Annotated in this window: 52 protein-coding genes, 1 pseudogene and 1 riboswitch (1 of these 54 running past the window's edge); of the genes and pseudogenes, 31 read left to right on the forward strand and 22 right to left on the reverse strand. The window is 72.7% G+C overall.

Annotated elements, in window-relative coordinates; translation table 11 throughout:
* The coding region (locus AB0K65_RS25690; RefSeq protein ID WP_365720400.1) for a hypothetical protein at positions 1 to 631 on the reverse strand (631 nt) is incomplete at its 3' end.
* A gap of 231 nt (positions 632 to 862) precedes the next feature.
* Here AB0K65_RS25690 and purN point away from each other — a divergent pair.
* From purN to AB0K65_RS25705, 3 genes are all read left to right on the forward strand, one after another.
* Positions 863 to 1477, forward strand: coding sequence for a phosphoribosylglycinamide formyltransferase (gene purN / locus AB0K65_RS25695; protein ID WP_365720402.1), 615 nt, complete (start codon positions 863 to 865; stop codon positions 1475 to 1477).
* Complete coding sequence (gene purH / locus AB0K65_RS25700; protein WP_365720404.1) at positions 1474 to 3036, forward strand: bifunctional phosphoribosylaminoimidazolecarboxamide formyltransferase/IMP cyclohydrolase; 1563 nt, start codon at positions 1474 to 1476, stop codon at positions 3034 to 3036. Before purN ends, purH begins: the two co-directional genes overlap by 4 nt.
* A 194-nt stretch (positions 3037 to 3230) precedes the next feature.
* Complete coding sequence (locus AB0K65_RS25705; protein WP_365720406.1) at positions 3231 to 4670, forward strand: DUF2079 domain-containing protein; 1440 nt, start codon at positions 3231 to 3233, stop codon at positions 4668 to 4670.
* A gap of 108 nt (positions 4671 to 4778) precedes the next feature.
* On the opposite strand, the gene AB0K65_RS25710 is transcribed toward AB0K65_RS25705, so the two are convergent.
* Positions 4779 to 5405 (reverse strand): RDD family protein, encoded by a 627-nt coding sequence (locus tag AB0K65_RS25710; RefSeq protein ID WP_365720408.1) that lies wholly within the window; start codon positions 5403 to 5405, stop codon positions 4779 to 4781.
* A gap of 256 nt (positions 5406 to 5661) precedes the next feature.
* Here AB0K65_RS25710 and AB0K65_RS25715 point away from each other — a divergent pair, with 256 nt between their 5' ends.
* The 3 genes from AB0K65_RS25715 to AB0K65_RS25725 all read left to right on the forward strand — a co-directional run bounded on the left by AB0K65_RS25715 (position 5662) and on the right by AB0K65_RS25725 (position 8876).
* Positions 5662 to 6522, forward strand: coding sequence for a bifunctional methylenetetrahydrofolate dehydrogenase/methenyltetrahydrofolate cyclohydrolase (locus tag AB0K65_RS25715; RefSeq protein ID WP_365720410.1), 861 nt, complete (start codon positions 5662 to 5664; stop codon positions 6520 to 6522).
* A 2-nt stretch (positions 6523 to 6524) separates the two neighbouring features.
* Complete coding sequence (locus tag AB0K65_RS25720; protein ID WP_365720412.1) at positions 6525 to 7355, forward strand: DUF3017 domain-containing protein; 831 nt, start codon at positions 6525 to 6527, stop codon at positions 7353 to 7355.
* Positions 7356 to 7886: 531 nt separating this feature from the next.
* Positions 7887 to 8876, forward strand: a complete 990-nt coding sequence (locus AB0K65_RS25725; RefSeq protein ID WP_365720414.1) for a malate dehydrogenase — start codon at positions 7887 to 7889, stop codon at positions 8874 to 8876.
* Positions 8877 to 8964: 88 nt separating this feature from the next.
* On the opposite strand, the gene AB0K65_RS25730 is transcribed toward AB0K65_RS25725, so the two are convergent.
* Positions 8965 to 9477 (reverse strand): carboxymuconolactone decarboxylase family protein, encoded by a 513-nt coding sequence (locus AB0K65_RS25730; protein WP_365720416.1) that lies wholly within the window; start codon positions 9475 to 9477, stop codon positions 8965 to 8967.
* Positions 9478 to 9524: 47 nt separating this feature from the next.
* On the opposite strand from AB0K65_RS25730, the gene AB0K65_RS25735 reads away from it, so the two are divergent.
* From AB0K65_RS25735 to AB0K65_RS25745, 3 genes are all read left to right on the forward strand, one after another.
* Positions 9525 to 10979, forward strand: coding sequence for a PLP-dependent aminotransferase family protein (locus AB0K65_RS25735; RefSeq protein ID WP_365720418.1), 1455 nt, complete (start codon positions 9525 to 9527; stop codon positions 10977 to 10979).
* Between the two features lie 101 nt (positions 10980 to 11080).
* Positions 11081 to 11353 (forward strand): hypothetical protein, encoded by a 273-nt coding sequence (locus AB0K65_RS25740; RefSeq protein ID WP_365720420.1) that lies wholly within the window; start codon positions 11081 to 11083, stop codon positions 11351 to 11353.
* Between the two features lie 8 nt (positions 11354 to 11361).
* Positions 11362 to 12546 (forward strand): glutathionylspermidine synthase family protein, encoded by a 1185-nt coding sequence (locus tag AB0K65_RS25745; RefSeq protein ID WP_365720422.1) that lies wholly within the window; start codon positions 11362 to 11364, stop codon positions 12544 to 12546.
* Between the two features lie 173 nt (positions 12547 to 12719).
* Here AB0K65_RS25745 and rocD read toward each other — a convergent pair whose 3' ends face one another.
* Positions 12720 to 13925: an ornithine--oxo-acid transaminase gene (gene rocD / locus AB0K65_RS25750; protein WP_365720424.1), complete on the reverse strand. Its 1206-nt coding sequence runs from the start codon at positions 13923 to 13925 to the stop codon at positions 12720 to 12722.
* A gap of 107 nt (positions 13926 to 14032) precedes the next feature.
* Positions 14033 to 14122, forward strand: a riboswitch (ZMP/ZTP riboswitch).
* Positions 14123 to 14200: 78 nt separating this feature from the next.
* Here rocD and glyA point away from each other — a divergent pair.
* From glyA to AB0K65_RS25765, 3 genes are all read left to right on the forward strand, one after another.
* Complete coding sequence (gene glyA, locus AB0K65_RS25755; RefSeq protein WP_365720426.1) at positions 14201 to 15469, forward strand: serine hydroxymethyltransferase; 1269 nt, start codon at positions 14201 to 14203, stop codon at positions 15467 to 15469.
* A gap of 181 nt (positions 15470 to 15650) precedes the next feature.
* Entirely contained in the window at positions 15651 to 16664 is a 1014-nt protein-coding gene (trpS, locus tag AB0K65_RS25760; RefSeq protein WP_365720428.1) for a tryptophan--tRNA ligase, read from the forward strand.
* 94 nt (positions 16665 to 16758) lie between these two features.
* On the forward strand, positions 16759 to 17349 hold the full coding sequence (locus tag AB0K65_RS25765; RefSeq protein WP_365720430.1) for a 2'-5' RNA ligase family protein: 591 nt from the start codon (positions 16759 to 16761) through the stop codon (positions 17347 to 17349).
* A gap of 48 nt (positions 17350 to 17397) precedes the next feature.
* Here AB0K65_RS25765 and AB0K65_RS25770 read toward each other — a convergent pair whose 3' ends face one another.
* Positions 17398 to 18153, reverse strand: coding sequence for a decaprenylphospho-beta-D-erythro-pentofuranosid-2-ulose 2-reductase (locus AB0K65_RS25770; protein WP_365720432.1), 756 nt, complete (start codon positions 18151 to 18153; stop codon positions 17398 to 17400).
* 98 nt (positions 18154 to 18251) lie between these two features.
* A complete protein-coding gene (locus AB0K65_RS25775) occupies positions 18252 to 19628 on the reverse strand; it encodes an FAD-binding oxidoreductase (RefSeq protein ID WP_365720434.1) in 1377 nt (458 codons plus the stop codon).
* A gap of 160 nt (positions 19629 to 19788) precedes the next feature.
* On the opposite strand from AB0K65_RS25775, the pseudogene AB0K65_RS25780 reads away from it, so the two are divergent.
* The 3 genes and pseudogenes from AB0K65_RS25780 to AB0K65_RS25790 all read left to right on the forward strand — a co-directional run.
* A pseudogene (locus tag AB0K65_RS25780) lies at positions 19789 to 20298 on the forward strand (phosphatase PAP2 family protein); the annotation flags it as partial.
* A 230-nt stretch (positions 20299 to 20528) separates the two neighbouring features.
* The gene (locus AB0K65_RS25785; RefSeq protein ID WP_365720531.1) at positions 20529 to 21467 is read left to right on the forward strand and encodes a decaprenyl-phosphate phosphoribosyltransferase; all 939 of its coding nucleotides are present in this window, start codon (positions 20529 to 20531) and stop codon (positions 21465 to 21467) included.
* Positions 21468 to 21610: 143 nt separating this feature from the next.
* Positions 21611 to 22561, forward strand: coding sequence for a YihY/virulence factor BrkB family protein (locus tag AB0K65_RS25790; protein WP_365720436.1), 951 nt, complete (start codon positions 21611 to 21613; stop codon positions 22559 to 22561).
* Here AB0K65_RS25790 and AB0K65_RS25795 read toward each other — a convergent pair.
* Entirely contained in the window at positions 22446 to 23768 is a 1323-nt protein-coding gene (locus AB0K65_RS25795) for a D-alanyl-D-alanine carboxypeptidase (RefSeq protein ID WP_365720438.1), read from the reverse strand. The genes AB0K65_RS25790 and AB0K65_RS25795 overlap by 116 nt on opposite strands.
* Before the next feature lie 236 nt (positions 23769 to 24004).
* Between AB0K65_RS25795 and AB0K65_RS25800 the strand changes: the two genes are divergently transcribed.
* Positions 24005 to 25744 (forward strand): recombinase family protein, encoded by a 1740-nt coding sequence (locus AB0K65_RS25800; protein ID WP_365720440.1) that lies wholly within the window; start codon positions 24005 to 24007, stop codon positions 25742 to 25744.
* 37 nt (positions 25745 to 25781) lie between these two features.
* Here AB0K65_RS25800 and AB0K65_RS25805 read toward each other — a convergent pair whose 3' ends face one another.
* Entirely contained in the window at positions 25782 to 26018 is a 237-nt protein-coding gene (locus tag AB0K65_RS25805) for a hypothetical protein (protein ID WP_365720442.1), read from the reverse strand.
* Positions 26019 to 26291: 273 nt separating this feature from the next.
* Between AB0K65_RS25805 and AB0K65_RS25810 the strand changes: the two genes are divergently transcribed.
* Complete coding sequence (locus AB0K65_RS25810) at positions 26292 to 27746, forward strand: metallophosphoesterase (RefSeq protein ID WP_365720533.1); 1455 nt, start codon at positions 26292 to 26294, stop codon at positions 27744 to 27746.
* Positions 27747 to 27986: 240 nt separating this feature from the next.
* Here AB0K65_RS25810 and AB0K65_RS25815 read toward each other — a convergent pair whose 3' ends face one another.
* The 3 genes from AB0K65_RS25815 to AB0K65_RS25825 all read right to left on the reverse strand — a co-directional run bounded on the left by AB0K65_RS25815 (position 27987) and on the right by AB0K65_RS25825 (position 29823).
* The gene (locus tag AB0K65_RS25815) at positions 27987 to 28727 is read right to left on the reverse strand and encodes a TetR family transcriptional regulator (RefSeq protein ID WP_365720535.1); all 741 of its coding nucleotides are present in this window, start codon (positions 28725 to 28727) and stop codon (positions 27987 to 27989) included.
* Between the two features lie 140 nt (positions 28728 to 28867).
* Complete coding sequence (locus AB0K65_RS25820) at positions 28868 to 29380, reverse strand: DCC1-like thiol-disulfide oxidoreductase family protein (protein WP_365720444.1); 513 nt, start codon at positions 29378 to 29380, stop codon at positions 28868 to 28870.
* An 11-nt stretch (positions 29381 to 29391) separates the two neighbouring features.
* On the reverse strand, positions 29392 to 29823 hold the full coding sequence (locus tag AB0K65_RS25825; protein WP_365720446.1) for a hypothetical protein: 432 nt from the start codon (positions 29821 to 29823) through the stop codon (positions 29392 to 29394).
* Positions 29824 to 29970: 147 nt separating this feature from the next.
* On the opposite strand from AB0K65_RS25825, the gene AB0K65_RS25830 reads away from it, so the two are divergent.
* Positions 29971 to 30738, forward strand: coding sequence for an alpha/beta hydrolase (locus AB0K65_RS25830; RefSeq protein ID WP_365720448.1), 768 nt, complete (start codon positions 29971 to 29973; stop codon positions 30736 to 30738).
* 20 nt (positions 30739 to 30758) lie between these two features.
* Here the strand turns inward: AB0K65_RS25830 and AB0K65_RS25835 are convergent, their stop codons facing one another.
* Positions 30759 to 32030 (reverse strand): MFS transporter, encoded by a 1272-nt coding sequence (locus AB0K65_RS25835; RefSeq protein WP_365720450.1) that lies wholly within the window; start codon positions 32028 to 32030, stop codon positions 30759 to 30761.
* 86 nt (positions 32031 to 32116) lie between these two features.
* Between AB0K65_RS25835 and AB0K65_RS25840 the strand changes: the two genes are divergently transcribed.
* Positions 32117 to 32698 (forward strand): MarR family transcriptional regulator, encoded by a 582-nt coding sequence (locus AB0K65_RS25840; protein ID WP_365720452.1) that lies wholly within the window; start codon positions 32117 to 32119, stop codon positions 32696 to 32698.
* 135 nt (positions 32699 to 32833) lie between these two features.
* Here the strand turns inward: AB0K65_RS25840 and AB0K65_RS25845 are convergent, their stop codons facing one another.
* The 6 genes from AB0K65_RS25845 to AB0K65_RS25870 all read right to left on the reverse strand — a co-directional run bounded on the left by AB0K65_RS25845 (position 32834) and on the right by AB0K65_RS25870 (position 37565).
* Positions 32834 to 33373 (reverse strand): hypothetical protein, encoded by a 540-nt coding sequence (locus AB0K65_RS25845; protein ID WP_365720454.1) that lies wholly within the window; start codon positions 33371 to 33373, stop codon positions 32834 to 32836.
* An 82-nt stretch (positions 33374 to 33455) separates the two neighbouring features.
* The gene (locus tag AB0K65_RS25850) at positions 33456 to 34214 is read right to left on the reverse strand and encodes a succinate dehydrogenase iron-sulfur subunit (RefSeq protein ID WP_365720456.1); all 759 of its coding nucleotides are present in this window, start codon (positions 34212 to 34214) and stop codon (positions 33456 to 33458) included.
* Complete coding sequence (sdhA, locus tag AB0K65_RS25855) at positions 34214 to 35968, reverse strand: succinate dehydrogenase flavoprotein subunit (RefSeq protein WP_365720458.1); 1755 nt, start codon at positions 35966 to 35968, stop codon at positions 34214 to 34216. Before sdhA ends, AB0K65_RS25850 begins: the two co-directional genes overlap by 1 nt.
* Positions 35969 to 35993: 25 nt before the next feature.
* Positions 35994 to 36470 carry a succinate dehydrogenase hydrophobic membrane anchor subunit gene (locus AB0K65_RS25860; protein ID WP_365720460.1) on the reverse strand — a complete coding sequence of 159 codons (477 nt, stop codon included), beginning with the start codon at positions 36468 to 36470 and terminating at the stop codon, positions 35994 to 35996.
* Between the two features lie 8 nt (positions 36471 to 36478).
* On the reverse strand, positions 36479 to 36859 hold the full coding sequence (gene sdhC, locus AB0K65_RS25865) for a succinate dehydrogenase, cytochrome b556 subunit (protein ID WP_365720462.1): 381 nt from the start codon (positions 36857 to 36859) through the stop codon (positions 36479 to 36481).
* A 172-nt stretch (positions 36860 to 37031) separates the two neighbouring features.
* Positions 37032 to 37565: a 2-oxo-4-hydroxy-4-carboxy-5-ureidoimidazoline decarboxylase gene (locus AB0K65_RS25870; RefSeq protein ID WP_365720537.1), complete on the reverse strand. Its 534-nt coding sequence runs from the start codon at positions 37563 to 37565 to the stop codon at positions 37032 to 37034.
* A gap of 228 nt (positions 37566 to 37793) precedes the next feature.
* Between AB0K65_RS25870 and AB0K65_RS25875 the strand changes: the two genes are divergently transcribed.
* The 3 genes from AB0K65_RS25875 (at position 37794) to AB0K65_RS25885 (ending at position 40974) form a co-directional block, all read left to right on the forward strand.
* Complete coding sequence (locus tag AB0K65_RS25875) at positions 37794 to 39431, forward strand: glycoside hydrolase family 20 protein (RefSeq protein WP_365720464.1); 1638 nt, start codon at positions 37794 to 37796, stop codon at positions 39429 to 39431.
* A gap of 285 nt (positions 39432 to 39716) precedes the next feature.
* Positions 39717 to 40367 (forward strand): DUF4328 domain-containing protein, encoded by a 651-nt coding sequence (locus AB0K65_RS25880; protein WP_365720466.1) that lies wholly within the window; start codon positions 39717 to 39719, stop codon positions 40365 to 40367.
* A gap of 58 nt (positions 40368 to 40425) precedes the next feature.
* A complete protein-coding gene (locus tag AB0K65_RS25885; protein ID WP_365720468.1) occupies positions 40426 to 40974 on the forward strand; it encodes a hypothetical protein in 549 nt (182 codons plus the stop codon).
* Between the two features lie 236 nt (positions 40975 to 41210).
* Here the strand turns inward: AB0K65_RS25885 and AB0K65_RS25890 are convergent, their stop codons facing one another.
* Positions 41211 to 41957 (reverse strand): Clp protease N-terminal domain-containing protein, encoded by a 747-nt coding sequence (locus AB0K65_RS25890; protein ID WP_365720470.1) that lies wholly within the window; start codon positions 41955 to 41957, stop codon positions 41211 to 41213.
* Between the two features lie 75 nt (positions 41958 to 42032).
* On the opposite strand from AB0K65_RS25890, the gene AB0K65_RS25895 reads away from it, so the two are divergent.
* From AB0K65_RS25895 to AB0K65_RS25905, 3 genes are all read left to right on the forward strand, one after another.
* Positions 42033 to 42692 (forward strand): hypothetical protein, encoded by a 660-nt coding sequence (locus AB0K65_RS25895; protein ID WP_365720472.1) that lies wholly within the window; start codon positions 42033 to 42035, stop codon positions 42690 to 42692.
* 332 nt (positions 42693 to 43024) lie between these two features.
* Positions 43025 to 43702: an RNA polymerase sigma factor gene (locus AB0K65_RS25900; protein ID WP_365720539.1), complete on the forward strand. Its 678-nt coding sequence runs from the start codon at positions 43025 to 43027 to the stop codon at positions 43700 to 43702.
* Positions 43702 to 44871 (forward strand): hypothetical protein, encoded by a 1170-nt coding sequence (locus AB0K65_RS25905; RefSeq protein ID WP_365720474.1) that lies wholly within the window; start codon positions 43702 to 43704, stop codon positions 44869 to 44871. The genes AB0K65_RS25900 and AB0K65_RS25905 overlap by 1 nt, the downstream gene beginning before the upstream one ends.
* Before the next feature lie 173 nt (positions 44872 to 45044).
* Here AB0K65_RS25905 and AB0K65_RS25910 read toward each other — a convergent pair whose 3' ends face one another.
* Positions 45045 to 45917 carry a L,D-transpeptidase family protein gene (locus AB0K65_RS25910; protein WP_365720476.1) on the reverse strand — a complete coding sequence of 291 codons (873 nt, stop codon included), beginning with the start codon at positions 45915 to 45917 and terminating at the stop codon, positions 45045 to 45047.
* A 190-nt stretch (positions 45918 to 46107) separates the two neighbouring features.
* Here AB0K65_RS25910 and AB0K65_RS25915 point away from each other — a divergent pair, with 190 nt between their 5' ends.
* The 3 genes from AB0K65_RS25915 (at position 46108) to AB0K65_RS25925 (ending at position 49373) form a co-directional block, all read left to right on the forward strand.
* Entirely contained in the window at positions 46108 to 47688 is a 1581-nt protein-coding gene (locus AB0K65_RS25915) for a methylmalonyl-CoA mutase family protein (RefSeq protein ID WP_365720478.1), read from the forward strand.
* Positions 47689 to 47757: 69 nt separating this feature from the next.
* Positions 47758 to 48411, forward strand: coding sequence for a leucine efflux protein LeuE (gene leuE / locus AB0K65_RS25920; RefSeq protein WP_365720480.1), 654 nt, complete (start codon positions 47758 to 47760; stop codon positions 48409 to 48411).
* Between the two features lie 140 nt (positions 48412 to 48551).
* The gene (locus AB0K65_RS25925; RefSeq protein WP_365720482.1) at positions 48552 to 49373 is read left to right on the forward strand and encodes a MerR family transcriptional regulator; all 822 of its coding nucleotides are present in this window, start codon (positions 48552 to 48554) and stop codon (positions 49371 to 49373) included.
* A 96-nt stretch (positions 49374 to 49469) separates the two neighbouring features.
* Here the strand turns inward: AB0K65_RS25925 and AB0K65_RS25930 are convergent, their stop codons facing one another.
* The gene (locus tag AB0K65_RS25930) at positions 49470 to 50879 is read right to left on the reverse strand and encodes a polysialyltransferase family glycosyltransferase (RefSeq protein WP_365720484.1); all 1410 of its coding nucleotides are present in this window, start codon (positions 50877 to 50879) and stop codon (positions 49470 to 49472) included.
* Entirely contained in the window at positions 50876 to 51883 is a 1008-nt protein-coding gene (locus AB0K65_RS25935) for a glycosyltransferase family 2 protein (RefSeq protein ID WP_365720486.1), read from the reverse strand. Before AB0K65_RS25935 ends, AB0K65_RS25930 begins: the two co-directional genes overlap by 4 nt.
* 219 nt (positions 51884 to 52102) lie before the next feature.
* Here AB0K65_RS25935 and AB0K65_RS25940 point away from each other — a divergent pair, with 219 nt between their 5' ends.
* The 3 genes in view from AB0K65_RS25940 to AB0K65_RS25950 are tightly spaced (at most 14 nt apart) and all read left to right on the forward strand, a layout consistent with a single transcriptional unit that may run on beyond the window.
* Entirely contained in the window at positions 52103 to 53410 is a 1308-nt protein-coding gene (locus AB0K65_RS25940) for a DUF6716 putative glycosyltransferase (protein ID WP_365720488.1), read from the forward strand.
* Entirely contained in the window at positions 53410 to 54732 is a 1323-nt protein-coding gene (locus AB0K65_RS25945) for an acylneuraminate cytidylyltransferase (protein WP_365720490.1), read from the forward strand. The genes AB0K65_RS25940 and AB0K65_RS25945 overlap by 1 nt, the downstream gene beginning before the upstream one ends.
* A 14-nt stretch (positions 54733 to 54746) precedes the next feature.
* Positions 54747 to 55535 carry the 5' portion of an N-acetylneuraminate synthase family protein gene (locus AB0K65_RS25950; RefSeq protein WP_365720492.1) on the forward strand. It continues 111 nt past the right edge of the window, so the window shows 789 of its 900 coding nt (coding positions 1–789); its start codon is at positions 54747 to 54749; the stop codon falls past the right edge of the window.

Consider the following 55535-nt stretch of genomic DNA (forward strand, 5'->3'; position numbering starts at 1 on the left):
GCTGGAGGGTGAAGCCGCCCGCGACGATCAGCAGGGACAGCACCCCCGCGACCAGACCGCTGATCGCGGCCGTGCGCTGGGCCCTGGCCGGTCCCGGCCGGGCTCCCGCGCCACTCGCGCCGGGGCCGGCGGCAGCCCCGGCACCGTCGGAGGATCCCGGAGCCGCGGTGGCCCCCCGCACGACGGAGGCGGCGGCCGGGGAGGACGGGTCGCCCGTCGCGGCCTTCGGCTTGGTGCGCAGGGCGCTGACGGCCCAGTACAGGGCCAGCGCGCCCAGGAGCAGGGCGAGCTCCCGGATCTCGAAGATCGCGAAGAAGAACGCCCACATCCCCGCGAGCAGCGCGTACCGCGCCCTGCGCTGCGCCGGATCCGTCGGGTCCCACTTGATGCCGGGACCCTTGCCCTGGTCGGGGCCGCCCTCGCCCGACGGGCGCTCGGGGCGGCGGCCCCAGCCGTCGGTGGAGCGGCCGGGCTGGCGGCTGCTCCAGCGGCCTGAGGAGGATCCGGACGACTCGGACGACGAGTCGTCGTCCGAGCCCTCCGGCCGCCGCGGCTGCCACGGCTGGTCCGGCTGCCCCTCGGGCGGCGGCGCGAACGGATTGTTGTCGTCCGTGGACTGGCGTTCCGGCATCTGCTGAACGTCTTCCCTCTGTCGTCGCAACTGCGGTCTCACGTGCTGTCTCAACGGGTGGCTCATCTGGCGTCGAACCCTGACGCTACCCCGCGGCCACGCCCCCGTCCCGTGGGGGCCGTCCGGTGTGCCGGTATCGTTGCTGACGGTCGGGCCGTTCGTAGGGTTCCCCGTATCGAGGGCCACGATTCGTTCGTACGACCGTACAAACACCACGGAAAGAGTGACTCAGTGGCCGCCGCCCGTCTCGTCGTCCTGGTCTCCGGGTCCGGCACCAACCTCCAGGCCCTGCTCGACGCCATCGCCGCCGACCCCGAGGGGTACGGCGCCGAGATCGTGGCGGTCGGCGCCGACCGTGACGGCATCGCGGGTCTGGAGCGCGCCGAGCGCGCCGGGCTGCCCACCTTCGTCTGCCGGGTCAAGGACCACGCCTCCCGGGACGAATGGGACCGCGCGCTCACCGAGGCCACCGCCGCGTACGCGCCCGATCTCGTCGTCTCGGCCGGTTTCATGAAGATCGTCGGCAAGGAGTTCCTCGCCCGCTTCGGCGGCCGGGTCGTCAACACCCACCCGGCGCTCCTCCCCAGTTTTCCCGGTGCCCACGGGGTGCGGGACGCCCTCGCGTACGGCGCGAAGGTCACCGGATGCACCGTTCACTTCGTCGACGACGGTGTCGACACCGGCCCGATCATCGCCCAGGGCGTGGTCGAGGTCCGGGACGAGGACGATGAAGCCGCTCTCCATGAGCGGATCAAGGAAGTCGAGCGTTCGCTGCTCGTCGAGGTCGTGGGGCGTCTGGCCCGGCACGGCCATCGCATTGAGGGACGAAAGGTAACAATCCCGTGACCGCCGAAGGTACGCAGCGCCCCATCCGCCGGGCACTCGTCAGCGTCTACGACAAGACCGGCCTCGAGGAGCTGGCCCGCGGCCTGCACGAGGCGGGTGTCTCCCTCGTCTCCACCGGCTCCACCGCCTCGAAGATCGCCGCGGCCGGAGTCCCTGTCACCAAGGTCGAGGAGCTCACCGGCTTCCCCGAGTGCCTGGACGGCCGCGTCAAGACCCTCCACCCGCGCGTGCACGCCGGCATCCTCGCCGACCTGCGTCTGGAGGACCACCGGCGGCAGCTCGCCGAGCTGGGTGTCGAGCCCTTCGACCTGGTGGTCGTGAACCTCTACCCGTTCAAGGAGACCGTCGCCTCCGGCGCGACCCCGGACGAGTGCGTCGAGCAGATCGACATCGGCGGCCCCTCGATGGTCCGCGCCGCCGCCAAGAACCACCCCTCCGTCGCGGTCGTCACCGACCCGGCCGCCTACCCGGCGACCCTCCAGGCGGTCAGGGAAGGCGGCTTCACGCTCGCGCTGCGCAAGCGGTTCGCCGCCCAGGCCTTCCGGCACACCGCGGCGTACGACGTGGCCGTCGCCTCCTGGTTCGCCGACGAGTACGCCGCCGCCGACGACAGCGGCTTCCCCGACTTCCTGGGCGCCACGTACGAGCGGAACAACGTGCTGCGCTACGGCGAGAACCCGCACCAGGGCGCCGCGCTCTACGTCGACGGCACCGGCGGCCTCGCCCAGGCCGAGCAGCTGCACGGCAAGGAGATGTCGTACAACAACTACACGGACACCGACGCCGCGCGCCGGGCCGCGTACGACCACTCCGAGCCCTGCGTCGCGATCATCAAGCACGCCAACCCGTGCGGCATCGCGGTCGGCGCCGACGTCGCCGAGGCCCACCGCAAGGCCCACGCCTGTGACCCCCTGTCGGCGTTCGGCGGCGTGATCGCCGTGAACCGTCCGGTCTCCGTGGCGATGGCCGAGCAGGTCGCCGAGATCTTCACCGAGGTCATCGTCGCCCCCGGCTACGAGGACGGCGCCGTCGAGGTGCTGGCCAAGAAGAAGAACATCCGCGTCCTGCGCGCCGAGGGCGCCCCGGCCGCGCCGGTCGAGGTCAAGCCGATCGACGGCGGCGCGCTGCTGCAGGTCACCGACCGCCTCCAGGCCGACGGCGACAAGCCGGAGAACTGGACGCTGGCGACCGGCGAGGCGCTCTCCGCGGAGGAGCTCGCCGAGCTGGCCTTCGCCTGGAAGGCGTGCCGCGCGGTCAAGTCCAACGCGATCCTCCTCGCCAAGGACGGCGCCTCGGTCGGCGTCGGCATGGGCCAGGTCAACCGCGTCGACTCCGCGAAGCTCGCGGTCGAGCGCGCGGGCGAGGAGCGGGCGCGCGGCGCCTACGCCGCCTCGGACGCGTTCTTCCCCTTCCCCGACGGGCTGGAGATCCTCACGGAGGCGGGCGTCAAGGCGGTCGTGCAGCCGGGCGGTTCGGTCCGCGACGAGCTGGTGATCGAGGCCGCGCGGAAGGCGGGCGTGACGATGTACTTCACCGGCACGCGCCACTTCTTCCACTGACGGGCATCTGCCCCGCCCTGCCACGGACGGCCCGCCCGGTACCCCTCGGTACCGGGCGGGCCGTCCGCCGTACGGACGGTGGAGGCCGGTGCGCGTTCGGCGATTCCGCCCCCGGTGGGTCTCTGGTCTAATGGGTTGCTCTTTTGTCGGCGGCTGGTTCGGGGGGCGCGGTGTTGGATGTACGGAACGGGGCTGTGGCGGAGACCACCGCCCCGGAGACGTCCGCGCCGGAGGCCGGCGCCGGGCCCCCCGCCCCCGCCCCCGGGGTCCCGATCCGTCCGTACGCGCTCCTCGCCGGAGTGCTGTGCGCCCTGTACTTCCTCTACTCCTGGGTGCAGTACGAGCGGTTCCGTACGCCCTCGTGGGACCTCGGGATCTTCGAGCAGTCCGTCCGTGCCTACGCCGAGTTCCGCGCGCCCATCGTCGACATCAAGGGCCCCGGCTTCCTCATACTCGGGGACCACTTCAGTCCGGTCACCGCCCTCCTGGCGCCCCTGTACTGGATCTGGTCCTCCCCCCTCGCGCTCCTCTTCGCCCAGGCCGCGCTCTTCGCCGCCTCCGCCGCGATCGTGGGCCGCACCGCCCAGCAGGTGCTGGGCAGCCGTGCCGCCGGCATCGGCCTCACCGTCGCCTGCGGCCTGTCCTGGGGTCTGCAGGAAGCGGTCAAGTCCGACTTCCACGAGATCGCCTTCGCCGTCCCGCTGCTCGCCCTGACCTGCCGGGCCCTGCTCCTCGGGCGGTGGACCTCCGCCGTCGCCTGGTCCGCCCCGCTGGTCCTGGTCAAGGAGGACATGGGGCTCACCGTCGCCATGGTCGGAGCGGTCCTCTTCCTGCGCGGCGGCCGCCGGCTCGGCGCCGCCCTGGCCGGCTTCGGCGTCGCCGCCTTCGCCCTGACGGTCCTGGTCCTGATCCCCGCCGCGAGCCGCGTCGGCCAGTACGACTACTGGGCCAAGATCGAGAAGTCCAGCGAGGGCGCGGACGTCTCCTTCGCGCAGGCGCTCCTCACGTCCCTCGGCGCCGGCGAGAAGTGGGAGATGCTCTTCTTCCTCGTCGGCATCACGGGCTTCCTCGCCCTGCGCTCCCCGCTGATGCTGCTGGTGCTGCCCACGCTCGGCTGGCGCTTCCTCTCCCAGGACCCGAACCACTGGGGGATGCTCTGGCACTACAGCGCCATCCTGATGCCCATCGTCTTCCTCGCCCTGGTCGACGCCGTCCGGGCCGTCCGCGGCTCGTCGCGCGGCTGGCTCGTCTCGTACGGCAGGGTCGTCGTCCCCGTCGTCACGGCCGTCTCGATCGTGCTCGCCCTCGACCTGCCGCTGCGTGAGCTGCTGCGCCCGGAGACGTACCGCACGGACACCCGGACGACGGAGGCCCGCAAGGCGGTGGACGCGGTGCCCGAGGGGTCGAGCGTGGAGACCAACGTGCCGCTCATGGCGCACCTCACCGGGGACCACACGGTCTACTGGGTCGGCGGCGCGCAGGGGGTCACCCCCGACTACCTCGCCTTCGACCTCGACTCGGGCTGGTCGCAGCCCGTGTCGGACCCGGTCGGCCTGGCGTCCTCGCTCCATCCGGGGGCGCGCTACGAGGTGTCGTTCCAGGCGGGACGGTTCGTGGTGCTGCGTCGGACCTGAGTCCTCTTCGCCGGGTTTGCGACGAGGAACGGTGAAGGAGCGGCGGAAGAACGAGGAAGGGCCCCGGTTCGACGAACCGGGGCCCTTCCTCGTCGGGAGCGGCGGCTGTCAGCCGTTCTCCTTGATGACCACCGTGCTGCACACCTTGTCGGCGAAGGTCTGCTTCTTCGCGTCCCAGATCGGCCACAGGTAGCCGATGTAGCAGGCGATGCCGTCGAGGAAGTGCGCCAGCTGCCGGACGAACGCCATGCCGAAGCCGAGCGGACGGCCGTCGGCCTCGCGCAGCGTACGGGTGCCGACGGCACGCTTGCCGATCGTCTGGCCCGTGGAGCCTTCCTTGTAGATCTGGAAGAAGAACATGCCGATCAGGTACACGAACGAGATCAGCCCGAGGACCGTCGCCAGGCCGCTGGACTCGCCGCCGCCCATCGCGGCACCGATGCCGGTCACGAGGTAGAAGGGCCCGAGCAGGACGGCGCTGTCGATGAGCCGGGACAGCACGCGCCAGCCCCAGTGCGCCAGCGGCGGCATGCCGCCGTAGCCCATCGGAGCCTGCGACATCTGCGGAGCCTGCGGGTACGCGCCGTAGGGCGACGGCTGGGCGGGCTGCTGCGGGTAGCCGTACTGCGGCGGAACGCCCTGCGGAGCCTGCTGCGGGTAGCCGTAGCCCGGCTGGCCCTGGGGCGGCTGCTGGGGCTGCTGGCCGTACGGGTTGTTCGGGTCGCCGAAGCTCATGACGGGGTTCCTCCGTGGGGGTGATGCGGGGACGGTGCGGTCCGAGCGGAGGAACATCACAAAGCTGAGCGGTCCGCCCCCCTGCGCTGCCGCGGCACTGCGCGGATCATCGTCGTCGCAACGTCGACTTTTTGTCCAGTCGGATTGCACGGGAGTTGTGCGAATGCAACCTCAAGATCCCTTACGGGAGGCGGGGCGGCGAGGCCCGTCGAGGGCGAATTGGAACAAGGCGGGGGTCATCCGGGAGGATGGCCGCATGAGCGCCCAGATTCTCGATGGCAAGGCCACCGCAGCCGCGATCAAGTCCGACCTGACCGCCCGTGTGGCGGTGCTGAAGGAGAAGGGGGTCACTCCCGGACTCGGCACCATCCTGGTCGGCGACGACCCGGGCAGCCAGAAGTACGTCGCGGGCAAGCACCGCGACTGCGCGCAGGTCGGCATCGCGTCCATCCAGCGCGAACTGCCCGCCACCGCCACCCAGGAGGAGATCGAGGCGGTCGTACGGGAGCTCAACGACGACCCGGAGTGCACGGGCTACATCGTCCAGCTCCCGCTGCCCAAGGGCATCGACGAGAACCGCGTCCTGGAGCTGATGGACCCGGCGAAGGACGCGGACGGTCTGCACCCGATGAACCTCGGCCGCCTCGTCCTGAACGAGCCCGCGCCGCTTCCGTGCACGCCGAACGGCATCCTCACGCTGCTGCGCAGCCACGGCGTGGAGATCAAGGGCGCCGAGGTCGTGGTCGTCGGGCGCGGGGTCACCATCGGGCGCCCGATGCCGCTGCTGCTGACCCGCCGCTCGGAGAACGCGACCGTGACGCAGTGCCACACGGGCACCAAGGACCTCGCCGCGCACCTGCGGCGGGCGGACATCGTGATCGCCGCCGCCGGCGTGGGGCACCTGATCCGGCCGGAGGACGTGAAGCCCGGCGCGGCCGTCCTGGACGTCGGCGTGTCCCGCGACGGCGAGGGCAAGATCGTCGGCGACGTGCATCCGGGTGTCGCCGAGGTCGCCGCCTGGATCTCCCCGAACCCCGGCGGCGTGGGCCCGATGACCCGGGCGCTGCTCCTGGTCAACGTCGTCGAGGCCGCCGAGCGCGCGGCCGCGGCGCTCTGACGATGACCGCCCGGACCCCCGCCCAGGACGGGCCCCCGGCCCCGGACCCGGAGCGCGCCTCCGCCGGCCCGGCCGGGTCCACGGCGGCGCCGTCCGCGCCGGACGCGCGCTCCAGGCCGGACCAGGGTACGGACGCGCGGTCCGGTCCGACGGGCGCCCAGGGCGCGGACGCGCCCGGCGCTCCGCAGCCGTCGGAACCCGGCGGCGAGGAGACGGCCACTCCCGGGGACACCGAGGCGAAGGCCCCCGATGGCGGCCCGGAGACGGCGGCCTCCGGGAGCCCGGCCGTCGCCTCCCCGGGAAGCCCGGAGACGGCCACTCCCGGGGACGCCGAGGCGAAGGCCCCCGATGGCGGCCCGGAGACGGCCGCCCCCGGGGCCGTCTCGACCGAGGCGGCCGCTCCCGGCGAGGCCGCGGAGGGTGTCCCCGCCGCGGGCAGGACCCGGCGGCCGCCGGCCATGACCACCGACACCGCCCGTCCCGAGGGCGGTGGCCGCGCCGCGCCCGGTGACGCGCCCGCGCCGGCCCGTCAGTGGCCGCTGCTCACGGTCCTCGGTCTCGCCGCGCTCGGCCTGCTCGTCGTCGGGACCGACCTGTTCCCGCAGTCGTTCCGGGTGGGCACCGTCCTCGTCGGGGTCGCCCTGCTGACGGGCGCCGCCCTGCGTCGCGCGCTGCCCTCGGTCGGGATGCTCGCCGTCCGCTCGCGCTTCACCGACATGGTCACGTACGGCCTGATGGGCACCCTGATCGTGCTGCTGGCGCTCATGGCGCAGCCGGGCCCCTGGCTGCGGATCCCGTTCCTGGAGGACGTCCTCCACCTCACGATCACCTAGGCCGCGCCCGGAAGTACGGCGGCCGCCCGGAGGCCGGGCGAGGCGTGACGGACACGACCCGGGCGCACCGGAAGGCACATACGACGGCGCCCGTCCTCTCCCCCGAGGGAGGACGGGCGCCGTCTCTGATCAAGGGTCATGTACGTGCCAAGGGGGCTTCAAGGGCCGTCCGGTCCCTGTGGCATGGAGGTGACCATTCCGGTACGTCCGGTACGCGAACCGCACGAGGCCGTGAACCGGATCGGCGCATGAACCGGAGGCACGGGCACGAGCCTTCCGCGAGCCGGCGCCGGCCGGGCCACCGGCTCCTCCACGAACCCGGCACCGGCCTTTCGCGGGCCGTCGGGCGCGCGTACGCGGTCGGTTCGGGTGGCAGTGAGCCGGACCACAAGGGGTTGGGGGTTGGCCGGGGCCCGGGTCGGATAGCCTGACCGCTGGATATCTCTTCACATCGAGACATCGATCGATCAGGAGGGGTATCCGACCCCAGGGGCAGGGACCCCCACCGCCAGCTGTCTTACGGAGATCGCCATGACCCGCACTCCCGTGAATGTCACCGTGACCGGCGCGGCCGGCCAGATCGGCTACGCGCTGCTCTTCCGCATCGCCTCCGGCCACCTGCTCGGCGCGGACGTGCCGGTCAAGCTGCGCCTCCTCGAGATTCCGCAGGGCGTCAAGGCCGCCGAGGGCACCGCCATGGAGCTCGACGACTGCGCTTTCCCGCTGCTCAAGGGCATCGACATCTTCGACGACGCGAACCAGGGCTTCGAGGGTGCCAACGTCGCCCTGCTCGTCGGCGCCCGCCCGCGCACCAAGGGCATGGAGCGCGGCGACCTGCTCGCCGCCAACGGCGGCATCTTCAAGCCGCAGGGCAAGGCCATCAACGACCACGCCGCGGACGACATCAAGGTCCTCGTCGTCGGCAACCCGGCCAACACCAACGCCCTGATCGCACAGGCCGCCGCCCCGGACGTCCCGGCCGAGCGCTTCACCGCGATGACCCGCCTGGACCACAACCGCGCGCTCTCGCAGCTGGCGGCGAAGACCGGCACGTCCGTCGAGGACATCAAGCGCCTCACCATCTGGGGCAACCACTCGGCGACCCAGTACCCGGACATCTTCCACGCGGAGATCGCCGGCAAGAACGCCGCCGAGGTCGTGAACGACGAGGCGTGGCTGGCCGACACCTTCATCCCGACCGTCGCCAAGCGCGGCGCCGCGATCATCGAGGCCCGTGGCGCGTCCTCGGCCGCCTCGGCCGCCAACGCCGCCATCGACCACGTCCACACCTGGGTCAACGGCACCGCCGCGGGCGACTGGACCTCCATGGGCATCCCGTCGGACGGTTCCTACGGCGTCCCGGAGGGCCTGATCTCCTCGTTCCCCGTCACCTGCGCGAACGGCTCGTACGAGATCGTCCAGGGCCTGGACGTCAACGAGTTCTCCCGCACCCGCATCGACGCCTCGGTCCAGGAGCTGGCCGAGGAGCGCGACGCGGTGCGCGAGCTGGGCCTCATCTGAGCCACGGCTCATCCCTCGCACCACCACGGCGCCCCCGGCCCTCGCGGCCGGGGGCGCCGTGCCGTCCGCGCCGCCCCGGCGCCCGCCCTCACTTCCCGTACTGCCCGGGGGTGTAGTGGCCGGGCGTCATACGGGTGGTGACACCGATCCGGTTCCAGGCGTTGATGACGGTGATCGCGGCGATGATCCCGGCGAGTTCGGTCTCGTCGAACCGGGCCGCGGCCCGCGCGTACACCTCGTCGGGAACGAAGCCGTCGGTGAGGACGGTGACGGCCTCGGTCAGCGCGAGCGCGGCGAGTTCGCGCTCGGTGTAGAAGTGGCGCGACTCCTCCCAGGCCGACAGCTGGACGATCCGCTCGACCGACTCGCCCGCGGCGAGGGCGTCCTTGGAGTGCATGTCGACGCAGAACGCGCAGTGGTTGATCTGCGAGGCGCGGATCTTGATCAGATGGAAGAGGACGGGGTCGACGCCCCTCGCGGCGACGGCGTCGAGGCGCACCATCGCCTTGTGGAACTCGGGGGCCCGCTCGGCGAGCGAGAGCCGGGGGGCGTGCTCGTGGGCGTACTCGGTCGGCGCGGAGTCGTGCGACATCGTGGTCATGCCGCCCACCGTACGAGCCGGGTGGCCGGGGAGTATGGTCCATTTCCATGGCGAACGACCGGGCCACTTTCGGTGTCGACCTCCATCTGGAGCTCCGGGGCGGGACGCTGCGCACGGGGCTGATGGACGCCCTGCGGGAGGCGATCCGCAGCGGTCGCCTGGCGGAGGGCGTACGGCTCCCCTCCTCGCGTTCCCTCGCGACCGACCTCGGCGTGGCCCGCAACACCGTCGCCGACGCGTACGCCGAACTCGTCGCCGAGGGCTGGCTCACCGCCCGGCAGGGTTCCGGCACGCGGGTCGCCCGCCGTGCCGTGCCGCGCCGGCCGGCCGGAACGGGCGCGCGCCCACCGGGCGGGGCCCGGGCCGCCGCCGCCCGCCCGCCCACCGCCCGGCCCGCGTACAACCTGAAGCCCGGCGTGCCCGACCTCGCGTCCTTCCCTCGCGCGGAGTGGCTGAAGGCGTCCCGGCGCGCGCTGACGGCCGCGCCGCACGAGGCGTTCGGCTACGGCGACCCGCGCGGACGGACCGAGCTGCGGACCGTGCTCGCCGACTACCTCGCCCGCGCACGGGGGGTGTACGCGCGGCCCGAACGGATCGTGCTCTGTTCCGGGTTCGCGCACGGGCTGATGCTCGTCGGGCAGGTGCTGCGGGCCCGGCGGGTCCGGGAGGTCGCGGTCGAGTCGTACGGCCTCGGCGTGCACACGGACCTGCTGACCGGCGCGGGGCTGCGGCTCGCGCCCCTCTCCTTCGACGAGCGGGGCACCAGGACCGAGGAGCTGGCGGCGATGAAGGACGTCGGGGCGGTCCTGCTGACCGCCGCCCACCAGTTCCCGCTCGGCGGCGCGCTGAACCCCGGCCGGCGGGCGGCCGTCGTCGACTGGGCGCGGGCGTCGGGCGGTCTCGTCCTGGAGGACGACTACGACGGCGAGTTCCGCTACGACCGCCAGCCCGTCGGCGCCCTCCAGGGCCTGGACCCCGAGCGGGTCGTCTACATGGGAACGGCGAGCAAGTCCCTCGCGCCGGGGCTGCGCCTGGCCTGGATGGTGCTGCCGGAGGGCCTGGTCGACGAGGTGGTGGCCGCCAAGGGGGCGGTGGACTGGATGTCCAGCGCGCTGGAGCAGCTGACCTTCGCGGAGTTCCTGGGCTCGGGGGCGTACGACCGCCATGTCCGGGCGATGCGGCTGCGCTACCGGCGGCGGCGCGACCAGCTGGTGGAGGCGGTGGCCGCGCACTCCCCGGTCACGCGGGTCAGCGGCATCGCGGCCGGCCTCCACGCGGTCCTCGAACTCCCCCCGGGCACCGAGCCCGACGTCCTGCGCTCGGCCGCCTGGCAGGGCCTGGCCCTGCTGGGCCTCGACCGATTCCGCCACCCCTCGGTCGCCCCCGCCCTGGACGGCCTGGTCGTGGGCTACGCGACCCCGCCGGACAGCGGTTGGGCGGGCTCGCTGGCGGCGCTGTGCCGGGTGCTGCCCGGGCGGGACATCACGGACACCCCCCGATGACTCACCGGGGGGTGTCGTAGGGGGTGGGTGGAGCGGGTGTGGAGGGTTTCGGCCACGGCCCTAGACTGTGCGGTCGCGACCACGCGACGGGGAGGACGGACATGCGCAGGCTGAGGTCGAGCACCGTGGTGCTCGGGGGCATGGGGGTGCTCGCGGCGACGATCACCTCCTGTGGATCGGAACCGGACAAGCGGTGTGTGGACCCGCTGACCCGGGAGAAGCTGCCCAGCTACGAGTGCGGAAGCGGGAGCACCACCCGGGGCTCGTACTACTACGGCGGCAGCGTCAGCGACAACAAGGTCAGCGGCGGCAGCTTCGACAAGACCGCCGTCGACACCGGCGGCTTCGGCTGCTCCGGCTCGGGCGGCGGCTGACCGGCCCCATGGAACGGCACACGATCGAGCCCCGGCCCGGTTGGCAGGAGACGGTGGAGGAGCAGGGGCTCGTCTACCCCCTGACCCGCTACCCCGACGGCTCCCTGCGCCCCTACTGGGACGAGAGCGCGTACTACTCCTTCACCCTCCCCGAGGTAGAGGCCCTGGAGGAGGTCGTCGAGGAGCTGCACGCCATGTGCCTGGCGGCGGCGGCCCACATCGTCGAGAAGAACCGTTTCGGCGATCTGGGGATGACCGATCCGCGCCTGGTCGCCCTCGTCGCCGACTCCTGGCGCCGCCGTGCCGAACAGCCGTCCCTGTACGGCCGGTTCGACCTGCGTTACGACGGCACGGGCCCGGCCAAGCTGCTGGAGTACAACGCCGACACCCCCACCTCCCTGGTCGAGGCGGCGAGCCCGCAGTGGTTCTGGATGGAGGAGCGCTTTCCCGGCGCCGACCAGTGGAACTCCCTCCACGAGCGGCTCGTCGACGCCTGGAGGCGACAGGCGCCGCTGCTGCCGCCCGGCAGCCCGGTCCACTTCGTCCACTCCGACGGGGACGAGCTGGGCGAGGACCTCATGACGGTGGCGTACCTGCGCGAGACCGCCCAGCAGGCCGGGCTCGACACGGAGGCCCTGTCGGTCGAGCGCATCGGCTGGGACCGCCTGTCGGGCCGCTTCGTCGACGACCGGCTCCGCTTCATCCGCAGCTGCTTCAAGCTCTATCCGTGGGAGTGGCTGACCACCGACCGCTTCGGCCCGTACGTCCTCGACACCCTCGACAACGGCGGCGGCACCGGCACCACCTGCTGGATCGAGCCCGTCTGGAAGATGCTGCTGTCCAACAAGGCGCTGCTGGCGGTGTTGTGGGAGCTGTACCCGGGGCACCCCAACCTGCTGCCGGCCTACCTCGACGGCCCCCGGGAGCTGGCCGAGCGCGGCGGCTACGCCGCCAAGCCGCTCCTCGGCCGGGAGGGCGCGGGCGTCACCATCCACGAGCCCGGGGCCCCGGCCGCCGTACGCGAGGAGCCCTGCTGCTACCAGGAACTGGCCCCGCTGCCCGACTTCGACGGCAACCGGGTCGTGCTCGGGGCATGGGTGGTCGAGGACGAGTCGGCGGGGCTCGGCATCCGCGAGTCGGCGGGCCTGGTGACGGACGAGTACGCCCGCTTCCTGCCGCACGTCATCCTGTGACCTGAAATTCCGTCGCCGGCGCCGACAGCGCGACAGCGCGACAGCGCGACTGCGCGACAGAGCGCCGGAGCGACGGGAGTGACGGACCGACGGACTGACGAGGGGCGCGGCGACCAGCCGGGGCGCGCGGCGAAGGCCGTCGCCGCGCGCCCCGGTGTCGTGTCCTGCCCGCCTCAGCCCGACAGCACCGTCCGCAGCTGCTCCAGGCCCCAGTCCAGGTCCTCCTTGCTGATCACCAGCGGGGGAGCGATCCGGATCGTCGACCCGTGCGTGTCCTTCACCAGCACACCCCGGTCCATCAGCTTCTCGGAGATCTCCCGGCCCGTGCCCAGGGACGGGGTGACGTCCACCCCCGCCCACAGCCCGCGCCCGCGCACCGCGTCCACCGCCCCGCCGCCCACCAGCAGACCCAGCTCGGCGTGGAGGTGCTCGCCCAGCTCGGCCGCGCGCTGCTGGTACTCACCGGTCCGCAGCATCGCGATCACCTCCAGGGCCACCGCGCACGCCAGCGGATTGCCGCCGAACGTCGAGCCGTGCTCACCCGGCCGGAACACCCCGAGCACCGAGCGGTCCGCCACCACCGCCGAGACCGGGACGACGCCGCCGCCGAGCGCCTTGCCCAGGAGGTACACGTCCGGCACCACGCCCTCGTGCTCGCAGGCGAAGGTCTTCCCGGTCCTGCCGAGCCCGGACTGGATCTCGTCCGCGATGAACAGGACGTTCCGCGCCCGGGTCAACTCCCGCACCCCGCGCAGATACCCCGCCGGGGGCACCAGCACCCCGGCCTCGCCCTGGATCGGCTCCAGGAGCACCGCGACGGTGTTCTCGGTGACCGCGCTCTCCAGCGCCGTGAGGTCGCCGTACGGGACGATCTCGAAACCCGGGGTGTAGGGGCCGTAGTGGTCCCGCGCCTCGTGATCCGTCGAGAAGCTCACGATCGTCGTCGTCCGGCCGTGGAAGTTGTTCGCCGCGACCACGATCTTCGCGTGCCCGTCCGGCACGCCCTTGACCTCGTACCCCCACTTCCGCGCGGTCTTCACGGCCGTCTCGACCGCCTCCGCGCCCGTGTTCATCGGCAGGACCATCTCCTTGCCGCACAGCTCGGCCAGCCGCGTGCAGAACTCGGCGAACCGGTCGTGGTGGAACGCCCGGGACGTGAGCGTCACCCGCTCCAGCTGGGCCCGCGCGGCGTCGATCAGCCGCCGGTTGCCGTGCCCGAAGTTCAGCGCCGAGTACCCGGCGAGCATGTCGAGATAGCGGCGTCCCTCCACGTCGGTCATCCAGGCCCCGTCCGCCGAGGCGACGACGATGGGCAGGGGGTGGTAGTTGTGCGCGCTGCGCGCCTCCGCGGCAGCGATCGCGTCTTGCGTCCTCGACACGGGGTCTCCGTTCGTCCTGCGGCCCGGGGGTGGGTGTGGCCCCTTTCTTATCGTCGCTCGGATGCCGGACGAGGAAACCTCGGCGACGGCGCGCCCGCTACGCTGGCGACACGCGCGGCGACTGGCGTACGGGGAAGCGACCCCGGGGGAGCCGCGCGGGGCAGACACACGAGATGCCGCCCGCCTGGGCATCTTCGGGAACCGAACCTCCCGCGTGGTGCCGCCCAGCAGGACTGAGCCGTACCCCGGGACCACCGAACGCCCGGAGGAACGCCGTGAACGACCACTCCCCGCACCCCGCCCTCGCCGCCGCCGACCCCGAACTCGCCGCGCTCGTCGGCGCCGAGGAGCGGCTCCAGGCCGAGACCCTGCGGCTCATCCCCAGCGAGAACTACGTCTCCCGGGCCGTGCTCGAAGCGTCGGGCACCGTCCTGCAGAACAAGTACAGCGAGGGCTATCCCGGCCGCCGCTACTACGAGGGCCAGCAGAACATCGACCAGGTCGAGACCCTCGCCGTCGAGCGCGCCAAGGCCGTCTTCGGCGTCGACCACGCCAACGTCCAGCCCTACTCCGGCTCCCCGGCCAACCTCGCCGTCTACCTCGCCTTCGCCGAACCCGGTGACACCGTCATGGGCATGGCCCTGCCGATGGGCGGCCACCTCACCCACGGCTGGGGCGTCTCCGCCACCGGCAGGTGGTTCCGCGGCGTGCAGTACGGCGTACGCCAGGACACCGGGCTCATCGACTTCGACGAGGTCCGCGAGCTCGCCCTCAAGGAGCGCCCCAAGGTGATCTTCTGCGGCGGCACGGCGCTGCCCCGCACCATCGACTTCGCCGCCTTCGGCGAGATCGCCCGCGAGGCCGGCGCCGTCCTCGTCGCGGACGTCGCCCACATCGCCGGCCTGATCGCGGGCGGTGCGCACCCGTCCCCGGTGCCGCACGTCGACGTGATCTCCACGACCACCCACAAGACGCTGCGCGGCCCGCGCGGGGCCATGCTGATGTCCCGCGAGGAGCACGCCAAGGCGCTCGACAAGGCCGTCTTCCCCGGCCTCCAGGGCGGACCGCACAACCAGACCACCGCCGCCATAGCCGTGGCCCTGCGCGAGGCCGCGCAGCCCTCCTTCCGCGACTACGCCCACGCGGTCGTCGCCAACGCCCGCGCCCTCGCCGAGGCGCTGCTCGCCCGCGGCTTCGACCTGGTCTCCGGCGGCACCGACAACCATCTGATCCTGATGGACCTGACCCCCAAGGACGTCCCGGGCAAGGTCGCCGCCAAGGCCCTCGACCGGGCCGGGATCGTCGTCAACTACAACACCGTCCCCTACGACCCCAGGAAGCCCTTCGACCCCTCCGGTGTCCGCATCGGGACCCCCTCCCTCACCTCCCGGGGCCTCGGGACGGAGCACATGGCGCGGGTCGCCGAGTGGATCGACCGCGGGGTGGCGGCGGCGGGCAAGGGCGACGATGACGCCCTGCGCACGATCAGGGCCGAGGTCGCCGAGCTGATGGCGGCATACCCCGCCCCCGGCCTGCCGGTCTGACCGCCGCCGGGGCCGGCCGGCGGAACCCTCGCCCGCCGGCCCCGGACAGCGGCACGGCCGGGGCGGCGGGACCGGGCCGCGGTGGGTGTGTCCAAGCTCTCATCGGCCCCGGTCCTCGTCCTCGCGGCTTTGGCGCACGGGGAGTCCGGGATCGGGTCCGACACCTGAGAGAATGTGGGGCATGGCCTCTGTTCCTCCCCGTGTGCTCTCCGGAATCCAGCCCACCGCAGGCTCGTTCCACCTCGGCAACTACCTCGGTGCGGTGCGTCAGTGGGTCGCGCTGCAGGAGTCCCATGACGCGTTCTACATGGTGGTGGACCTGCACGCGATCACGGTCCCGCAGGACCCCGCCGAGCTGCGCGCGAACACCCGGCTCGCCGTCGCCCAGCTCCTGGCCGCCGGGCTCGACCCCGAGCGCTGCACGCTCTTCGTCCAGAGCCACGTCCCCGAGCACGCCCAGCTCGGCTGGGTCATGAACTGCCTCACCGGCTTCGGCGAGGCCTCCCGCATGACGCAGTTCAAGGACAAGTCCGCCAAGCAGGGCGCCGACCGGGCCACCGTCGGCCTCTTCACGTACCCGATCCTCCAGGTCGCCGACATCCTGCTCTACCAGGCCCACCAGGTCCCGGTCGGCGAGGACCAGCGCCAGCACATCGAGCTCACGCGCGACCTGGCGGAGCGCTTCAACGGCCGCTTCGGCGAGACGTTCACGATCCCGGCGCCGTACATCCTCAAGGAGACGGCGAAGATCTTCGACCTGCAGGACCCGGCGATCAAGATGAGCAAGTCGGCCTCGACGCCGAAGGGCCTGATCAACCTCCTCGACGACCCGAAGACGACGGCGAAGAAGGTCAAGAGCGCGGTCACGGACACCGACACCGTGATCCGCTTCGACCCGGCGGGGAAGCCGGGCGTCTCCAACCTCCTCACGATCCTCTCCACCCTGACCGGGACGCCGGTGGCGGAGCTGGAACAGGGGTACGAGGGCAAGATGTACGGCGCGCTGAAGACCGACCTGGCCGAGGTCATGGTGGACTTCGTCACGCCGTTCCGGACCCGTACGCAGGAATACCTGGACGACCCGGAGACGCTGGACTCCATCCTGGCCAAGGGCGCGGAGAAGGCCCGCGCGGTCGCCGCCGAGACCCTGGCCCGGACGTACGAGCGGATGGGCTTCCTGCCCGCCAAGCACTGACCGAGGACCGGGTCCGAGGACCCTGGCCACAGAGGTGGTGCAGGCCGCACACTGGCGGCTGCACCATCGTCACGGACGATTGAGGAGAGACGACGTGGGGACCGTAACGCTCGGCGTTTCGATCGCGGTCCCGGAGCCCTTCGGCAGCCTGCTCCAGGAGCTGCGCGCTGGCTTCGGGGATCCCGCCGCGCACGGCATCCCGACGCACGTCACCCTCCTCCCGCCGACCGAGGTGGACTCCTCCCGGCTCCCCGCCGTCGAGGCGCACCTGACCGAGGTCGCCGTCGGCGTCCGGCCCTTCCCGATGCGGCTCGGCGGGACGGGCACCTTCCGCCCGCTGTCCCCGGTGGTCTACGTCCGGCTGGCCGAGGGCGTCTCGGCCTGCGCCTGGCTCCAGCAGCGGGTCCGGGACGCCTCCGGCCCGCTGGTGCGCGAGCTGCAGTTCCCGTACCACCCGCACGTCACGGTGGCGCACGGCATCTCCGAGGAGGCGATGGACCGGGCGTACGCGGAGCTGGCCGACTTCGAGGCGGCGTGGACGTGCTCCTCCTTCGCGCTCTACGAGCAGGGCCCGGACGGCGTGTGGCGCAAGCTCCACGAGTACGCCTTCGGCGGCGGCCGGCCCGCCTCCGCCGTCCCGGCCCAGGGCTCCCCGCTGGACACCCCGACGCCGGCGGCCGGCTGACGCGGCCCGCCCCCCCCGGTCCGCGTGGGCCGGGGCGGTCCCCGCGCGCTACATCGGGAGCCGCCGGAACAGCGGCCGCGGGACGTGGCGCAGCGCCGCCATCACCACCCGCAGGGTGCCGGGCACCCACACCGTCTCCGAGCGGCGCCGCAGACCCAGCTCGATCGCCGTCGCCACCGCCTCCGGAGTGGTCGCCAGCGGCGCCTCCTCAAGGCCCGCGGTCATCTTCGAGCGGACGAACCCGGGCCGGACGACCATCACGTGCACCCCGGTCCCGTACAGCGCGTCCCCGAGCCCCTGCGCGAACGCGTCGAGACCGGCCTTGGACGATCCGTAGATGAAGTTCGCGCGCCGGGCGCGCTCGCCCGCCACCGACGACAGCACGACCAGCGAGCCGTGGCCCTGGGACTGCAGGGCCCGTGCGCAGACCAGACCGGCCGAGACGGCGCCCGTGTAGTTGGTCTGGGCGACCCGGACGGCCGCGAGCGGGTCGGACTCGTCGCGGGCCTGGTCGCCGAGGACGCCGAAGGCGAGCAGCACCATGTCGATGTCGCCCTCGGTGAAGATCTTCCCGAGCCGCTCCTCGTGCGACTCGGTGTCGAGGGCGTCGAAGGGCACGGTGCGGACTTCCGCGCCCAGCGCGCGCAGCGACGCGGCGGCGGCCGTCAGGGCCGGGGAGGGCCGCCCGGCCAGCCAGACGGTCCTGGTGCGGCGGGCGATCAGCCGGCGGGCGGTGGCCAGGGCGATCTCGGACGTGCCGCCGAGTACGAGCAGGGACTGCGGGGTGCCGAAGGCGTCCTTCATGGCGATCAAGCTCCTCAGGGGGCGGGACGACGGGGACGGGTCCGAGGTGCCGCGTGGCCCGGGGGACGGTCCCCGGGCCCCGGCGGCCGGCGGGACCGTCACAGGGCGAGACGGCGGGAGAGGTCCGAGGTGAAGACGGAGCGCGGATCGATCCGCGCGCGCAGCGCCTGGAAGTCGGCGAGCCGCGGGTACATCGTGTGCAGCACGTCCGGCCGCAGCCGGGAGTCCTTGGCGAGGTAGACCCGCCCGCCGGCGTGCGCGACCTCCTCGTCCAGCTCGTCGAGGAAGGCGCCGAGCCCGGAGAGCCCGGTCGGGATGTCGAGCGCGAGGGTCCAGCCGGGCATCGGGAACGACAGCCACCCGGGGTCGCCCTCGCCGAAGCGTTTCAGTACGGCGAGGAAGGACGGGCAGCCGCGGCGGGCGATCCGCTTCACGATCCGGCGCAGCGTCTCCTCGTGCCCGTACCCGACGACGAACTGGTACTGGACGAAGCCGCCGCGGCCGTAGATCCGGTTCCAGTGCGGGACGCCGTCCAGGGGGTGGAAGAAGGCGGAGAGCCGCTGGAGCTCGCCGGTCCGGCGGCGTGGGGCCCGGCGGTACCAGAGTTCGTTGAAGAGGCCGACGGTGGTGCGGCCGAGGACGCCTTCGGGGACGTACGCGGGCGCCGCCGGGAGCCGGCCGGGCCGGAAGGCCAGGGGCGCGCGCCGGGCGCGGCGCGGCAGCGCGGTGTACGGGGCGTGGTCGCCCCGGGTGAGGACGGACCGGCCGGTCGCGGCGCCGCGGGCGAGCAGGTCGATCCATGCGACGGAGTAGCGGTAGCGGTGGTCGTCGGCGGTGAGCCGGGCCATCAGGTCGTCGAGGTCGGCGGCGCGTTCGGTGTCGACGGCCACGAGCGAGGTCTCGACGGGGAGGAGCCGGAGGGTCGCGGAGAGGATCACCCCGGTCAGGCCCATGCCGCCGGCGGTGGCGTCGAAGAGGTCGGTGCCGGGGACGACCGTATGGATCTCCCCGTCGGCGGTGAGGAGTTCGAGCGAGGCCACATGGCGGGTGAAGGAGCCCGAGACGTGGTGGTTCTTGCCGTGGATGTCGGCGCCGATCGCGCCGCCGACGGTGACGTAACGGGTCCCGGGGGTGACGGCTACGAACCAGCCCAGCGGCAGCAGCACCTCCATCAGGCGGTGCAGGCTGACACCCGCGTCGCAGACGACCAGGCCGGCGGCGGCGTCGACGGTACGGACGCGGGCGAGCCCGGTCATGTCGAGGACGGAGCCGCCGGCGTTCTGGGCGGCGTCGCCGTACGCGCGGCCCAGACCGCGGGCGATGGAGCCGCGGGCACCGCAGGCGCGGACGGCGGCGGACGCCTCCTCGGGGGTGCGCGGACGGTACACGCGCGCGAGGGTGGGCGCGGTACGGCCCCAGCCGGTCAGGGGTCCGGCGTCGTCCATCAGGGTCTCGGTGTCGGTCTCGGCAACCATGCAGGCGACCGTATCGCCCCGACTATCGCTTATGCCTGGTTTGCCCTTCGGTTCGCCGAATGGGTGATTAAAGGAGTGTCAGGAAAGATTGCCGTGCGGTCGGCCGCGGGCCGGGCCAGAGTCGCCCCTGGTTGACCGACGACCGGGGAGGCGGAGTTCGATGCGATACGCGGACTGGGCCGGGGCCGAGAGGAGACTCCTCGCCGTCCTGCGCGGCTGCGGGCAGCGCGCGCCGGTGGCGACGGCCGCCCGCGCGCTGTCGTCTGCCGGCGAGCACGGCGCGCTGTGGCTCGCCGCGGGGCTCGCGGGCGCGGCCGTGGACCGGGGGCGCCGGGGCGGCTGGCTGCGCGGTACGGCACTGATCGGCGCGGCCCATCTGGCCAGCATGGGCCTCAAGCGGGTGGTACGCCGCCCCCGGCCCGGGGCGGAGGCGTACGCGCCGCTCGTCCGCACCGCGGGCCGGCACTCCTTCCCCAGCTCCCACGCCACCTCGGCCGCCGCCGCGGCCGTCGCCCTCGGCATCCTGCGCCCACCGGGCCGGCGACTGCTGGTCCCGGCGGCCGCCGCGATGTGCCTGTCCCGCCTGGTCGTCGGCGTCCACTACCCGACGGACGTGGCGGCGGGCGCCCTGCTGGGCGCGGCGACGGCGACGGCCGGCCGCCGCTGGCTGACCACCGCGGCCACCACCGCGGACGGCCTCGCGGGGCGCCACGCAGCCGTCCCAGCGGGGGCGCGCCACGCGACGGTGGACGGCCTCGCGGGGGCGCGCCACGCGACGGTGGACGGCCTCGCGGGGCGCCACGCAGCCGCCGCCGCGGACGGCCTCACCGGTCCGCGTCCGCGTCACGCCGTCGCCCGGCGGACACCGTGACGGAGCACACCGGTGGAGCCGGAGCCGCGCTGCTCGACAAGCCCGCCGTCGTACGGCACCGGAGGTACGCCGACGGCCCGCGGGCGCTCGCCGTCCCGCTCGGGCTGCTGCGGACCGCCCGGCCCCGGCAGTGGGTCAAGAACCTCCTCGTCGTCGCCGCACCGGTCGCCGCCGGGCAGCTCGTCTCCTGGCACACCGCCGCCCGGCTCGCCCTGGTCTTCGGCCTCTTCACGGCCGCCGCCTCCGCCGTCTACCTGGTCAACGACGCCCGCGACGCCGTCGCCGACCGCGCGCACCCCGTCAAGTGCCGCCGCCCCGTGGCCGTCGGGCTCGTCCCCGTACCACTCGCGTACACCGCCGGAGGCGCGCTCGGGCTCGGGGCCGCCCTCGCGAGCGCCGCCCTGTGCAACCCCATGACCGCCGCGCTCCTCATCGCGTACCTCGTCATGCAGTGCGCCTACTGCCTCCGGTTGAAGCACGTCCTCGTCGTCGACCTGGCCGTCGTCACCACCGGCTTCCTGATGCGGGCCATGATCGGCGGGGTCGCGCTCGGCATCCCGCTCTCCCGCTGGTTCCTGATCACCACCGGCTTCGGCGCGCTCTTCATGGTCGCCGCCAAGCGGTACTCCGAGGCCGTGCAGATGGAAAGCGCCCGCGGGGCGACCCGGGCGCTGCTCACCCAGTACACGACCGGCTACCTGCGCTTCGTCTGGCAGCTGGCGGCGGGCGTCGCTGTACTCGGCTACTGCCTCTGGGCGCTGGAGAGCGGCGGTGTCGCCAACGGCTCGCTCCTGCCCTGGCGCCAGCTCTCCATGATCGCCTTCATCCTCGCGGTGCTGCGCTACGCCGTCTTCGCCGACCGGGGCGCGGCGGGCGCCCCCGAGGACGTGGTGCTGCGCGACCGGCCGCTCGCGGTCATCGGCCTGGCGTGGGCGGCGATGTACGGGATGGCGGTCACCGACCTGTGACCGGTCCTCGGCCCCGGCGCCCGCGCCCCCATGCGCACCCGCTTCGGCCCCCGACCGGTCTCCGCGCCCCCTCCCCGCAGGCCCGGCGAAACCAGGACGCGTGTCGCCCGGCCCGACGGCCGGACAGGGGGTAGGCGTACGGCATGGACTGGCTGACCAAACTCCCCGTCATCGGCCCCTGGGCCACCCGGCTCATGCGGACGCACGCCTGGCGTTCGTACGAGACCCTCGACGCGGCCCACTGGACGCGGCTCGCCGCCGCCGTCACCTTCATCAGTTTCCTCGCCCTCTTCCCGCTGATCACCGTCGGCGCGGCGATCGGCGCCGCGCTGCTCAGCGACGAGCAGCTCGACACGATCGAGGCGAAGATCTCCGAACAGGTCCCGGGCATCTCCGAGCAGCTGAACATCGACGCGCTGGTCGACAACGCCGGGACGATCGGCCTGGTGGCCGGCGCGCTGCTGCTGTTCACCGGCATCGGCTGGGTCGGCTCGATGCGGGACTGCCTGCGTGCGGTATGGGGCAGGGACGACGAGGACGAGGGCAACCCGTTCGCGCGCAAGGCCAAGGACGCCGTCGTCCTGCTCGGCCTCGGCGGGGTGGGGCTCAGCTCGCTCGCGGCCTCCTCGCTCGGCTCCACCGCCGTCGGCTGGAGCGCGGAGCAGCTCGGGATCTCCGGCGGCGGGGTGGGCGGCGTGCTGCTCCAGACGGCCGCGGTCGCCGTCGCCGCCGTCGCCGACTTCCTCATCCTGCTGTATGTGCTGACCCTGCTGCCCGGCGTCGAGCCGCCGCGCCGCCGCCTGGTGGTGGCCGCGGTCATCGGCGCGATCGGCTTCGAACTGCTGAAACTGCTGCTGGGCGGCTACATGAGCGGCGTCGCGGGGAAGTCGATGTACGGGGCGTTCGGCGTTCCGGTCGCCCTGCTGCTGTGGATCAACTTCACCGCGAAGCTGCTGCTGTTCTGCGCGGCCTGGACGGCTACGGGGTCGGCTCCGGCTCCGGGTCCGGAGCCGGCTCAGGATCCGGGGTCGCGTCCTCGTCCCGAGGAGCGGAACGGCGACCGACGAGCTCCGGCACCGGCCAGCGACGGTTGACGAGGAAGACCGCGCCCACGAGCAGCGCCAGGGCGCTGCCGGCCACCGCGAGGGCCGTTCCGACCCCGCCGGTCTTCCCGGCGACGGCGGCCTTCCCGACGCCGCCCGGAGGCGTCGTCTCGGGCGCCGCGTCCGAGACGTCCTCCACCGTTCCGTCGTCGGTACGGGCGGACTTCGGCGGGACCAGTTCGCCCACCGGCTTCACCTTGCCGGACGCCGCGAAGCCCCAGTCCAGCAGGCGGGCGGTCTCCTTGTAGACCGCGTGCTGCTCCTTCGAGGACGGGTTCATCACCGTCACGAGCAGCACCTTGCCGTTGCGCTCCGCGACGCCGGTGAAGGTGGCGCCGGCGTGCGTGGTGTTGCCGTTCTTCACCCCGGCGATGCCCTGGTACGGCGGGACGCCGAAGTCGCCGGTGAGCAGCCGGTTGGTGTTCTGGATCTCGAAGGTCTCCCGCTTCTTGCCCGGCTTCAGCTCGCCCGGGAACTTCGCGCGGGCCGTCGCGGCGTACTCGCGGAACGCGGGCTTCTGCATGCCGCTGCGGGCGATCAGGGTGAGGTCGTACGCGGAGGAGAGCTGGCCCGGGGCGTCGTAGCCGTCGGGGGAGACGACGGTGGTGTCGAGGGCCTGGAGCTCGGCGGCGCGCTCGTTCATGTCCAGCACGGTCTGCGGGATGCCGTCGTTCATCGCGCTCAGGACCCGCACGGCGTCGTTGCCCGAGCGAAGGAAGACGCCCAGCCAGAGGTCGTGGACCGTGTAGGTCTGCTTCTCCTTGACGCCCACGAGGCTGGAGCCGGCGCCGATGCCCGCCAGATCGGTGGGTAGGACGGTGTGGCTCGACGTGCTCGGGAACTTCGGCAGGAGCGTGTCCGCGAAGAGCATCTTGAGCGTCGAGGCGGGGGCGAGCCGCCAGTGGGAGTTGTGCGCGGCGAGCACGTCACCGGTCTCCGCGTCCGCCACGATCCAGGACCGGGCGCTGAGCTCCTTCGGCAGCACCGGGGCGCCGGGGCCGAGCCGGACCTGGGTGCCGGGCTGACCGAGCAGCGCGCCGCCGACCTGGGACATCCGGGCGGGCGGCTTGGGCTGCGGGGCCTCCTTCGTGTCCGGCGAGGGGTCCGCGACGGCGGGCGCGGCGGTGAGGAGGGGCAGCAGCGCGGCGGCCGCGACGGCGGCGGTGACCGTCCATACGGACTTTTTCGAAGCAGACACGATCGAGAACGTACATGCCGATCTCGGAGATCCGAACCCCGCCGGGCGGTACACCCCCGCCCGTCCACCCGGACGCGGGGTGCGAGGGGCGGGTGAGAGTACTACGGACGTAGACCTCAGGCCGCCCGTTTCCTGGTTCCTGCCCACCCTCGGGTTGTGGAGCTGGTTCATTTGGATCGCTTTCTCAGGTAACTGACCAGTCGTGGTTGTCAAGACAGAAGAGCAGGTGAGAGACCTTGTCTCCGTTCCTTTCCGCCGTCGGAGCCGAGCATCTGGACACCGTGCGGGTCGCTGTGTACGCCCGACAGTCCAAGGCGCGCCCGGACTCGTCCGAGGCATCTCCGGAGGCACAGCTGGCGGCCGGCGAGGCGCTGGTGGCGGGCCGGGGGTGGGTGGTCGTTCACAGCTTCAAAGACGTCGGTCGGTCCGGTTGGGATCCCAACGGCGCCCGTCCGGCGTTCGAAAACCTCATGTCGGCTGTGAGGGCAGGGGAAGTGGACGTGGTGGTGGTCAACGAGCTGTCCCGGCTGACCCGCAAGGGCGCCCCTGACGCGATGGAGATCGACAGGGAGTTCAAGAAGTACGGCGTTCGCTTCGTCTCCGTACGTGAGCCGTTCCTCGACACCTCGAATCCGATCGGCGTCGCGATCTTCGGGCTCCTCGCGGCACTGGCGAAGCAGGACAGCGACATCAAAGCCGAGCGCTTGCGTGGAGCCAAGGAGGAGATCAAGGCGGTGGGTGGCCGCCACTCCAGCTCTGCTCCGTACGGAATGCGTGCTGTGCGCGAGAAGATCGGCAATCTTGTCGTGTCCGTACTCGAGCCGGACGAGGACAATCCGGATCATGTCGAGACCGTGGCGCGCATGGTGGACATGTCGCTCTCCGGCATCTCTGACAACAAGATCGCGACGACCCTGGGGGCGGAAGGAGTTCCCGCGCCCGGGGAGGCGGCACGGCGCGCGACCGAGGGACGGATGCAGTCCCTCAAGAAACGGCGCGTGTCGACGGAGGACAGCCCTATCCGATGGCGTGCCCAGACGGTGCGTTGGATCCTCTCCCATCCGGCCATCGGAGGCTTCGCCAGCGAACGCGTCAAGCGGGGCAAGGCATACGTGAACGTGATTGCCCGGGATGGGGCCGGGGTGCCCCTGACGCCTCACCGAGGAGTCGTCACGGGTGCCAGGTGGTCGGAACTCCAGAAGGAACGAAGCAACCGCTCGATGACCGACAGGCAGCCTGGCGGACAGCCGGCACCCACCCTCCTGAGCGGATGGCGCTTCGCGACCTGCGAGATCTGCGCGGGGCCCCTGGGGCAGAGCAGGAGCAGCGGCGGGCAGGACTCCTACATGTGCGCCAACCCCAAGGGACACGGCGGACTGAGCATCAAGCGCAAGGACGCCGACGACTACGTGGCTCGATCTGTGTGGGCACGGCTTGCCGGGGCGGACATGAACGACGACGAGGACCGGGAGTGGGTGGCAGAGGCGGCGCTCCGGTTCGCGCTACAGCGCGATCTGTCCGGAATCCAAGAGGAGAAAAGCGAGACGGAGGCGTGTCTGGAGCACGTCCGGAACTCCATTGCCGAGCTCCAGGCCGACCGTAAGGCCGGGCTCTACCGAGGGCGGGACGAATTGGCCGTGTGGCGCGCGACAATGGAGCAGTACCGCACATTCGAAGACCGATGCACGGCCACGTGGGAAGAACTGCACGAGAAGACCACCGCAGCTATGCGGGTTCCGCAGGAATGGTTCGAACTCGGGGAGGACCTTTCGCGGCCTGGCTCCCTCTGGACGGCGTTCGACGTGTTCAGGCGACGAGAATTCCTCGGCCTCTTCCTCGCCGGTGTCACCGTCGGACCCGGCAGGGACCCGGTTACCCGGAAGTACATCGCCGTGGAGGACCGGGTGACCCTTCACTGGCGGAGCCCCGCAGTGGGCGGCGACCACGAGGAAGAAGAGACGCCGAACGCTCTCTGATGTTCTCCGCCCCCAGGCGGTCCCACGGGCGGGAGCTCTACTCCTTGCCGGCGCGCACGCCCCGCAAGCCGATCACGCCGACCATCGTCCCCAGGATGAACGACGTCAGGGCGAGGGTGAGATGCACCCAGAAGTAGGCGGTCGGATTGCCCGCGTCGTCGAAAGCGAGCCCGCTGGCGTCGTTCCACAGGTTCTTCGCGAAAGTCACCCAGATCACCCAGGACCAGACGCCGAACGCGAGCAGGAACCAGGAGACGCGGCGGCTGAGCTTCATGGGGTGTCCTTCGGGATGGAGGGCTTCCCCGCCAGTATCGAACGGGCCCGCCGCCGCCGTGCAGCAGGGTCTAGGTAGGCTGATTGCTTCGTCAAGAACCTATGGAACGACGGGAGCGGGCTCGCCTTCGACGACGCGGGCGATCCGACGGCCTACTTCTGGGTTCATCTGTTGCTCGCCCTCACGTCCTTTGTCTTGGGGACGGTGGTCGGCGTGATCGGGTTGCGTGGCGTGCGCGCATTGCGTCGCGAACACGGATAGGGGTTGCGAAGCGTGGTCGTCCTGCTGCTGGTTCTCGTCGCGGTACTCGCCCTGCTGGGGGGCGTCCACTGGTACGTGTGGCGTCGCCTGGTCCGCGACGTGACCGCCCGGGGCGGCTTGGCCCGACGTCTGGGCACGGTGGCCGCGGTCGCCCTCCCGCTCCTGTCGGTCGCCGCGCTCGTCTCCGCCCGGGCGGGCGCCCCCTTCCGGCTCCAGCAGGCCGTGGCCTGGCCCGGCTACCTCTGGCTGGCCCTGCTGCTCTACGTCACGCTGGCCCTGCTGGTCGGCGAGGCGGTGCGTCCCCTCCTGCGCCGGTGGCTGGAGCGCCGCGCGGCGGCGTCCGAGGCGGCCGCCGCCGCGCCCCCGTCGGAAGCCGGGGAGAGCCGTGCGCAGGCCGGGTCGCGGAGGGCCGTGGCGAGCGGGGCGGGCACCCCGACGGCGGCCGCCGGGCAGGAGGCGCCCGGCGCCGTCCTGACGGAGCCCGCCACCGCGTCCGAGGCCACCGCGTCCGAGGCCACCGCGTCCGAGGCCGCCACGTCCGAGGCCACCGCGTCCGAGGCCACCGCGTCCGAGGCCACCCCGCCCGAGGCCGGCGGCGCGTCACAGGCGGTCGACGGCGGAGCGCCGGAAGCCACCGTGGTGTCCCGGAGGCTGTTCGTCTCCCGGGTCGTCGGAGGAGCCGCCGCCGCGGCGGCCGTCGGGACCGTCGGCTACGGCACCTACGGCGTGCTGCGCGGTCCGCGCGTCAAGCGGGTCACCGTGCCGCTCGCGAAGCTGCCTCGCTCCGCGCACGGGTACCGGATCGCCGTGGTCTCCGACATCCACCTCGGGCCGGTCCTCGGCCGCGCCCACAGCCAGCGCATCGTCGACTCCATCAACGCCACCCAGCCCGACCTGGTGGCCGTCGTCGGCGACCTCGTCGACGGCACGGTGGAGGACCTCGGCTCCGCCGCCGAGCCGCTGGCCCGGCTCCGCGCCCGCCACGGTTCCTTCTTCGTCACCGGCAACCACGAGTACTTCTCCGGCGCCGACGCCTGGGTCGACCACGTCCGCGACCTCGGCCTGCGGCCGCTGCGCAACGCCCGGACCGAGATCGCCGCCGGGTTCGACCTCGCGGGCGTCGACGACATCGCCGGCGAGAGCGAGGGGCAGGGTCCCGACTTCGCCGGTGCGCTCGGCGACCGCGACCGCGCGAGAGCGGCCGTGCTGCTCGCGCACCAGCCGGTCGTCATCCACGACGCCGTCCGCCACGGCGTCGACCTCCAGCTCTCCGGCCACACCCACGGCGGCCAGCTCTGGCCCGGCAACTTCCTCGCCGATCTCGCCAATCCGACCGTCGCCGGCCTGGAGCGGTACGGCGACACCCAGCTCTACGTCTCCCGGGGAGCCGGCGCCTGGGGCCCCCCGGTCCGGGTCGGAGCGCCGTCCGACATCACCGTCGTCCAGCTGGCGTCCCGGCAGGCCTGAGAGGGGTCCTCGCGACCCGGTCCGGGTGCTTCGCGGCCTGCCGGGACGACACCAGGGCCACCACCGGGCGGAGCAGGCCGCAGGCGGCCACCAGGAGCCGGCCGGGGCGGTACGTGGCGGGGACCGAGGGAGCGGAGCCGGCCGGCGGGGCGCCGGATACGGCGATGCCGAGCGCGGCGCGGTGCCGGCGGGCGGGTGGCGTGCTCGTCCCCGGCCGGACCGGCCCGGGCGGCCCGCACGCTACTTCGCCCCGTCGCCCTTCTTCTTGGCGGAGGCCGTCGTCTTCCCGGCCGTGCGCTTCGCCGTCGTGGAGAGGACCTGCTGCGGCGTGCCCGAGGCGGCCATGCCCGCGGCCGTCGGCATGAAGTCGGCGAGCAGGTCGTGGGTCTCCCGGACGAGCGGGCGCAGCAGGCGGAAGCGGGAGAGCGTGATGGCGCGGGCCGTGACCGGGGCGAGCCGTTCGACCAGACGCCGGCTGTTGGCGGCGCCCTCGGAGCGGTCGTACACCCAGAACAGCACCAGGCCCATCTGCTGGAGCCAGAGCAACCGCGGCAGGGGCTCGGCCAGTTCGGGGTCGATCTTCACCGACGCCCCGGCGATGACCCGGCGGTGGACCTCGATCGCGGCCTCGCGCGGGCCCTCCGACTCGGGGGAGAAGGGGCTGAGCGGGCTGTCCGGGTCGGCGGCGTTCTTGAAGAACTGGGAGGCGAACTCGTGGTACGGCTCGGCGATGTCGAGCCATCCGAGGAGGACCCCGCGGATACGGGCCGTGAGGTCCTTCTCGTCGCTGTCGAGGATCTCCTCGACCGCCGTCTGGTGTTCCTCGGCGATCCGGTCGTAGAAGCCCTGGACGAGGTGTTCCTTGGAGGAGAAGTAGTAGTACGCGTTGCCGACCGAGACTCCGGCCTCCTGGGCGATGGCCCGCATCGTCGTCTTGTCGTAACCGCGTTCCCTGAAGAGCCGGAGGGCGGTCTCGAGGATGAGGGTGCGGGTCTGCTCGCTCTTGGGGGCCTTCGCCGGGGCCGTGCCGGGGGCCTCCGTCGAGGCCGTGTCCGCGGCCTTCGCCGGTTCGTTGGTCCCGTCGGGCTTCTCTTCCTTGACGTCCTTCACAGTCCCCGAGCCTAGCCGGGCGCGCCCGGCGGCTCGCACCGCCCGTCTTCGCAGGGGGCCCCTTCGCCGCCCTTGAGCGCCTCGCGCCACCGGGTGGCGGCGAGGACGGTCGCCCGGGCGAAGGGCCGGCCGGCGGGGGTGGCCAGCCAGTGGGCCTTGGGCCGGTGTTCGGCCAGGGCCCACAGGCAGACGATCCAGGCGGAGTCGGCGTGATAGACCTGCCCCCGGTCCCCGACGACGGTGATCTCCCGCAGGGTGGACGCGTGGTCCAGGCCGGGAAAGCGCCGCCGGGCCTCCCGTGACGCGGCCGGGACGAGATCGAGCGGGACGAGCTGCCGCTGTCGCGTGAGCCAGTGCCGCATGTGGACGCAGAGCGCGCACTCGGCGTCGTACAGCACAGTCAGGCGGTGGACGGGAGTGGTCGGCCGTGCGGTCCCGGGTCCCGCCGGATGCCCGGGAGCCCTCGGTGTCTCCGCCTGCCCCCGCACCTGTGCCGGCGTGGGCGGCGGTGTCGGCATCGTCATGGCGGCCGTCCTCACGCGCCGGGAGCGGGCGGTGCCCAGGCGCCGGCAGCGGTCCCGGTCCAGCCCTGCGGCGGCACGGGCGGCACCTGCTCGCGCTCCATCACGCCGCGGCGGCGGATCTTGTTGAGGACGTAGACGTTGCCCAGGTGCATCACGCCGAGGACCAGGAGCACGACCCCGAGCTTGACCGAGAGCGCCTCGAAGAGCGCCCGGGCGTCGAGGACGGCCTCGTCCTGGCTCAGATAGAGCGCCACGAAGCCGAAGTTGACGAGGTAGAAGCCGACCACCAGGAGATGGTTGACGGCGTCGGCGAGCTTCTCGTTGCCGTGCAGGACGTCGGCGAGGAAGACCTTGCCGTTTCGGCTGAGCGTCCGCGCGACCCAGATGGTCAGAGCCACGCTGATCAGCAGGTAGACGATGTACGCGATGACTGTGAGGTCCATGCCCCACGCTCCCTTGAACGCGTTCAATTGCTGGCGTCCATGACTCTAGGGCCTTCCTTGAACATGTTCAAGTGCGGGGGGCGGGTCAGGCGCGGCCGCCGCGAAAGGGAGAGGCGGCCGGGCAGGGGGTCGCTTACGATCGCGCGAATGACACTCCTTCACGATGTGGCCGGATCAGGCCCTTCCGCAGTCCTCCTCGTCCATTCCGGTGTCTGCGACCGGCGGATGTGGGACGCGCAGTTCGACGCCCTGGCCGACGCCGGACACCGGGTCGTGCGCTGCGACCTCCGCGGATTCGGGGAGACCCCTCTCGAAGCGCCGCACACCCACATGGAGGACCTGCGGGACCTCCTCGACACCCTGGGGATCGAGCGGACCGCCCTGGTCGCCTCCTCCTTCGGCGGCGCCGTCGCCCTGGAGTTGGCGGCCCGCCACCCCCAGCGGGTCTCCGCGCTCGCGCTGCTCTGCCCGAACTCGCCCGACCATGAGCCGAGCGACGAACTGCGCGCCTGGGGCGGGCGGGAGAACGCCCTGCTCAGGGCGGGCGACATCGACGCCGCCGTCGCGCTCAACGTCGACACCTGGCTCGGTCCCGACGCCGGGGACGAGGCCCGCGAGCTGGTCCGCGTGATGCAGCGGCGCGCCTTCGACCTCCAGCTCCCCGCGCCGCAGGAGTTCGCCCCGACCGACCCCGAGGTCGGCACGCCGGAGCTGGCGGCGATCGGGGCGCCGTGCCTCGTCGTCTCCGGCGCGCACGACATCGCCGACTTCCGGGCGCTCGCGGCCCGCCTCGCCGGCCTCCTGCCGGCCGCCCGCCTCGTCGAACTCGACTGGGCGGGCCATCTCCCGGCCCTGGAGCGCCCCGAGGAGACGAACAAGCTGCTGGTGGACTTCCTGGCCTCCCCGGCGCGCTAGGAGACCGCGCCAGGCCCCCCTTAGGGGGTGCTCTGCCGGGCCCCGGCCGTCCCGGCCTTCGGCGTCGTACCGCCGAACCGCCGCACCCCCGGCACCAGCGCCGTCCCCAGGCAGCAACCGCCCACCAGCAACGCCGCCGCGATCAGGGGCACTTCCGGGCCCCACGCGGAGGCGGCGAGCGGGGCGAGGGCGTAGCCCAGGGGCATCGCGGCCAGGGAGAGCAGCCAGTCGTAGGAGACGACCCGGGCCAGGGCGTGCGTGGGGATCGCCTCCTGGACGGCGGTCGCCCAGACCGGGGAGAGGAAGCCCAGCCCGGCCTGGGCGATCCCGTAGGCGGCGATGGTCACCGGCGCCGGGGCCGGGAGGGCGAGGAGCAGCAGGGGCAGGGCGTACGTCGCGAGGCCGAGGTTCGCCGCCAGTACCGGGCGCCGGGGCCGTACGCGATCGGCCGCCAGCGCGCCGAGGAGGAAGCCCACGGCCCCGACCTGGAGGAGCAGCACCCATGCCGTCCTGCCGCCGGGCTGGGTCAGGGCGATGGCCGGGCCGAGGGTCATCAGCACGGCGGCGGCGCCGTTCCAGGCGCTGTGGCCGATGAGACTGGTCCAGTACCAGTCGCGGGAGCGGACCTCGTGCCAGCCCTCGGCGAGGTCCGCGCGCAGCGAGCGGCGGGGGATCGGCACGCGCTCGACTCGCAGGGCCCCGAGGATGGCCGCGCTGATCGCGAAGGTCGCCGCGTCCAGGACGAAGGCCCAGCCCGGTCCGACGGTCACGATCAGGGCGCCGGCCAGCGCGGGGCCGCCGATGCGGGTCGCGCTCTGGGCCGCGCTCAGCGCCGCGTTGGCGCGCTGGAGCGCTTCGGGGGCCACCGTCCCCTTGACGAGGGGGGACCCGGTGGGCAGGGCGAAGGCCCCGGCCGCGCCGCCGGCCGCCTGGACGGCGGCGACGACCCAGAGGGTGGGATCGCCGCTCAGCAGCTGCTCGCCGACGATGAGTTGGGTGGCGCAGCGGACGAGGTCGGTGGTCAGGGCGACCGTACGGGCGGCGAAGCGGTCCGCCACCACACCTCCCAGGGGGAGCAGCAGCAGTTTGGGGACCATGGCGCAGGCCAGGACGAGCGCGAGTGCGGAGGCCGATCCGGTGGCCTCCCAGACGGCGATGGCAAGTGCGGCGGGGATGGCGGCGTCGCCGAGCAGGGAGAGGGTGCGGCCGGTCAGGAACAGCCGGAACGGGCGGCCCCGCAGGGGGTGGGGTACGGACTTCCCGGGCGGCGCGGGCAGGGGGGTGACGGGCATGTCCCCAATCTATTTCGGTACCGAATAATTCGGCAACGAAATATTTGAGAACGAAGGGTCACGGCGTGGCGACGTACGATCGAGCCATGGAGCCCTCCCGGCGTAGCGAACCGACCGACCCCCCGGAGCCCGCGCCCCGCGTCCCGGCCGGCCCCGCCCCGCGCGACTGGACCGACGAGCACGTGGAGCGCTGGCGGCCGGTGCTGCCCGGCCTCGACCCGGTGGTCGAAGGCGCGGTCACCCGGATGAAGAAGCTCTCGGTCCACCTGCGGCGGGTGCGTGAGCAGTCCCTGGTCGACTTCGATCTGGAGCGCCACGAGTTCGACACCCTGCACAAGCTCGCCGGCCGCGGGGGCAGCGCGGCCCCCTCCGAACTCGCCCAGGACCTCGACCTCGCCCCCGCGTCGGTCAGCGGCCGCCTGGACGCCCTGGAACGGCGCGGCTTCGTCCGCCGTACGCAGTCCACGACCGACCGCCGCCGGGTCGTGGTCGAGCTCACCGCCGCCGGCCGCGAGACCTGGCTCGGCGCGATGGACGTCCTCGGCCACGAGGAGGAGCGCCTCCTCGGCGTCCTGGACGAGGACGAGCGGGCCCGGCTGAACGACATGCTCCGCCGGATCATGGTGGTGGCCGAGGAGCCCGGCGGCACGCAGGCTTGGCACGGCTGACCCCCGTCCTGCGTCCGAGCGTCCCGCCGGACGTTAGGCCGCCGGGGGACGGGCCGACCGCCCGGCCCCCGCAGGCGGCCGTCCGCCGCCCCCGCACGCGGCAGTCCGCCCGACCCTCGCGCGCGGCCGTCCGCCTCACATGCTCAGCGAGCGCGCGTAGTTGAGCTGTCCCATCACCCAGGCGAAGCTGTCCGGACCGGTCGCCGGGATCATCGTGGAGTGGTGGCGGCCGGCGCTGGTCACCGTGACCTGGATGAAGCCCGTCGTCTGCTTCTCCTTCATCAGAAGGAACAGCAGCCCCAGCAGGCAGAAGATGAAGAAGACGATGGCCAGCACGATGGCGGCGGCCGGGATCTTCTCCTCGGTCCGCGACATGTCCATCGCGTTCCACACCGCGCCCTTGAGCGGCATCGGACCGGCGGGCGTGATGATCTGGTCCCCGACGACGGTGATGTCCCCCAGGCTGAGCAGCGGCGCCCCGCCGTGGGCGGCCATCGGCGGATGCTGCGGCGGCACCGGCACGCCCGGCAGCGTCGGCTGGTACGCGGGTCCGGGGGCCGCGTGCGGGTAGCCGTAGGCCGGCGTCCCGTGCGGGTAGCCGTAACCGGGCGCCCCCGCCCGCTGATCGGGACCCCACGTGTACTCCCCGTCCGCGTAGGGGTTCGGCTCGGTCATGACTCCCCGCTTTCCACAACGACAAAGGCCCGCTCCTGCACGCCGCAGCGTACAGAAGCGGGCCCCCGTCCCGAGCCGGCTCTCAGAAGCGACGCGTGATCAGCGCGCGCTTGACCTCCTGGATCGCCTTGGTGACCTCGATGCCACGCGGGCACGCGTCGGTGCAGTTGAACGTCGTGCGGCAACGCCACACGCCGTCCTTGTCGTTCAGGATCTCCAGGCGCTGCTCGCCCGCCTCGTCACGCGAGTCGAAGATGAAGCGGTGCGCGTTGACGATCGCGGCCGGACCGAAGTACTGGCCGTCGTTCCAGAAGACGGGGCAGGACGACGTGCACGCGGCGCACAGGATGCACTTGGTGGTGTCGTCGAACCGCTCGCGGTCCTCGGCGGACTGCAGGCGCTCGCGCGTCGGCTCGTTGCCCTTGGTGACCAGGAACGGCATGACGTCCCGGTACGCCTGGAAGAACGGCTCCATGTCGACCACGAGGTCCTTGAGGACCGTGAGGCCCTTGATGGCCTCGACCGTGATCGGCTTCTCCGGGTTGATGTCCTTGATCAGCGTCTTGCAGGCGAGCCTGTTCTTGCCGTTGATCCGCATCGCGTCGGAGCCGCAGATGCCGTGCGCGCAGGAGCGCCGGAAGGTCAGCGTGCCGTCGACGTCCCACTTGATCTTGTGGAGGGCGTCGAGCACGCGCTCCTTGGGGTCGATCTCGATCTGGAAGTCCTCCCAGACCGCCGCGTCGAGGACCTCGGGGTTGAAGCGGCGGATCCGGAGGGTGACCGTGATGTACGGCGAGGCGGCGGAGTCCTTCTCCACCTTGTCCAGTACGGGGGTAGCCATCAGTACTTACGCTCCATCGGCTGGTAGCGGGTCTGGACGACGGGCTTGTAGTCGAGACGCACGGTCTCGGAGCCGTCGGCGCCGACCTCGCGGTACGCCATGGTGTGGCGCATGAAGTTGACGTCGTCGCGGTTGGGGTAGTCCTCGCGGTAGTGACCGCCGCGGGACTCCTTGCGCGCCAGGGCCGAGACGGCCATGACCTCGGCCAGGTCGAGCAGGTTGCCCAGCTCGATCGCCTCGAGCAGATCCGTGTTGAAGCGCTTGCCCTTGTCCTGGATGGACACGTTCAGGTAGCGCTCGCGCAGCTCGGCGATCTTGTCGACCGCCGTCTTGATGGTCTGCTCGGTACGGAACACCATCACGTTGGCGTCCATCGTCTCCTGGAGCTCCTTGCGGAGGACGGAGACCCGCTCCGAACCCGTGGAGTTGCGCAGCCGCTCGACCTGCTCGGCGACGAACGACGCCGGGTTCTCGGGCAGCTCGACGAAGTCGGCCTTCGCCGAGTACTCGGCGGCGGCGATGCCGGCGCGCTTGCCGAAGACGTTGATGTCCAGGAGCGAGTTGGTGCCCAGACGGTTGGCGCCGTGCACGGAGACACAGGCGACCTCGCCCGCCGCGTACAGGCCCGGGACGACGGTGGTGTTGTCGCTCAGGACCTCACCCTCGACGTTGGTCGGGATGCCGCCCATGGCGTAGTGCGCGGTCGGCTGGATCGGGATCGGGTCCGTGTAGGGCTCGATGCCGAGGTACGTCCGCGCGAACTCGGTGATGTCGGGCAGCTTGGCGTCCAGCTGCTCCGGCGGGAGGTGCGTCAGGTCGAGGTAGACGTGGTCGCCCTCGGGACCGCAGCCGCGGCCCTCGCGGATCTCCGTGTAGATGGAGCGCGAGACGACGTCACGGGACGCGAGGTCCTTCATGACCGGCGCGTACTTCTCCATGAAGCGCTCGCCGTCCTTGTTGCGGAGGATGCCGCCCTCACCGCGGGCGCCCTCCGTCAGCAGGATGCCCATGCGCCAGATGCCCGTCGGGTGGAACTGGAAGAACTCCATGTCCTCCAGGGGCAGACCGCGGCGGTAGCAGGCCGCCTGGCCGTCACCGGTCAGGGTGTGCGCGTTCGACGTCACCTTGAAGAACTTGCCGGTGCCGCCGGAGGCGTAGATGACGGCCTTGGCCTGGAAGACGTGGATCTCGCCGGTGGCCAGCTCGAAGGCGACCACACCGGCCGACTTCTTGACGCCGTCGACCTCGGTGATCAGCTGGTCCAGGACGTAGAACTCGTTGAAGAACTCCACGCCCTCCTTGACGCAGTTCTGGTACAGCGTCTGGAGGATCATGTGACCGGTGCGGTCCGCGGCGTAGCAGGACCGGCGGACCGGGGCCTCGCCGTGGTTGCGGGAGTGACCGCCGAAGCGGCGCTGGTCGATGGTGCCGTCCGGGGTGCGGTTGAACGGCAGGCCCATCTTCTCCAGGTCGAGGACGGCGTCGATGGCCTCCTTCGCCAGGATCTCGGCGGCGTCCTGGTCGACCAGGTAGTCACCGCCCTTGACCGTGTCGAAGGTGTGCCACTCCCAGTTGTCCTCCTCCACGTTGGCGAGCGCGGCGGCCATGCCGCCCTGCGCCGCGCCCGTGTGGGAGCGGGTGGGGTAGAGCTTCGTGAGCACGGCGGTGCGGCTGCGCTTCGTCGCCTCGATGGCTGCGCGCATGCCGGCGCCGCCGGCGCCGACGATGACGGTGTCGTACTTGTGGATCTTCATGTCGTGGATTACCTCAGCCCCGTGCCTAGCGGATGTTCGGGTCGAAGGTGAAGATCACCAGCGTGCCCAGAAGGATGGTGAACACCGTGGCGGTGTACAGCAGGCCCTTGAGCCACAGGCGCGTGTTGGCGCGCTCCGCGTAGTCGTTGATGACCGTGCGGAGGCCGTTGGCGCCGTGGAGCATGGCCAGCCACAGCATCAGCAGGTCCCAGACCTGCCAGAACGGGGACGCCCAGCGGCCCGCCACGAAGGCGAAGCCGATCTTGGAGACGCCGCCGTCCAGGAAGAGCTGGATCAGCAGGTGGCCGAGGACCAGGACGACGAGGACGACGCCGGACAGCCGCATGAAGAGCCAGGCGGCCATCTCGAAGTTGCCGCGGGTCGCCCGCGGAGTCCTGCCCGTGCGCTTGCGGGGTGCCTCGATGTACGGCGCGGGGTTGTCCACGTCGTAGCGGGGGCCGCCCTCGACGGGACCGATCGCGGAAGTGGTGTCAGCAGACATGTCTGGCGTCAGCTCCCGAACAGTTCACGTGCGGCGTGGCCGAGGACGGGATACACAGAGCCCGCCATCAGCACGACCCAGATGCCCACGACGGTCCAGAGCATCTGCTTCTGGTAGCGCGGGCCCTTGGACCAGAAGTCCACGGCGATGACCCTGAGGCCGTTCAGCGCGTGGAAGAGAATGGCGGCGACGAGGCCGTACTCGAGGAGTGCGACGATCGGCGTCTTGTACGTGGCGACGACATCGTCGTACGCCTCGGGGGAGACGCGGACGAGAGCGGTGTCCAGCACGTGTACGAACAGGAAGAAGAAGATGAGGACGCCGGTGACTCGATGAGCCACCCAGGACCACATTCCTTCCCGGCCGCGGTACAGCGTTCCAGCCGGCACGGAAAAACCCTCCGGGAGCGGGGATCAGGGTCGGCCGGCTTCAGTGTCGGTCTGACCCGGCCGGGTACGGTCCACCGGCCCTGGTCATCGTAGCGACGACTTGTCGGTTCGCTCGCGCGGGGTCCATAGGTGTGATCAAACAGGCACGGACGGGCTATCACACAAGCCCGAATCACCGCATAGCGGACAGATTCTGGTGGGACACCAGCTGAACGAGCCGGGCCCGGGCGAGTCGGCGCAGCTCGTCCGCCGTGATCGCCCGCTCCTCGTCCCGCTCGTTGCCCAGCCGCGACCGGAGGGCCGCGAGGACCTGGTCGAGCCGCTCATCGGGCCGCACCCCGTCGAGGCTGATCACGAAGGCGTGCCCGAAGCGGCTCTCGTACGCGCCGTGGGCGGCCCGCAGGGCCGTGTGGGCGGCCGGCGGGGCGTGCGGGTGCAGCGAGGTGGAGGCGGCCGACTCCTCGCCCGACAGCGCCTCGTCGAGGTCGGCGCGGGACAGGTCGTAACCGGCCTCGTCGGCGGCGGCGAGCAGCGCGTCCAGCGTCGGGTACGGACGGTGCGCGGCCACCCGTTCGGCCCAACGGCGACTCCCGCAGCAGCCGAGGAGCAGCTCCTCCACCACGCCGGGCGGGGCCACGTTGAAGCGCAGGAGGCCGGTGGGGTGCCGGTGACCGCCCTGCCGGGCAGGTATGGCGGGGGAGCCCAGGTTCCTGGAGGGGGCGTGGGTGTCGCTGGTCAGCGTGGGCTCCGGGAAGGGTGGGGTGGGTGTGGCGCAACGTTATCGATGGGGAGGGGGAGCCGTCCGACGGATGCGCGAATTTCACCCGGAAGGGAGAGTTTCGGATACGGCGGTGGACGTTCCGGACGGCGCCGGGCCGTGCGCCCGATTCCCCCGGATGGCCCCGTTCCGCTTCCTGAGGGAGGATTCCGAGTGATGCGGTACTCCATACGGGGGCCCCACAGGGGCCCCGCTCTCCTCGCGGCCGTGGTGGCGTCGGTCACCGTGGCGGCCTGCTCCGGCGGGTCGTCGCAAGGGTCCACGGGAACCGTCTCCGGACCCGGTGCGCCGTCCTCCGCCGTCGGCGCGCCACCGACACCCTCGGCGCCGGGGACGAGCCCGACCCCCACGCCGACCCCCACCCGGACCTATCCGCTCTCGTCCGCTCCCCTCACCATCCCCGCCGTCGCCGCGCACGAGCCGGCCCGGGGCCCCGGCTGGCGGCCGTCGCCGGACACGGGGGTCGTCGTCGCCAAGGGAAGCGAGCGCCTCGCCGACGAGGGCAGGCTCCTCGCGGGCGAGCTGAGGATCCCGTACCGAGGGGTGGCGGCCCCCCGCTCCGGGGATGTCGAGCTGGCGCTCGGCGGAAAGGGCGCCGCCGAGTCGTACACGCTCACGACCCGCGGCGACCGCGTGCGGATCACCGGCCCCGACGAGGCCGGCGTCTTCTACGGCACCCGCACGCTCAAGCAGTCCGTCAAGGGCTCGGGCGCCATGCCCGAGGGCGTCGTGAACGACCGGCCCGCCAAGCCGCAGCGCGGACTGAACCTCGACATCGCACGCAAGCACTTCGACGCGGCCTGGATCGAGGACCGCGTCCGCGAGATGGGGGACCTCAAGCTCAACCAGCTCGGTCTGCACTTCTCCGACGACCAGGGCTTCCGGATCGCCTCCGACACCCACCCCGAGGTCGTCTCCGCCCAGCACCTCACCAAGGCCGAGGTGCGGCGGATCATCGCGCTCGCGGCCAGCCGGCACATCACCGTCGTGCCCGAGATCGACTCGCCCGGACACCTCGGGGCCGTCCTGCGCGCCCACCCGGACCTCCGGCTGCTCAACGTCCAGGGGACCCCGCGCCAGGGCGCCATCGACATCTCCAAGCCGGGCTCGGCGGCGATCGTCGACGACCTGCTGCGGGAGTACTCCGCGCTGTTCCCCGGCGGCTGGTTCCACGTCGGCGCGGACGAGTACCAGGCGCTGACCGTGCGCGACCCGGCCGCCTCGTACCCGCAGCTCGCCACGGCGGCACGGGAGAAGTACGGGCCCGAGGCCGGGATCCAGGACCTCGCGGAGGGCTGGCTCAACGACCGGGCGGCGGTCGTGCGGGCCGCGGACAAGACGGCCAAGGCATGGAACGACGGCTTCTTCGGCGGCGGGGTGGTGAACGCCGACAAGAACATCGAGGTCGAGTACTGGACCGGCAAGGAGATCGGGGCCAGGCCGCCCGTCGAGTACCTCAGCGAGGGCCGGCCGGTGGTCAACCTCAACGACGAGTTCCTCTACTACGTCCTCGGCGAGCCGAACGAGTTCACCTACCCCACCGGCCGGCGCATCTACGAGCAGTGGACACCGCTGGTCCTGCGCGGGACGACACCGGTCCCCGAGCGGTACGGGCCGCAGATCCTGGGCGGCCGTTTCGCGGTCTGGTGCGACCTGTCGGGCGCCCAGACGCAGGCGCAGGTGGCCGACGGGATACGGATGCCGCTGACGGCGACGGCGCAGAAGCTGTGGGACGCCCGTGAGCCGACGCTGAGCTGGGAGCGGTTCCGGGCCCTGGCGTCGGAGGTGCGCTGAGCGGTCGACGGGCCGGAGGGGGGCGCGGGCAATGGGGGGGCGAGGCGTCTCGGGCCGTAAGGGGTCGCGGGAGCCGGCGGCCGAGGTCGCCGGGCACGGCGATGGCGGGGTGGGGGTTCCCGGCTCATGGCGGTCGAGGTGCGCCGAGGCGGCGGCGGCTGAGAGGGGCGCCGGGCGGTGGAGGGGCGCCGAGGCGGCGCGGGTACGCTCCCATCGCTGCGGCCGCCCGGCCGCCCGGGGCCTCGGGGAGGGGCGCCGCCAAGTCCGTGGGGGTCCCGCTCACTCATGCTCCGCAATCCCGTCGGCCTGTCGTACGCCGTCGTGGCGCTGCTCGCGGCGATGGCCGTGGCCGACGCCGCCCTCTTCGCCGCGGCCCTCGACGTCCGCCTCCTGACAGCGGGGGATGCTCAGGGCCGCTGGGAGTGGCAGGACTTCACGCACCCGGGTGTCGAGGGCGCCACGGTCGCCCGGGGGCTGGTGCAGCTCGCGCTGACCGTCGTCTTCATCGTCTGGTTCTTCCGGGTCCGCAGGAACGCCGGGATCTTCGCGCCCGATCTGCACCGCGGCGGCCCCGGCTGGGCCATCGGCGCCTGGTTCGTCCCGGTCGCCAACCTCTGGTGGCCGCGGAGCGTGGCGGCCGGCACCTGGCGGGCGAGCCGCCGGGACCCGTACGGCGACGGCAAGGGCGCGGGGGAGTCGTTCGCGGTGCTCAACCTGTGGTGGGCCTTCTGGATCCTGACGAATCTGGCCGACCCCTTCGCCTCGGCGGTGTACGACGACGCCGACACGGCCGAGGAGTTCGCGGCCGGGGCGGGCTTCTTCATGGGCGCGGCTCTGGTGGACATCGTCGCGGCGGGGCTGGCGATCCGATTCGTCCGTCGTCTGACCTCTATGCAGCGGTCGAAGGTCACTGGCATGATTCCGGCCGCGCAGTGACGTAAATGCGCCAAGCGGCGCAGTAAGAGGAGTACTGCGTCCGCTACGGGAGGCCTCCATGAGCCTGCTGGAACTGATCGACCTGGCCGACGAACGGGGTCTGGCCGCGGCCGGCCTCGCCTGCCTGGACCGGTGCCTGCCGCTGCTCGCGCCCGACGGGGCCGAGGCGCTCCGGCCCGTCTGGGCGGCGGTGGCGCGCGGAGACGGCGGCGCGTGGGGCGAGGCGCTCGCCAAGGCCGGCGTCGAGCTGGACGACGCCCCCGCCGACGACGAGGCTGCCCGGCTCGTCCGGGAGATGCTGGGCGCCGCCCCCGCCGAGTGGGCCGCGCCGGACCTGCGCGCCTGGGCCTCGGGCTGCTCCGCCACCGCCCTCACGCTGCACGGTCGTTACGACGGCGCGGGAGGCGCGCCCGAACTGGTCGAGGCGTGCCGCTCCGGCGACGCGACCGGCGCGGGGCCGCTCCTCGCCGGCGAACTGCGCCGCCAGCACGCCGTCCTGGAATCCGTCGCCCACGGCCCGACCGGCCTGCGCCGGGCCCGCGAACTCTCCACGGAGGGCGGCCGGGTGCTCCGCGCGGTGGTCTCGCGCAGGGCGCGTACGGCCTGAGCCGTCCGGCCTGAGCCGTCCGAGCGGAGCCGTGCGGCCGGGGTGGGCGGCGCGTGCGACGGCCGGGTGCGCCGTGCGGTGGCCTTGCGAGGGCCCTTGCCGCGTCCTCACGAGGTTCCCTGCCGCCCGAGGCGCTCGGACCGGGCCGCGCGGCCCGGCAGGGCGCGGCTCGCCCGCGGGCCGCGCCTCGGGGACGGTGTTCCGGCCGGAGCCCGCCGGGCGGCCGGCCGGAACGGTCAGGCCTCCTGGCCCGGCAGGGACGCCGAGGCGATCGTCTCCGCGATCTCGCGCTCCGCCCGCGCCTTGTCGAGGCCGAGGCCCGTGAGGACGCCCTTGCCGTCCTCGAACTCCAGCAGCGCCAGCAGGATGTGCTCCGTGCCGACGTAGTTGTGACCCAGGCGCAGGGCCTCCCGGAACGTGAGCTCCAGGACCTTCTTCGCGCCCGCGTCGTACGGGATGAGCCCGGGCACCTCCTCCGCCGGCGGTGGCAGCGTCGCCGCGACGGCCTCGCGCACCTGGTCGGGGGTGACGCCCCGCGAGGTGATCCAGAGGACGGCGATCCCCTCGGGTTCGGCGAGGAGGCCGAGGGCGAGGTGGCCGGGGAGCGTCTCGGCGTTGCGCGCCGCCGCGGCCTCGTTCTGCGCGGCCATCACGACGTTCCTGGCCCGGGGGGTGAACCGGTTGAAGCCCTCGCCCGGGTCCAGCTTCGCGGAGTCCGAGTCCTTCGGGTCCTTGGGCACGAAGCGCTTCTGGGCCGCCTGCCTGGTGACGCCCATGCTCCTGCCGATGTCGGTCCAGGAGGCGCCCGAACGCCGTGCCTGGTCAACGAAGTGGCCGATGAGGTGGTCCGCCACGTCACCGAGGTGGTCCGCCGCGATCACGGCGTCCGAGAGCTGGTCGAGTGCGTCGCTGTGGACCTTCTTGATCGCTTCGATGAGGTCGTCGAGCCGGACGGGATGGGTCATGCCGACTGGGTTCGTCATGGGTGCAACCCTAGGTTGACACCCCTGCCCTGTCAACCTTCGGTTGACAGGGCAGGGGTCGTCATGATGATCGCCATGACGACGCCCGAGCACGCCCTCGCCGCCGACGACCTCCAGCACGCCGTCCGCCTCTGCCTCGCCACGCTGCGCGGCGCCTCGGCGGCAGGCACCGCCGCCGACTGGCAGCGCCCCGCCGGCTCGCTCACCTGGAGCTGCTGGGAGACCGCCGAGCACCTCGCCGACGACCTCTTCGCCTACGCGGTCCAGATCGGCCTCGAAGCCCCGCCGCTCGACACGGAGGTGCCCTTCCTCTGGACCCGGCGGCGTGAAGGAGGCCCGGCGAACGTCACCTTCGCCGACCCGGCGGCCGGCGTCCCCGGCCTCCTCCAGGTCGTCGAGTCCTGCGGCTCGCTGCTCACCGCCCTGGTCCGTACGGCTCCGGCCGACCGGCGCTCGTACCACTGCCACGGGGTCTCCGACCCGGCGGGCTTCGCGGCGATGGGCATCGTCGAGGTCCTGGTCCACACCCATGACATCGCCCTCGGGCTCGGCGTCCCCTGGACCCCGCCGGCCGGCCTGTGCGCCCGCACCCTGACCCGCCTCTTCCCCGACGCGCCCACGGACACCGACCGCTGGCCGACCCTGCTGTGGGCGACGGGCCGGGGGGACCTCGAAGGCCATGACCGGCTCACGTCCTGGCGCTGGCACGCCGAGGTCCGCGACGCAGGGGAGTGAGCGGGGGGCCCGGCGGCTCGACGGAGGCGCGGCGACGAGGGCGTCACCCGATGTGGTGACGGGGCGTCGCCGGGGAAAAGGAAGACGACCAGGGCCGCCACCCCCCACAGGAGAGGCCCCGGTCGTCGTCCGCCGGGGCCGCAGCACGGCCCCGTACTCCTCTCAGCGCCGGGCGTGCGTTTTCTGTCACACCGCGAGCGGGCGGAGAAGGTTGCAGTTTGTACAAAGAGCGGACGAACATGGACGCGACGACGGAGAAGACGTAGCGTGCTGCTGCGCGCCGGGCGGCGTGGCGGTGGTGACCAGCCGCGATGACGAACAGGTTGTGGGGAGTGCTGGGGGACGACGCGGAGCTGACGGCCGCCGTGCTCGCCGCGCGGAACGGGGACGAGGACGCCTTCCGTACGGTGTACCGCGCCGTGCATCCTCGGCTGCTCGGCTACATACGTACGCTCGTCGGTGACGCCGACGCCGAGGACGTGGCCTCCGAGTCCTGGCTCCAGATAGCCCGCGACCTCGACCGCTTCGACGGCGACGCCGACCGGTTCCGGGGCTGGGCGGCCCGCATCGCACGCAACCGGGCCCTCGACCACATCCGCATGCGGGGCAGGCGCCCCGCCGTGGGCGGCGACGAGACCGAACTCACCGACAAGCCGGCCGACTCCGACACCGCGGACGAGGCCATGGAAGCACTCGCCACCGGCCGTACCATGCATCTGATCGCGCAACTCCCGCAGGACCAGGCCGAGGCCGTGGTCCTCCGGGTCGTCGTCGGCCTGGACGCCAAGAGCGCCGCCGACACCCTCGGCAAACGTCCCGGTGCCGTACGGACGGCGGCGCACCGCGGTCTCAAGCGGCTCGCCGAACTCCTCGGGGTCGACGGCGCCGACGGGACCGACGCGGGCGCCGTCCCGCTGGGGGGCGTACCGCCGCAGCGCGGCCGCGGGCAGGGTGCCCCGGCCCCGGGTGGTGTGACGCAATCGCGCGCGTGTACGCAGAAGGACATGTGATGGCCGACGAGCGGTACCCATGGCTCGACCAGGAGGCCGCGGAGCGGTTGCTGCGCGGCGAACCGGTCGATCCCGTCGACGATCACGCCCGTGAACAGGCAGAACGCCTGGCCCGTGCCCTCGAGTCCGCCCGTGCCCTGCCGCCCGCCCTCGCGGCGGAGGCCGAGCTTCCGGGCGAGGCGGCGGCCCTGGCCGCCTTCCGTGAGGTGACGGCCGCGCGGTCCGCCGCCCTCGCGGCGTCCGCCGCCGGCGCACCGGGGCCCGCCCCCGCCGTCGAGCTCGTCGGCGTGCGGCTCGCCCCACCCGCCACCGCCCGGAAGTGGGGGCGCTCCCTGCGGTACGGCCTGGCCGCCGCGGTCGCGGCCGTCGCCGTGGGCGGCGTCGCCGTCGCCGCCGGCACGGGTCTGCTGCCCCGGCCGTTCGCCGACGCCCCCGCGCCCGCCTCGTCCGTGAAGGTCGCCGACACCCCCGAACCGCTGCTCTCCGGCACCCCGGAGGACGGCTCGGGCACCGTCACGCCCCCGGCGCCCCCCGGCACCGAGAGCCCGTCCCCCGGTCCGTCCCCGTCGTCGTCGGGCGCGCCCTCGGCCACGCCGGGCTCCGGCGGTACGGCCGGACCGGACGGCGGCGGCCCGGAGCCCCGGCGGAGCGGGAGCACCTCCGACCCGTCCACCCTCCGGGCGAAGACCCTCAAGGCGTGCCAGGACTACAAGGCCGGACGCCTGGACGACAGCGACCAGCGGCGGCTCGCCGGATCGGCGCGGAGCGGCGAGACCGTCCGCCGCTTCTGCGACCGCGTCCTGGCCGGCGACTGGAGCGGCTCGGGCGACGACGGGAGTTCCACCGGTTCGGGGTCCTCGGGCTCGACCGGCCGGACCTCCGGCGGCGACTCCGGCGGCAGGGGCGACGACCAGAGCGGCGACGACGGCTCCGGCGACGAGAGCGATCGAGGCGACAGCGCCGCCGGCCCGGTCGGAGCGCCCGGCTCCGGCGGCTGGAACGGCGGACACGGCGGCGGCGGACACGGCGGCGGCCACGGGAACACCAGCGCCGGCAAGGGCGGTACCGACGGCCCGAGCAAGGGCCGCGACCGGTCCGGGCGCACCCTCGCCGCCCCCAAGAACACCGCTGGACCGGCCGTCGCGCAGCCCCTCACCCTCCAGGTGTGACACTTTCGGGCCCGCCGACGCAGTACTGAGTGAGCCGACTGGTCATCGGCCGCGCATGGAGCCAAGGTTCCCCCCGTACCTTCGGCTCTGCGCACAGGCGCGGGTGGGACACGTTCCCCCGGTCCCACCCGCGCCCCTTCCTCCTCGGCCGTCCGCCACCGGGCGGCAGCCGCTCACCAGTGGACGACGACCTTGTCGCCGACCCGCACCTGGTCGAAGAGCGCCGAGAGCTTCCCCCGGTCCCGTACGTTCACGCAGCCGTGCGAGGCCCCGTTGTAGCCGCGGGCGGCGAAGTCCGCCGAGTAGTGCACGGCCTGTCCCCGGCTGAAGTACATCGAGTACGGCATCGGCGTGTGGTAGAGCTTCGACCAGTCGTTACGGACCTTGCGGTCGACGTTGAAGATGCCCTCGCGGGTCGGCGTGTTCTCCGAACCGAAGCGCACGTCCATCGACGAGACGACCTTGCCGTCGATCATCCAGGCCAGCGTCCTGCTCTCCTTGCTGATGCACAGCACCCGGCCCGTCATGCAGCGGGCGTCCGGCGTGTCCAGCTTGTTCGTCGTGGACGGCTTCAGCTCGTCCGCCGTCGGCTCGTGGGTCATCGCGACCAGACGCTGCCAGGTGGTCTCGTCCACCGAACCGGTCTGCGGCAGCTCCCGCTTCTTCTGGAAGGCCGAGACGGCCTTGCCCGTGATCGTGCCGTAGAAGCCGGTGGGCGCCCGGTCGAAGTAGCCGACCTGGCGCAGCCGCGCCTGCAGCTCCCGCACCTGCGTGTTCTCGTCGCCGTCCTTCATCAGGACCTTGCCCGCGGGCGCGTCCGCGGTGGGCGAGGAGGACGGCTCGTCGTCCGTCGAGGGGGTCTCCGTCGGCTCCGCCGAGGACGCGGAGTCGCTCGGTTCGGGAGCCGGGGAGGACGACGCGGAGGTGGGCGACGACGACGGCGCCGCCGTCCCGCCCGAGCCGGCCGCCTGGGCCGTACAGCCGGTGGCCAGGGCCACGGCGGCCGCGGCCAGAAGTGCTCTGCGTATGACGGACGAACGGTTCATCTCTGCCCCCCGAATGAGTCTGTGACTTATGTGATGCCTACCGGCCCCGCTTGGTTGCGCGGCGGCGGAAAGTCCGGAGCATGCTGTGAGGAAGGTCCCAGCGTGCGGGCCTCCATCCGCCGCACGGCCGCCGCTACAGTCCGTCACGACGTTCGGTACCGCTGAGTAGGTCTATCGGGAGGCACAGCAGATGGCGCGGGAGTCGGAGTCGGGGCTGCCCATCGAGCCGGTCTACGGACCGGCCGCCCTGGAAGGGTGGGACCCCGCCGAGAAGCTGGGCGAGCCGGGCTCGTACCCCTTCACCCGCGGCGTGTACCCGTCGATGTACACCGGCCGGCCCTGGACGATGCGTCAGTACGCGGGCTTCGGCACCGCCGTCGAGTCCAACGCCCGCTACAAGCAGCTCATCGACAACGGCACCATGGGCCTGTCCGTCGCCTTCGACCTGCCCACCCAGATGGGCCACGACTCCGACGCCCCGATCGCGCACGGCGAGGTCGGGAAGGTCGGCGTGGCCGTCGACTCGATCGACGACATGCGCGTGCTCTTCGGCGGGATCCCGCTGGACAAGGTCTCGACCTCGATGACCATCAACGCCCCCGCCGCCCTGCTGCTCCTGCTCTACCAACTCGTGGGCGAGGAACAGGGCGTCCCGGCGGACCGGCTGACCGGCACGATCCAGAACGACGTGCTCAAGGAGTACATCGCCCGCGGCACGTACATCTTCCCGCCCAAGCCGTCGCTGCGGCTGATCGCGGACATCTTCAAGTACTGCAAGGCCGAGATCCCGAAGTGGAACACCATCTCGATCTCCGGCTACCACATGGCCGAGGCCGGCGCCTCGCCCGCGCAGGAGATCGCGTTCACCCTCGCGGACGGCATCGAGTACGTCCGTACCGCCGTCGCCGCGGGCATGGACGTGGACGACTTCGCGCCCCGGCTCTCCTTCTTCTTCGTGGCCCGTACGACCATCCTCGAGGAGGTCGCGAAGTTCCGTGCCGCCCGCCGGATCTGGGCCCGGGTGATGAAGGAGGAGTTCGGCGCGAAGAACCCGAAGTCGCTGATGCTCCGCTTCCACACCCAGACCGCCGGCGTGCAGCTCACCGCCCAGCAGCCCGAGGTGAACCTGGTGCGCGTGGCCGTCCAGGGGCTCGCGGCCGTCCTCGGCGGCACCCAGTCGCTGCACACGAACTCCTTCGACGAGGCCATCGCCCTGCCGACGGACAAGAGCGCCCGGCTCGCCCTGCGCACGCAGCAGGTCCTCGCCTACGAGACGGACGTCACCGCCACCGTCGACCCGTTCGCCGGGTCGTACGTCGTGGAGAAGATGACCGACGACGTCGAGGCGGCCGCGGTCGCCCTCATGGAGAAGGTGGAGGACCTCGGCGGCGCCGTCAACGCGATCGAGCGCGGCTTCCAGAAGAGCGAGATCGAGCGCTCCGCCTACCGCATCGCGCAGGAGACCGACAGCGGTGAGCGGGTCGTCGTCGGCGTCAACCGCTACACGATGGACGTCGAGGAGCCCTACGAGCCGCTGCGGGTGGACCCGGCGATCGAGGCCCAGCAGGCCGAGCGGCTCGCCAGGCTGCGCGCCGAGCGGGACCAGGCGGCCGTGGACGCGGCGCTCGTCGAGCTGAAGAAGGCCGCGGAGGGCACCGACAACGTGCTCTACCCGATGAAGGACGCGCTCAGGGCGCGCGCGACGGTCGGCGAGGTCTGCAACGCGCTGCGCGAGGTCTGGGGCACCTACGTCCCGACCGACGCCTTCTGATCTTTCCGGCCTTTCCGGCATACGGAATCACGAGGCGGAGTGTCGTACCCCTGTGCGAGACTCCGCCTCATGCTGGGTGTCACCGATCTGCCGACCTATCTCGCGGGCCTCGTCCTCATCATCCTCCTGCCGGGGCCGAACTCGCTGTACGTGCTGTCCGTCGCTGCCCGCAAGGGCACCCGGACCGGATACAAGGCCGCGGCCGGCGTCTTCACCGGCGACGCGGTCCTCATGACGCTCGCCGCCCTCGGGGCGGCGTCGCTGCTGCAGACCACGCCGCTCCTCTTCATGATCGTGAAGTACGCGGGCGCGGGCTATCTGACCTGGATGGCCGTCGGGATGCTGCGGGCGGCGTGGGCGATGTGGCGGGCCCGAGGCGAGATGTCCGCCGACGGGCCGGCCGAGGCCCCGGCCGCCCCCGAGGAGCGGCCGTACCGCCGCGCGCTGATCATCAGCCTGTTCAATCCCAAGGCGATCCTCTTCCTGATCTCCTTCTTCGTGCAGTTCGTGGACCCCGGGTACGCCTATCCGGCGCTCTCCTTCCTGGTCCTCGGCACGCTGCTCCAGCTCGGCAGTTTCCTCTACCTCACGACGCTGATATTCGGCGGGACCCGGCTCGCGGCGGCCTTCCGCTCCCGCCGCCGGCTCGCGGCGGGAGCGACCACGGCCGCCGGCGCCCTCTTCCTCGGCTTCGCGGCGAAGCTCTCGCTGGCCGGGGCCTGAACTCCGGCGTCCGCGCCCTCAGGGGCCGGGGCCGAACGAACAGGCGAGCGGTCCGGCGCCGTGCGGCCGCGGCGCCCGAGCCCCGGGGGCCGGAGCTGGTTGACCCTGACACCGTGTGAGGCCGTTCCGTAGGGGGCGTCATGTTCATCATCGGAGACTTCGCCCGGCACGGGCGGGTGTCGGTCCGCATGCTGCGCCACTACGACGCCATCGGACTGCTGCGCCCGGCCCACGTCGACCCGCACAGCGGCTACCGCTTCTACGAGGCGGATCAGCTCGCCCGGCTCAACCGCGTCATCGCGCTCAAGGAACTCGGCTTAACCCTCGATCAGGTGCGGGTGATCCTCGACGAGCGGGTCGGCGCCGAGGAGCTGCGCGGCATGCTGCGGCTGCGCCAGGCCGAGCTGGAGACGGCGCTGGCGGAGGCGGCGGGACGGCTCGCCCAGGTCGGGTCGAGGCTCCGGGCCATCGAGAGCGAGGGACGCATGTCCACCCAGGACGTCGTGATCAAGAAGGTGCCGCCGGTCCGTCTGGCCGAACTGAGCGGGGTGGCCGCCGGCTTCGGGCCCGGCGAGATCGGGCCGGTGATCCAGCCCCTCTTCGACCGGCTGTGCGAGCGGCTGGCGGCGGCGGGCGTGTCCGGGTTCGGCCCGGGGATCGCCTCTTACGAGGACGCGGGCAACGGCGACGGCTCGGTCGTCGTGCACGCCGGTATGACCGTCCCGGACGGGGCGGAGGCGGACGGGGTCGACTTCGTCGTCCTGCCCGGGCTGGAGGAGGCGGCCACGGTCGTCCACCGGGGCCCGATGGACGACATCCTGCCGACCGCCCAGACCCTGGCCACCTGGATCGACGCCCACGGATACCGCTCGGCGGGCTACGCCAGGGAGCTGTACCTGGAATGCCCGGACGACAGGTCGAAGTGGGTGACGGAACTCCAGGAGGCGGTCGTCCGCGTGTGACGGCCGGCCCGCGGCGGGGGACGGGGCCGGACCGGCCCCGCCCCTCCCGCGGCCCCGCCCCTCCCGCGGCCCCGCCCCTCCCGCGGCCCCGCCCCGCTATCGGCTCAGCGCCCGCTTCAGGCGCAGCGCGTGGCGGGCGAGGCGGCGGACGCGGGGATGCCGGGGAACGGGGAGGCCGCCCGGAAGGCCGAGCACGGTCAGGCGGCGGCGCGTGAAGTGGTGCCGGGTGCGCTCGGCGAGCGGCCCCGAGAGATGGCGCACGGCGGCGTCCCGCAGGTCCGGACGGATCTTCGGCTGCATGGCGAACCCGACCGCCGCGACCAGCCCGGCCAGGTCCTCCGCTTCCGGGACCCGGCCCGGCGCGTCCTCCTCCAGATCCGGCAGGAGCGCGTCGGCGAGGGTGACGGGGACCCGGTTGCTGTTCTGGTACGGGGTCAGCCGGGCCAGGAGCGTCCGGGTGCCGACCCGGGCGACCGGGATGCCGTAGAAGGCGCGGGCCGTGAAGAGTCCGGTGGAGAAGCAGCCGACCACCAGCGCCGGCCGCAGCTCCCGGTAGAGCACCTCGGCCAGGACGGGGCGGTCCAGGACGGTCAGTTCGGCGCCGAGCCGCTCCGCCTCCAGCGCCAGGCTCCTGGTCCAGGCGTCCGGCGCCGTGGGGTGCGGCTTGAACGCGAGCCGCCGGTGCCCGCGCGCGATCGCGCCGCGGACCATCCGCAGGTGCAGCTCCTCCTCCTCGGCCGGGGTGAGAAGGGACAGCGCCGCCAGGTACTGCCCGAGGAGCAGAGCGGGCCCGTCCTCCTCGCCCGCGCCCGCTGAGCCGCCCGCGCCTGCCGGACTCGCAGCACCCGCCCCCGGCTCCGCCCCCGCTCCCGCCGCCGTACCCGCCGCGCCTTCGGCTCCCGCCACGTCGCCGGACGTCTCCGCCAGCTCGGCGACAACCTTGGTGAACGCCTCCGTGGGGACCACCGTCGCCCGCACCCCGTACTCCGCGAGCAGCAGCGGCGCGAGGCCGGGCACCAGGTCGAGGTGGAGCAGCCGCCGCACCCGCTCGCCGACGAGCGGCTCGATCTTGTTACGGGTCGGGCCGTAGCTCATCAGCCCGTCCGCGTACACGTCGAGCGCCGCGTCCGGGAACAGCCGGGCGAGCGTCAGCGCGGGCGTCACCTGCACGGACTCCAGGGCCAGTTCGAGCCGGTCGTCGCCGAGCCCCCACAGCAGCCGCAGATGGCGCTCCAGGAGGGGCAGGTCGTCGGCCCGGGGGGTCCAGCCGGCGGGGTGGAGCGGCGAGATCGCCTCGTTCCAGGACAGGACGGCGTCGAAACGGCCCCGCAGTCCTTCGAAACCGGGCATCTCGTCCAGCGCGGCCGTCGTCTCCGGCACCGCCGCGTTGTCGGCGACGACCAGCAGCCGCCTGTCGGCGGGGCCGAAGCAGCCGCTGTCCAGGGCGGCGGCCAGCGTCGTGGCTCCGAACAGGGTGGAGGCGTAGAAGATCCGGGTGGTCCTCACGCGGGCACCTCCGCGCGCCGGGCCCGGGGGAGGGCGACGGCGGCCGCGCGGTGACGGCGGAGCAGCCTGCGCAGCACCGCGGCACGCTGGGCGTCCATCGATCCCAGCGCCTCGTGGAGAACGTCCCGCGGCATGCGCCGCAGCGCCGCCGCGCTCATCGCCCGCAATTCCCTGGCCACGGCCGGTTCGTATCGCCCGGTGTTGCCGAGGTGGTAGGAAATGAGCGCGCAATAGGTGCGGACCGCTTTCGGGAGGAGGAGGCCGGCTTCATGATCGTCCATTGTTTCGTCGATCACCTGGTCGAATGCGCGAATGAAATCGAGCTGTCGTATATCGCCGACCTGTGTGAGAGACGTGGAGACTCCGCGCCGGTAGAAGATTCCCAGCGTGCTCACCGCGGCGAAGGAATCCGCCTCCCGGTGCAGTCTCCAGATCCACGGCCGGTCCTCCGCCGTCCGCAGCCCGGGCGTGAAGCGCAGCAGGCCGCGGTCGAGCAGCCGCCGGTCGTAGAGCCCCGCCCATGCGTACGGGTAGTCCACCGACGTCGTCCGGTCGGCGGGCAGGATCGCGTCCCGCGGGCGCAGCACCTCGCCGCGCCGCCCGACCGGGGACCGGCGCACCGTACGGGCCCGGCCGGTCACCCGCACGTGATCGGTGCGCAGGAAGTCGCATCCCAACCGCTCGATGGTCTCCACCAGTTCGGCGTAGTGGCCGGGGGCGATCCAGTCGTCCCCGTCGAGGAAGGCGAGGTAGCGGCCGCGGGCCGCGTCCAGGCCGGTGTTGCGCGCGGTGGCGAGGCCCTCGTTGCGTGCGTGTCGGAGCAGGACGGCGCCCGGGACCTCGCGCCCGGCCCGTTCGAGCAGCTCCGTGGTCCCGTCCGTCGAGCAGTCGTCGACGAGAAGGAACTCGAAGTCCTCGCGGGCGTTGGCGCGCAGGCTCCTGAGGGTGTCCGGGGCGTATGCGTGCACGTTGTAGAACGGCACGACGACGGAGAGCTTGACCACGCGGCCGACGCTATGCGCCGCCCCGGCATTCGTACTGACCGGCAGAGAGATGCCCGGTGAACACAAAGCGGCGGGGCCCTTAACCGACCCCGGGAAAAGCCACGGCAACGTCGGCGACACCCCTTTCACGGCCGTTTTCAGAAGGCGTAGCGGTGCTGTTCACCGTTTGTTGCGTCCCAGTTGGGCCGACCACCGGAATGGCTCTCTAACGTCCTCGGCGTGCCAGTAAGTACCAGAGAAACGGCGCGTGTCGCCGTACTCGCCGACTCCGACACCCGGTGGAAATGGGGCGCGCTCACCGCGCGCCGGATCACGGCCGACGCCGTGGAACCCGCCGGCTTCCTCCTGCGCGGCCGGGCCACCCCGACCGCGCGCCAGCTCGCCGAGACCGGGGCGTCCACGACGCCTCCGCGCGAGGTGACGGGAGCGGAGTTCCTGCGCGCGGTACGGGACGCGGCGGCCCGTGGCGAGGGGTTCGACGTCGTCGTCCTCGCCCTCGTCGGCGGCACGGTCCGCGCCGTCCTGCACGGGCTGGCCGAACTCGCCCTCGACCGGCGGCCGGTGATCGTCACCGGTTACGTCGGCGTGGTCTACGAGAAGCTCGCCGACGGCCTGCTGCTGCGCCACGGGGCCGACGTCGTCCTCGCCAACTCCCGGCACGACGCCGAGCGGTTCCGCGCGGTGTACGAGGGGGTGGGCGCCGACCCCTCCCCGGTCGTCGAGGCCGCGCTGCCCTTCCTCGGCGGCGCCCCCTATGCCCCCGAGCCCGGCCGCGACACCCTTGTCTTCGCCGCCCAGCCGTCCGTGCCGGCCACCCGCGCCGAACGCACCTACCTGCTGCGCCGGCTGGTCGGACACGCCCGCAGGCACCCGGAGCGCGAGGTCCTCCTCAAGCTGCGCTCCAAGCCGGGCGAGCACACGACGCACCTGGAGGAGCTCCCGTACCAGCGACTGGTGCGCGAACTCGCGGTGCCGCCCAACTTCCGCCTGGTCTACGGGCACATGGGCGAGGTGCTCGACCGCACCGACCTGCTGGTCACGGTCTCCTCGACGGCCGCGCTCGAAGCGCTGCACCGGCGCATCCCCACAGCGGTCCTCACCGACCTCGGCGTCCGCGAGGTGCTCGGCAACCACCACTTCCTCGGCTCGGGCATGCTGACCTCCTTCGACCGCCTCGACGCCGGGGTGCGGCCGACGCCGGACGAGGAGTGGCTCGCGCGCCAGGGCGTGGCCGCCGCCGGCACCGCGGGAGGAGGTTCGTACGCGAACGCCTTCGACGCGGCGCGGGCACGCGTCGGCGAGCTGCTGGACCGGCCGTCCGGGCTGCCCCCGATCGCCCCCTACTACACGGCGGAGACGGCCCCCGGCTACCTGCCCGGCATCCTCGCCCGCCACCGCCTCGACGTGACCGCCCCGGAGCCGCGCGACAGCGGACTGCGCCGCGTCATCCGGGAGGCGGCGCGGGGCGCGTACCGCCACGGCGTCCAGCGCGTGGCCCCCGTCATCCGCAGGCTGGGAGAACTCTGATGACCGCGACGAAGGCGACCGCCGGGAAGAAGACCGGGACGAAGGCGGCCGTGACGAAGCCGGCCGCGGGGAAGGCGACCGCTGCCCAGCCGACCGCTGTTCAGGCGGCAGCGGCGCACGCGAGCACCTTCCCGCCGGAGCGCACGGGCACCGTCCTCGCCGTGATCCCGGCGCGCGGCGGTTCCAAGGGCGTCCCCGCCAAGAACCTGGCCCCCGTGGCGGGCGTCCCGCTGGTCGCCCGCGCGATCCGGGCCTGCCTCGGTGCCCGTCTGGTCACCCATGTCGTCGTCTCCACCGACGACGCGGCGATCGCGGCCGAGGCCCGCGCCGCCGGGGCGGAGGCGGTGCAGCGTCCCCCGTCCCTCTCCAGTGACACCGCCACCAGCGAATCGGCGGTGCTGCACGCGCTGGACGCCTTCGAGGCCACCGCCGGCCGGCGCGTCGACACCGTCCTGCTCGTCCAGTGCACCAGCCCCTTCCTCACCCCGGCGGACGTCAACGGCGCCGTGGCGGAGATCGCCGCCGGTGCCGACACGGCCCTCACCGTCGCCCCCAGCCACGGCTTCCTGTGGCGGCGCACCGGCGAGGGCGGAGGCACCGGCGTCAACCACGACAAGGCACACCGTCCCCGCCGCCAGGACCTGGAGCCGGAGTACCTGGAGACCGGCGCCGTCTACGCCATGGACGCCGAGGGTTTCCGTACCCACCGCCACCGCTTCTTCGGCCGCACCGCGCTCGTGGTCACCGACCCGTCCCGGGTCCTGGAGATCGACGACCCCCACGACCTGGCCCGCGCCCGCGCCCTCGCGCCGCTCCTCGACACCCCGGTCACGCCCCGGATCGGCGACGTCGACGCGATCGTCCTCGACTTCGACGGCACCCAGACCGACGACCGCGTCCACATCGACGCCGAAGGACGGGAGTTCGTCTCCGTGCACCGCGGGGACGGCCTCGGCATCGCGGCCCTGCGCCGCACCGGCGTCCCGCTCCTGATCCTCTCCTCCGAACGGAACCCCGTCGTCGCCGCCCGGGCCCGCAAGCTCCGGATCCCGGTCCTGCACGGCATCGAGCGCAAGGACCTCGCCCTCAAGCAGTGGTGCGAGGAGCAGGCGATCGACCCCCAGCGCGTGCTCTACGCGGGCAACGACGTCAACGACCTGCCCTGCTTCCACCTCGTCGGCTGGCCCGTCGCGGTGAGCAGCGCCCACGACTCCGTACGGGCCGCCGCCCGTGCGGTCACCGTCACCCCCGGTGGCTCCGGAGCCATCCGCGAGATCGCGGCCTGGCTCCTCGGACCCGAGCTCCACACCCCCGACGCGTAAGGAACACACGAGCCATGAGCACCGACACCCGCACCCGTACCCTCGGCAGCAAGGTCGCGGGCCCCGGCCACCCCGTCTACGTCACGGGCGAGATCGGCATCAACCACAACGGCGACCTGAACAAGGCCTTCGCGCTCATCGACGCGGCCGCCGACGCGGGCTGCGACGCGGTGAAGTTCCAGAAGCGCACCCCGGAGATCTGCACCCCGCGCGACCAGTGGGACATCGAGCGCGACACCCCCTGGGGCCGGATGACCTACATCGACTACCGCCACCGCGTGGAGTTCGGCGAGGACGAGTACAGCGCCATCGACGAGCACTGCCGCAAGCGGGGCATCGACTGGTTCGCCTCCCCGTGGGACACCGAGGCCGTCGCCTTCCTGGAGAAGTTCGACGTCCCGGCCCACAAGGTCGCCTCCGCCTCCCTCACGGACGACGAGCTGCTCCGTGCGCTGCGCGCCACCGGCCGTACGGTCATCCTCTCGACGGGCATGTCGACGCCGAAGCAGATCCGCCACGCCGTCGAGGTCCTGGGCAGCGACAACATCCTGCTCTGCCACGCCACGTCGACGTACCCGGCCAAGGCCGAGGAGCTGAACCTCCGGGTGATCGACACCCTGAAGGAGGAGTACCCGAACGTCCCGATCGGCTACTCCGGCCACGAGACGGGCCTGCAGACCACGCTGGCCGCCGTCGCCCTCGGCGCCACCTTCGTCGAGCGGCACATCACCCTCGACCGCGCGATGTGGGGTTCCGACCAGGCCGCGTCCGTCGAGCCGCAGGGCCTCCAGCGGCTGGTCCGC

The sequence above is a fragment of the Streptomyces sp. NPDC053755 genome (genome assembly GCF_040677675.1).
In the GTDB taxonomy this organism is placed as follows: Bacteria; Actinomycetota; Actinomycetes; order Streptomycetales; family Streptomycetaceae; genus Streptomyces.

Bases quoted from the DNA above. Each gene is read 5' to 3' on its own strand.
- AB0K65_RS25710 (WP_365720408.1), bottom strand. From the start codon at position 5,405: ATGAGCTTCGGCGACCCGAACAACCCGTACGGCCAGCAGCCCCAGCAG.
- AB0K65_RS25715 (WP_365720410.1), top strand. From the start codon at position 5,662: ATGAGCGCCCAGATTCTCGATGGCAAGGCCACCGCAGCCGCGATCAAG.
- AB0K65_RS25720 (WP_365720412.1), top strand. From the start codon at position 6,525: ATGACCGCCCGGACCCCCGCCCAGGACGGGCCCCCGGCCCCGGACCCG.
- AB0K65_RS25725 (WP_365720414.1), top strand. From the start codon at position 7,887: ATGACCCGCACTCCCGTGAATGTCACCGTGACCGGCGCGGCCGGCCAG.
- AB0K65_RS25730 (WP_365720416.1), bottom strand. From the start codon at position 9,477: ATGACCACGATGTCGCACGACTCCGCGCCGACCGAGTACGCCCACGAG.
- AB0K65_RS25735 (WP_365720418.1), top strand. From the start codon at position 9,525: ATGGCGAACGACCGGGCCACTTTCGGTGTCGACCTCCATCTGGAGCTC.
- AB0K65_RS25740 (WP_365720420.1), top strand. From the start codon at position 11,081: ATGCGCAGGCTGAGGTCGAGCACCGTGGTGCTCGGGGGCATGGGGGTG.
- AB0K65_RS25745 (WP_365720422.1), top strand. From the start codon at position 11,362: ATGGAACGGCACACGATCGAGCCCCGGCCCGGTTGGCAGGAGACGGTG.
- trpS (WP_365720428.1), top strand. From the start codon at position 15,651: ATGGCCTCTGTTCCTCCCCGTGTGCTCTCCGGAATCCAGCCCACCGCA.
- AB0K65_RS25770 (WP_365720432.1), bottom strand. From the start codon at position 18,153: ATGAAGGACGCCTTCGGCACCCCGCAGTCCCTGCTCGTACTCGGCGGC.
- AB0K65_RS25775 (WP_365720434.1), bottom strand. From the start codon at position 19,628: ATGGTTGCCGAGACCGACACCGAGACCCTGATGGACGACGCCGGACCC.
- AB0K65_RS25790 (WP_365720436.1), top strand. From the start codon at position 21,611: ATGGACTGGCTGACCAAACTCCCCGTCATCGGCCCCTGGGCCACCCGG.
- AB0K65_RS25805 (WP_365720442.1), bottom strand. From the start codon at position 26,018: ATGAAGCTCAGCCGCCGCGTCTCCTGGTTCCTGCTCGCGTTCGGCGTC.
- AB0K65_RS25820 (WP_365720444.1), bottom strand. From the start codon at position 29,380: ATGACGATGCCGACACCGCCGCCCACGCCGGCACAGGTGCGGGGGCAG.
- AB0K65_RS25825 (WP_365720446.1), bottom strand. From the start codon at position 29,823: ATGGACCTCACAGTCATCGCGTACATCGTCTACCTGCTGATCAGCGTG.
- AB0K65_RS25830 (WP_365720448.1), top strand. From the start codon at position 29,971: ATGACACTCCTTCACGATGTGGCCGGATCAGGCCCTTCCGCAGTCCTC.
- AB0K65_RS25835 (WP_365720450.1), bottom strand. From the start codon at position 32,030: ATGCCCGTCACCCCCCTGCCCGCGCCGCCCGGGAAGTCCGTACCCCAC.
- AB0K65_RS25840 (WP_365720452.1), top strand. From the start codon at position 32,117: ATGGAGCCCTCCCGGCGTAGCGAACCGACCGACCCCCCGGAGCCCGCG.
- AB0K65_RS25845 (WP_365720454.1), bottom strand. From the start codon at position 33,373: ATGACCGAGCCGAACCCCTACGCGGACGGGGAGTACACGTGGGGTCCC.
- AB0K65_RS25850 (WP_365720456.1), bottom strand. From the start codon at position 34,214: ATGGCTACCCCCGTACTGGACAAGGTGGAGAAGGACTCCGCCGCCTCG.
- sdhA (WP_365720458.1), bottom strand. From the start codon at position 35,968: ATGAAGATCCACAAGTACGACACCGTCATCGTCGGCGCCGGCGGCGCC.
- AB0K65_RS25860 (WP_365720460.1), bottom strand. From the start codon at position 36,470: ATGTCTGCTGACACCACTTCCGCGATCGGTCCCGTCGAGGGCGGCCCC.
- AB0K65_RS25875 (WP_365720464.1), top strand. From the start codon at position 37,794: ATGCGGTACTCCATACGGGGGCCCCACAGGGGCCCCGCTCTCCTCGCG.
- AB0K65_RS25880 (WP_365720466.1), top strand. From the start codon at position 39,717: ATGCTCCGCAATCCCGTCGGCCTGTCGTACGCCGTCGTGGCGCTGCTC.
- AB0K65_RS25885 (WP_365720468.1), top strand. From the start codon at position 40,426: ATGAGCCTGCTGGAACTGATCGACCTGGCCGACGAACGGGGTCTGGCC.
- AB0K65_RS25890 (WP_365720470.1), bottom strand. From the start codon at position 41,957: ATGACGAACCCAGTCGGCATGACCCATCCCGTCCGGCTCGACGACCTC.
- AB0K65_RS25895 (WP_365720472.1), top strand. From the start codon at position 42,033: ATGACGACGCCCGAGCACGCCCTCGCCGCCGACGACCTCCAGCACGCC.
- AB0K65_RS25905 (WP_365720474.1), top strand. From the start codon at position 43,702: ATGGCCGACGAGCGGTACCCATGGCTCGACCAGGAGGCCGCGGAGCGG.
- AB0K65_RS25910 (WP_365720476.1), bottom strand. From the start codon at position 45,917: ATGAACCGTTCGTCCGTCATACGCAGAGCACTTCTGGCCGCGGCCGCC.
- AB0K65_RS25915 (WP_365720478.1), top strand. From the start codon at position 46,108: ATGGCGCGGGAGTCGGAGTCGGGGCTGCCCATCGAGCCGGTCTACGGA.
- leuE (WP_365720480.1), top strand. From the start codon at position 47,758: ATGCTGGGTGTCACCGATCTGCCGACCTATCTCGCGGGCCTCGTCCTC.
- AB0K65_RS25925 (WP_365720482.1), top strand. From the start codon at position 48,552: ATGTTCATCATCGGAGACTTCGCCCGGCACGGGCGGGTGTCGGTCCGC.
- AB0K65_RS25945 (WP_365720490.1), top strand. From the start codon at position 53,410: ATGACCGCGACGAAGGCGACCGCCGGGAAGAAGACCGGGACGAAGGCG.